Here is a 57,671-nt window from a genome sequence, read left to right as displayed (position 1 = left end):
TCCGACTCATCCATACTTGTAAAACTCGAAAATGTAAATTCCGAATTACAGGCTCGTGAATTTAGTAATCTGGAGGTGTATTATCCTCTTGATGCTGCAGTTGGTGATCTGGTTGGGGATATGACCTGGGATAGTTTTGTAGGATATATGGTATCAGATGCAAAATTAGGACTATTGGGACCGATTACGATGGTGGATGAATCTACAATCAATGTTCTTCTACAGGTAAATTATAAAGGAAACGAAATTTTAATTCCTGCGGCCGAAGAGCTGATACTTGGGGTGGATCACGACAAGAAGTTCCTGGAAGTGGCATTGCCGGATGGATTACTGGATTTATAATAGTTAATAAGCGTGAACATCTTTTCAATGGAGGAGGATTTTGTTACTTTTGCGTTTTAAGTAAAAAGCATGGTACAGAAAAAACGAAAGCATCAGAAGTCTTTTTGGCACCGGATACGGTTCAAATACAAACTGTCATTTTTTAATGAGGCCACACTCGAAGAGGTATGGTCTTTCCGTCTATCTCAGCTATCTGCTTTTGTTGTACTGGCTGTCTTTGCTTTTTTTCTGATCGCAATTACTTCCTTTATTATTATCAAAACCCCCATTAGAAACTATCTTCCCGGATATCTGGATGTTGAAGTTCGAAAAGAAATAGTACAAAATGCACTCAAAGCTGATTCTTTAGAAAGGATGTTGGCTGTACAAAAACTATATCTTGATAATGTGGCAGGTATCTTAACCGGAACTTTGCCTCTGGACTCCATCCGAACCATAGATTCTCTTGCACATGCCGATGCAAACTATGAAATACCTCGAGGAAAGGCTGAGTCGGAATTTGTGAAAAAGTTTGAGGAAGAAGAAAAGTATAATCTGTCTGTACTTACACCAAATTCAGTTCCTACTGAAGGTGCTTTCTTTTATAAACCGGTAAGTGGAGTGATCTCATCGCATTATGAGGCGGAAAAACGTCATTATGGTGTTGATTTGGTTGCTGCTGAACGTGAAAGTGTTCTGGCAACTATGGATGGTACGGTTATTTTTACCGGTTTTGATGTAAACTACGGAAATGTGATTCAGATTCAACATAGAAATGGATTTTTATCTATTTACAAACATAATGAATTGTTGCTTAAGGATGCGGGAGACCGTGTAGTAGCAGGAGAGGCAATTGCTTTGGTTGGTAATACAGGTAAGTTGTCTACAGGACCTCATCTGCATTTTGAACTTTGGTACAAGGGATCTCCTGTTAATCCTGAAGAATATATATCTTTTTAAATACATGAAAAGACAACTGGCTATTTTAGGCTCTACCGGTTCGATAGGAACGCAGGCACTTGAAGTGATCAGCGAACATGCTGACCTGTTTGAAGTATATGCTCTGACGGCTAATAATCAGGTAGATTTATTGATAAATCAGGCGAGAAAGTTCTTGCCGGAGGTTGTGGTAATCGCCAATGAACAGAAATATCCCGAACTAAAGGAGGCTTTGGAAGATCTTCCAATAAAGGTGTGGGCAGGTGCCGATGCTATCTCTCAGGTTGTACAGGCTGAACCTATTCATATGGTGCTGACAGCAATGGTGGGATATTCAGGATTAAAACCAACGATACAGGCGATAAAAGCAGGTAAGGCAATTGCATTGGCAAATAAAGAGACGTTGGTGGTTGCCGGAGAATTAATTACAGCATTGGCTACGGAATATAAAGTGCCTGTTTTACCTGTTGACTCCGAACATTCTGCTATTTTTCAATGTTTGGTTGGTGAAGGTAACAATGCGGTGGAAAAGATACTGCTGACAGCCTCTGGTGGACCTTTTCGTAACAAATCATTGAAAGAACTTGAAACCGTCACCAAAGCTCAGGCATTAAAACATCCTAATTGGTCAATGGGAGCGAAGGTGACAATTGATTCTGCTTCAATGATGAATAAAGGTTTTGAGATGATTGAAGCCAAGTGGTTATTTGGTCTCTCTCCAGAACAAATTCAGGTTGTAGTTCATCCACAGTCTATTATTCACTCAATGGTTCAATTTGAAGATGGTGCTGTTATGGCGCAGCTGGGGATTCCTGATATGAAGCTTCCGATCAGCTATGCATTTTCGTATCCGGAAAGATTAAAAAGTAGTGCTCCCAGATTGGATTTTAATCAATACTCTACATTGACTTTTGAGGAGCCCGATATGACTCGTTTCCGAAATCTGGCCTTTGCTTTTGATGCGGTTAAAAAAGGGGGAAACATGCCCTGTATTTTGAATGCTGCGAATGAGGTTGTAGTTGAGGCTTTCTTAAAGGATCGGATTGGCTTTCTTCAAATGAGTGAAGTAATAGAGCAAACCATGTGCAAGGCATCTTTTGTCCCGACACCTTCGTACGATGATTATGTACGATCTGATGAGGAAGTACGCCTGATTGCAGCATCCTTATTCTAATAAATAAATTAAAAACATAACAAACTATAGATGGAGACATTTTTAATTAAGGCTTTACAGCTTATTTTGAGTTTATCAATTTTGGTTGTCGTTCATGAATTCGGCCATTTCCTATTTGCCCGGATCTTTAAGGTGAGAGTTGAAAAGTTTTATCTTTTCTTCGACCCTTGGTTCTCTCTTTTTAAGTTTAAACCTAAAAAGAGTGAAACTGAATACGGTATTGGCTGGTTACCTTTAGGTGGATATTGTAAAATATCCGGAATGATTGATGAATCGATGGATAAAGAACAAATGGCATTACCTCCTCAACCATATGAATTCAGATCAAAACCGGCAGGTCAGCGATTGATGATTATGATTGCCGGAGTAGTGTTTAACTTTTTGCTGGCTTTGTTTATATACTCTATGGTTTTGTTTGCCTGGGGTGATACTTATCTTCCATTGAAGAATATGAAGATGGGTATGTATTATAGTGAGACCGCAAAACAAATCGGGTTCCAGGACGGTGATATTCTTTTATCGGCAAATGGTCAAGAATTGGATCGTTTTGGAGAATCAGCCATTCGTAAGATTGTAGAGGCACAAACAGTTGTGGTTTTACGTAATGGCGAAGAGCAGGAAATTGCAATACCAAATGATTTGATGCAACGTATGATGCGCGATAAAAAGGGATTTGCCGGACTTCGCTATCCAATGGTTGTAAATAAATTTTCTGAAAATTCTCCTGCTTTAGCAGCCGGTTTTCAGGCAAATGATAGTATTGTGTCTGTCAATGGAACGTCCACTCCGGGAGCCGACGATGTAGCGGATATGCTTTCAAAACATAAAAATGAAGCAATCGAAGTTGGGATATATCGTTCAGGAAATCCTCTTACTTTGACTCTAACAACTGATACGGCAGGGCATATGGGTATTTATATGAAAAGCCCGATGGAAGTTTTTGAAACTGTAACTACCACATATGGATTTTTTGCCTCTTTCCCGGCTGGTATTCAGAAGGGTGTAAGCACATTAAAGGGATATGTGAATGATATGAAATATGTGTTTACCAAAGAAGGAGCTTCCAGTCTTGGAGGTTTTGGAACTATCGGAGGTTTATTCCCTGCTCAGTGGGATTGGATGATTTTCTGGGAACGGACTGCTTTTCTGTCAATTATCCTTGCATTTATGAATATTCTTCCTATTCCGGCATTGGATGGAGGGCATGTTATGTTTTTAATTTATGAGGTGGTTGCAAGACGTAAACCTAGTGATAAGTTTCTTGAATATTCGCAGATTGTGGGTATGGCATTACTGTTTGGTTTATTGATCTATGCGAACGGAAATGATATATTCAGATACTTCTTTGGTTCGTGAAAATAATGACAATAATATAAAATAGAAAAGGTTTCCCATTGGGAAACCTTTTCTATTTTATATTAAACAACTTAAAATTCTAAGATCGGTTTATGCCCATCCGAATGCTTCTGCAACTGCCTGGTATACAATTTTACCTTTTACAATATTAAGGCCTAATCTTAATCCATGATCCATTTCACATGCTTTTTCCCAGCCTTCATTAGCCAGCGTGATAACGTAGGGTAGGGTGGCATTGGTGAGAGCCAATGTTGAAGTGTGTGGTACAGCTCCCGGGATGTTGGCAACGCAATAGTGTATTACACCATTTATTTCGTAAACAGGGTTTGCATGTGTGGTTGCGTGGGATGTCTCAAAACAACCTCCCTGATCTATTGCAACATCTACAAGAACGCTTCCTTTTTTAAGCAGCGGGATCATTTCTTTTGTCAGCACATAGGGAGCTTTGGCTCCTGGAATAAGAACAGCACCAATTACAAGATCGGTATCGTGTAGCTCACCTTCAATATTATGCGATGAAGAATATAATGTTTTTACATTTGCGGGCAGGTTTTCATTCAACCAGCGAAGTCTTGGAAGTGAAATATCGGCTATAATAACCTCCGCTCCAAGTCCAGCGGCCATTTTAGCTGCATTAAATCCAACAATTCCTCCTCCCAATACGAGAACTTTTGCCGGTTTAACACCCGGAACACCTCCTAATAAAATTCCTTTTCCACCCTGAGGTTTTTCCAGAAAGCGAGTTCCTTCTTGTGTAGCCATACGGCCTGCTACTTCGCTCATGGGAATTAATAAAGGTAATGATCCGTCTGCTTTCTCAACAGTCTCGTATGCCAAACAAACAGCTTTACTGGCAATCATTGCTTTTGTCAGATTTTCGTCCGAGGCAAAATGAAAATAGGTGAAAAGAAGTTGATTTTCCCGAATCAACGGATACTCGGAAGCAATAGGTTCTTTTACTTTTACAATCATTTCTGCAACGGCATATACTTCCTCAATTGTTGGAAGCAGGTTAGCGCCGGCTGAAAGATAAGCCTCATCAGGAAAACCACTGTTTAAACCGGCTGATTGTTGTACATATACCTGATGCCCTCGCATGATAATTTCTTTAACTCCTGCCGGGGTAAGTCCGACACGGTTTTCGTTGTTCTTAATTTCTTTGGGTACTCCGATAATCATTTTGGTACTAAATTTAAAGTTATTTTCCCGAAATATACGTAAACATCTGACACCTGATTCTTCTATAATCCTTTTTTTTTGGACCGAAATGTTAATATTTTAATCTGTTTACTGTTTAAATTAATTAAAGTCAAAAATGTTTCTAATTAATAGAAAATGAATTCATAATAGTGTTTATTGAAATCTAACACTTGAGGAGCTTCGTAATATAAATTTAGTGGTAAAGGTATTAGCTGAAAGGGAAGAGGGTAAGGAGTTAAGAGGGTATATTATTAAGGTATAAAATGAAAGAGGATGATCTTACGAACACCCTCTTTCTATTATGTTAGTTGAAATTATTATAGCCCTTTTCCGTGACAATTTTTATATTTTTTGCCACTTCCGCATGGACATGCATCATTACGCCCTACTTGTTTTTCAACACGAACAGGTTCATGCTTAGGTTGAGGACGTTGTTCTGCGCGTTCCTCGGTCTGAGTAGTACCACCAATTTCATCTTTCTGCGTACGGTATTTACTCATATCCTGTCGTTTTTCAGGAACAGCTTGTTGTACAGCAACGCGTTGCGCAGCTGCGTGGGCTGCTTCGGCTTCAGCCTGTGATTGTTTTGGTTCTTCGCGAACCGGAATCTGACCTCTCATAAGAATAGAGGCAGTCTTTCGGTTCATATTATCTACCATCGTTTTAAACAGGTTGTAAGATTCCAATTTATAAATAAGCAATGGATCTTTGTTTTCGTAGCTCGCATTCTGAACAGAGTGGCGCAACTCATCCATTTCACGCAAGTGCTCTTTCCAAGCTTCATCAATTGTATGAAGTACGATCGATTTCTGGAATGATTTGACGATGGCCTTACATTCAGTTTCGTAAGCTTCCTTAAGGTTGCAGCTGATGTTATACATCCGTTTCCCATCTGTGATTGGAATCATAATGTTTTCATACATTCCCCCCTGATTTTCGTAAACTTGTTTGATTACCGGATTTGCAACTTCCGATAAGCGCTCCATTTTGCGTTTGAATGTTTTTAATGCGGCCCCAAACAACTTATCAGTAAGAGCGTCTGATTTTCCACTTCTGAATTCATCTTCGGTGAAAGGACACTCCATTGCAAATACCTTGAATAGTTCAAGCTTGAATGATTCAAAATCACCTTCATGCTGATCAACAATAGCTGATGAAGTATCATAAATTGTATTAAGAACGTCTATTCCAATACGTTCACCCAATAAGGCGTGACGACGGCGTGAGTATACAACTTCTCTTTGTGAGTTCATTACATCGTCGTATTCCAACAACCGTTTACGGATTCCGAAGTTGTTTTCCTCTACCTTCTTTTGGGCACGTTCTACGGACTTGCTAAGCATATTATGCTCTAAAACTTCACCTTCTTTGAATCCAAGTTTATCCATCAGCCCGGCAATACGTTCGGATGCAAACAAACGCATCAGATCATCCTCAAGAGATACATAGAATACAGATGATCCCGGGTCTCCCTGACGACCTGCACGACCTCTCAACTGGCGGTCTACACGACGTGATTCATGTCGCTCTGTACCGATAATAGCCAAACCTCCGGCTGCTTTTACTTCGGCTGACAATTTAATGTCTGTACCACGACCAGCCATGTTTGTTGCAATTGTTACAGTACGTGCCTGGCCTGCCTGAGCTACAATATCCGCTTCACGTTGGTGCAACTTAGCATTTAAAACGTTGTGAGGAATTTTTCGTAGCGTAAGCATACGGCTCAGCAATTCCGATATTTCTACCGAAGTTGTACCTACAAGTACCGGACGTCCTGCTTCAATCAAGCTACTGATTTCATCAATAACAGCTGAGTATTTTTCTCGTTTGGTCTTGTAAATACGATCGTTCATATCCTTACGGGAGATCGGTCTGTTGGTGGGAATAACAACAACATCCAATTTGTAGATATTCCATAATTCGCCTGCTTCTGTTTCTGCTGTACCAGTCATCCCCGAAAGTTTATGATACATACGGAAATAATTCTGCAGGGTAATTGTGGCGAATGTCTGGGTAGCCGCTTCAACCTTCACTCTTTCTTTAGCTTCGATTGCCTGATGTAATCCGTCAGAATAGCGACGACCTTCCATGATACGACCAGTTTGCTCGTCAACAATCATTACTTTGTTGTCCATCACTACATATTCATCGTCTTTTTCGAATAATGTATAGGCTTTAAGTAATTGGTTGATAGTATGTACACGCTCACTTTTTACTGCGTAATTCGCCAGAATTTCATCTTTACGGGCCTGTCTTTCCGTTTCGCTTCCCGGCATATTGTCTAGCTGAGAAAGTTCGGAAGTAATATCAGGGAGAACGAAGAAATGAGGATCGTCAGAATTGCCTGTCATCAAGTCTATTCCTTTGTCGGTTAGCTCGATGCTGTTGTTTTTTTCGTCAATTACAAAAAATAGTTCATCCGTAACCAAATGCATGTTACGCATGTTTTCAGCCATATATTGTTCTTCAGTCTTTAACATGGCCGCCTTTACGCCCTGTTCGCTAAGATATTTTATCAGAGCCTTATTTCTTGGATATCCCTTGAAAGATCTATATAACAATAACGTCCCTTCTTCTTTTACTTTAGAATCCTCGTTCAGCATTTTGCTTTTTGCCTCAGTAAGCAGTTTGGTGCAGAGATTTTTCTGAGCATTTACAACCACTTCAACATTGTTTCTGAATTCTTCAAACAACTGATCATCTCCTTTAGGAATTGGACCAGAAATAATAAGAGGAGTTCGGGCATCATCAATCAAAACAGAGTCAACCTCGTCGACAATTGCATAATTATGTTTGCGCTGTACAAGATCCTGCGGACTTATAGCCATATTGTCACGCAGGTAATCAAAACCAAATTCGTTGTTCGTTCCAAATGTTATATCTGCATTGTAAGCTGCACGACGGGCATCCGAATTAGGCTGATGTTTGTCAATACAATCAACAGAAAGGCCATGGAACATATATAATGGTCCCATCCATTCCGAGTCGCGCTTTGACAAGTAGTCATTTACAGTTACAACATGTACGCCTTTTCGTGTAAGGGCATTAAGAAATACGGGAAGGGTTGCAACCAATGTCTTACCTTCACCAGTAGCCATTTCAGCAATTTTACCTTTATGTAAAACCACACCACCAAATAGCTGTACATCATAGTGAATCATCTCCCACTTGATATCATTACCCCCGGCTTTCCAGTGGTTCAGATAGATGGCCTTATCATCTTCAATGCTTACAAAATCGTGTTTAGTAGCTAAGTCACGGTCGAATTGATTGGCAGTTACAATCACCTTTTCATTTTCAGTGAAACGGCGTGCTGTTTCTTTCATGATAGAAAAAACTTCTGGAAGAGATTCTTCCAGAACAACCTCCATTTTTTCAGTAATAGACTTTTCAATAACATCTACTTCTGCCCAAATAGTTTCGCGTTCTTCCAGTTCCTTTTCTTCGATTCCTTTACGAAGCTCTTCAACTCTTGCATTTTCAGTGGCTACATAATCTTGAATACGTTGCTTTATTTCATCCGTTTTGGCACGCAATTCATCATTCGACAGCCTTTGAATCTCAGGATATACAGCCTTGATTTTGTTTACATAAGGGTCGATTTCCTTGAGGTCACGCTGCGACTTGTTGCCAAACAGCTTGGTCATAAACTCATTAAATCCCATGATATTTTTATTTTCTTGTTTTTGTTAATAATTGAGTAATTCTGAAAGCGGTAACTGGTTGCAGGCATTTGGTGGCCTGATCCTCAGTACATGGGTAACTGTAGGAGCTACCTCTGTTGCTTTCACTTCTCTATAGATATGAGCGGGTTTTAGTCCGTTGCCCATAAATATTAAAGGTGTGATTACTGCATTATTGCGGACAACGCTGGTGTTTTTTTTCCCTTTTTCGTCTCCGTTGGCAATAGTCCATCCCGGTTGTAGTTCAATGATAAGATCACCTCTTCCTAGGTGATGTGTGCCATTCCTGAAATTTGCAGTACCTTCATTCCAATCTCCGGATCTTAATTCTCTGTCGGTTGTTACATGCTGCACTCCACTGAATTCTAGTACAAACTCGGCGGCTTGCCGTTGTATCACTCCAAGATCGAGCTTTGCATCTTCAATGGCTTTTCTATTGAAAAAAATCTGACCGTCATGATACCCTTTAACCCAATTTTGTTGACCATGTATTGCCATAAGATACATATTCAAAAGGGCTACGCAGCGTTTTGGATAAAAATCTCCTCCTCCAAGAGACAGTCCTTCAGAATAGGTTACTTCATTCTCATAATAACCCGTACCTGATAAAACAATCAGGGTATTTACCAGTCCTACTTTCTTGTCAACAGCATCCAAAAGTTGTTCAAGATCCTTATCCAGCTGAATATAAATATCTTGAATCTCTCTTGTATATTCTTTGTTTTTAGTCCCGTTGTAATTACCTGCATAAAAGGTTACAGACAATAAATCCGGACAGCTTCGGCTACCGAATCCTCCAAATTCCAGAAATTGTTTTGTAAGACGGGTAATCTCTTTGTTTATGTATGGTGAGCTTTTGAAATTGAAATAACAATCCTTATACTTGGGGTTATAAGAATACTTGAAGGGCAGATCGTCCATCAGGTATGGAAATGCACTATATTGTTTTAGTGGCAATGATGGCTCCCAAACCATTGATTCAATGCGTGATTCAAGAGATTCGTTCCCATTATTAAAACGATCAACATACCAAGGTACGTTTTTATAATAGGTGGTAGTAGCCCATTTGCCATTATAATTATCAAGCCAAAAAGCCCCGTTTGCTGCATGCCCTGCAGATAGTATAGCACTATTAGCATCCGGTGCGATCGAATATACGTCACTTCGCCCGTTTGAAGCAATTTTCAGCTCATCTCCAATGGTAGAGCTGATAAGGTTTTTGGGGGAGTAATTATCGTGCGTGTAATTGCCCAGAAAAGCCGGATCATACAGACAAGGCAATTCCTTATCTTTTTCAAAATCGTAGATGCTGTCCCCTGTAATTCCATGAAAACAAGGATTGGTCCCTGTAAAAAGTGTAGCAAATGCTGAGGCCTGATCTACGTTTGAAAATTCAAAACGAATGTTTTTATATACGAGTCCTTCGTTTAGCAATCGTTTGAATCCACGATCTCCAAAAGTATTGTAAAAATATTCTATATAATCACCTCTAAGCTGATCCACCGTGATGCATACCACCAATTTAGGCGTTTGTTGTTGCGCCTCCAGATTGGTAATTGCTAAAACCGCAATCAGAGATGTAAGGAATCGTTTCATTAATAAATCTTTTTTATGATATAAACACTATATCCAGACCTCATCCAAAGCGTTAGTACCAAAGGGATAAAGGCTGTATTAAACTGCTGAGGAATGATGTGCCATCCAACAAGCAGGAGTGTTAGCGCTGCAAAGTTAATAAAATGATAATAATAAGCAGCCTTATTCAGCTTTTTTACTGAAAACAATATCACTCCAATCAGATGAAAGGGGTGAAGCCAAATAAGCGACCAATTCGGGTTGGTAGCAGGATGCGTTGATATAAAGCTTAGAAAAAAGAGAATCAAACCTGCTATGCCGGCTATTGAAAACAATACAATGTCGATACCTCGGAAGATTTTTTTCCTTTTGAATGCTATAATGGTTAGTGTTGTAACTGCCAGTAATAAACTTATGGACACAAACAGTGGCGAAAATAAACTTGGGCTACTCTTATCAATGTCTTTATTTTCTTCTATTAAAACAGATGAAGATTGTACTAATTTGCGGCTTTCACCAGAGGGAGTGCTAATGGTAGCCTCATCAAAGGCAGAAACAAGATATAATGGTAAGAACATTTGTTCACGGATGGTGGTAATGCGGTCGGTCGGACTTCCCAAGGCCAGATCGCAACCGAAGGTATACCAGTAATGGTTTCGTGTGCAATCATTGATCAGGTCTCTGAACGTAGGTTTGTTTTTATTCTCTTTATAGTTTATTTTGCCCTCTACTGCTTTTTCTACCAAATCTCTTGGTTTAGTCGAGCAATTATCAAAAAAGAAATTATAGCGATACGTTCTGTTTTGTGGCTCGTAGTTGACAATCAATGCTTGCCATAGTTTTTCTTTTTCTACCTGATTCAAGTTTAATGCCTGTTCTACTACTTTACTACCTCTCATCTGATACTCTATGAAGTAGTTTTGAAAGTCGGCAACCCCAAGCATGTAATCAGTCTCTCCTTTGGCAAACCTATAGATGAAGTTCGGAGTATGGAAATCAAAGATTCCATAATTAAAAACAAGGTCAATGTTTTGAGCTGGGTCTAATATCCGGATTGCTGTATGTCCGTAAAGAGTGAATACCTCTTCGTCCGAAGGATAGCTCGTTAAAATACTTATGCGTGATTCCTCACTTAAAGGAAGCTGAGCTTTAATCGGTAAAATCAAAAGTAGAAAAGAGATAATAAACAGATATTTTTTCATCGATCGATAATTTTCAGATGCAAATGTATGTTTTATTTTTTAAATCATCAATCTCGCAGAAGCATCATATTGACCTTTTTACAAATTAGAATTTATATGAATTTGAAGTAAATACAGACTTATTAGTAAAAAAAAGAGGTTAATCGCAAAAATATGTGTGTTATGTCGTCTATTTTGCTTTTCTTTGTGCAAAATATCAAACAAGTGAATCTGATTATTGAACAAGGAAATTCATCTGCCAAGGTAGCCATATTCGCTAATGGACAACTAAAATCGTCATTTGTTTTCAAACATTTTGATGTTTCGGTTGTTCGTTCTCTTTTTGAAGAGTTTGATCTTGATCAGGGAATATATTCTACGGTTGTAGATGTAGATCCTGAAATTGCAAGCTTTCTTAAAGGTAAGTTGCGTTTTTTTTTGTTGCTTGATGAAAATGTGAAGTTGCCGGTTAAGGTTTCCTATAAGACACCTCAGACATTGGGGAAGGATAGATTGGCTGCTGTTGTGGGAGCCAATTATTTGCAACCGGGGATGGATTTGTTGGTTATTGATGCTGGAACTGCTATTACTTATGAAGTAATCGAGGCTTCAGGTACTTTTGTAGGTGGGAATATCTCTCCGGGGATGTCTACCCGATTTAAAGCGTTGCATGCATTCACTAAGAAATTGCCGTTGCTTAACGAACCAGAAGATGTTTTATTTATTGGAAATGATACTGAATCGGCCATACAATCTGGGGTAGTAAATGGTATAATTTTTGAAATGGATGGCTATATAGATTCGTTAAGAATAAAATATCCCTCTCTTTTGGTTTTTTTAACGGGTGGGCATTCTTTTTATTTTGCACGGAAACTAAAAAACGCGAACTTTGCGGACATTAATTTAGTGTTTACAGGATTAAATAGAATCTTAGAATATAATGTTGAAAATTAAAAGTATAATTTTAGTTGCTATCTGTATTCTTTCTCAGATGTCGTTGTTTGCACAAAACAACACAAATTCTCCATATACACGATTTGGATATGGAGAGTTGGCCGATCGTTCGTTCGGGGCTGGGAGAGCTATGGGTGGAATCGGGTATGGGTTGAGATCTTCTAAGCAGATTAATCCTTTAAATCCTGCGTCTTACACGAGTATTGACTCAATGACGTTTATTTTTGATTTTGGAGCTTCTGCCCAATTATCATGGTTTGATGATGGACAGAATAAACAAAATAATTATAATGGAAATATAGAATATCTGGCAATGCAATTCCCCCTTCACAAGAGAGTTGCAATGAGTATTGGAGTTCTTCCATATTCGTATGTGGGATATGATTTCGGAGCATTGAAAAAGGCGGAAGATTCCGACTTGAACTATATAGAAAATTTTGTTGGTACCGGCGGATTAAACGAAGTCTATGCTGGATTGTCTATAGATGTATGGAAGAAGAGACTTTCAGTCGGTGCAAATGTTGGATATTTTTTTGGTAATATAACTCATGAACGTAATTTGTCTTTCGGTAACGGATCTGACGCATATGATGTGTATCGAAAACAACGGGTAGATGTAAAGGATATTAAACTTGACTTGGGTTTACAATATACACATCCTGTCGGATTGAAGGAAAGCCTGAATTTCGGATTGGTTTATTCACCATCAAACAAGTTGAATGCAACATCTTACGATATTGAATCGTTGAATAATGTTGCCAAAGCAGATACGGTTACGGGTCTTGGCTTTGATATTCCCGAGTCTTACGGATTTGGAGTCTCTTATGTCAAGAATAATAAACTGACACTTGGAGCTGATTTCCTTTATCAGACTTGGGATAAAGCTAAATTTTTTGATGAGACAAGTCAGTTTAAGAACAGAATGCGTCTGGCATTAGGTGGAGAGTTTATTCCTGGTTTTGCAGAGAAGAGTTTCTTAAAAAGAGTATCCTATCGAGGTGGTATTCATTATAGTAATTCTTACTTAAATATAAATGGTAACAGCTATAAAGAGTATGGAGCAAGTGTTGGTTTCGGTCTGCCTTTGGTTGATGGACGGTCTATCATTAATCTGTCTTTCGAATATGTAAAGATAAAACCGGAAATAAGCACAATGATTGATGAACAGTATTTAAGGTTTACTGTTAATTATACATTTAACGAACGTTGGTTCTTCAAATGGAAATTGGATTAAGAAATTTTGCTAACATTAATTTAAAGAGATATGAAGATTAGAGTGTTATTGCTTGCTATCGGATGCTCTATAGGAGCATTTGGAGTGTATGCGCAGAAAGGAGTAGATACTGGTTCTCAATTTGGATCAGGTGCTGATAGTGCAAGATGCGTTGAGAATATTAGCCTATTTATTCCTTATGCAAAAGCTGGCAACTTTAAAGATGCCTATGAGTTTTGGAAAATCACGTACGATGAATGTCCTGCTGCAACAAAGGATATTTATCTGTACGGAGTGAGAATTGTTGGGTGGCAGATCGAAAATGAAAAAGATCCAGCTAAGAAAGCAGCCTTAATTGACAAGTTGATGGCTGTGTATGACCAACGTGTGAAGTATTTTGGAGACGACTCCAGATATGGAAAAGATTGGATTGTATCTCGTAAAGCCCAGGATTATATCCAGTATATGGGAGACAAGGCCGATGTAAAGGTTCTTTACGGATGGTTAGGAGAAGTAATTACTGAATTTAAGGAGAAAACAGAAGCATTAGCTGTTTCTTACTTTATGTATTCTTCACACCAGCAATTATTGAAGGATCCTAATTTTAAGGAACAATACATTCAGGATTATCTGAAGTGTTCTGCAATTTTTGATACACAATTGGCTGCTGCAAAAGCTGCTGGTAACGAAAAGGAAATTGGCAACCTTACTACTATGAAGGCTGGTTTGGATAATGGTTTTGCAAATAGTGGTGCTGCTGATTGTGAAACTTTACAAAATATGTTTGCTGCCAAAATTGAAGCCAATAAGACTGATTTAAATTATCTTAAGGAAACAATCTCGTTGTTGAGACGTGTTCGTTGCCAGGAAATTGACGCTTATTTTGCAGCATCTGGTTATGCTCATAAAATTGAACCGACTGCAGAATCTGCAATGGGATTAGGTAAGCAGGCTGTTAAGAATAAGGATTTTGATACAGCTGTTAAGTTCTTTGAGGAATCAGCCAGAATGGAAACAGATCCAAACGTAAAATCTGATATTTACTACATGATTGCTTTAATATCTTTTGATCAGAATAGTTATTCTAAAGCAAGACAGTATTGCATGAAGGCTCTGGATATGAAACCTAATAACGGTGCTCCTTATTTGTTGATTGGTAAAATGTATGCCGCAACAGCTAAGAGTATTTATCCGAACGATGGTGTACTGGCTAGATCAGTATATTATGCAGCAGTAGATAAGTTTGAAAAAGCAAGACAGGTTGATCCTAGTTGTGCAGATGAAGCTAATTCATTAATCGGATCATACAGAGCGCATTTCCCTTCTACTGAAGAAATCTTTATGCATCCTGATTTGGAAAAAGGTCAGACTATAACAATCGGAGGTTGGATTGGAGAACAAACAAGGGTTCGTTAAGACATGATTATACCTCTTTTGAAGTTATTATCAAATAATAAAAACATAACAGCTGCACTCTTCGCAGCTGTTATGTTTATTTTATTATCTACCTCTTGCGGCAAGGAGAATAAGGAGGTGGTTGATGTTTCTTTCGATCCGGAAAAATCGTACACCATGAAGGCCTTGGATATCTCTACGCTTATATCCGATTCCGGAATAACCCGCTACAGGTTAAATACAAAAAAATGGCTTGTTTTTGAGAAAGCGGCCGAACCTCATTGGTATTTCCCGGATGGAGTGTATGTTGAGAAATTTGATACTCTTTTTAGAGCAGAGGCAAGTATAAAAGCTGATACAGCTTATTATTATGACAAGAAAGGCCTTTGGAAACTTATCGGTAATGTTAAAGTTTCAAGTTTAGCCGGTGAGCGGTTTGAAACGTCTCTTCTTTTCTGGGACCAACGAACAGAAAAAGTTTATTCTGATAAATTTATTCGAATTGAACAGGCGGAAAGAGTTATTACCGGAATAGGTTTTGAATCTAATCAGAGTATGACTCTTTATAAAATTTTTAACCCTCAAGGGGTATTTCCGGTTTCAGAATCGCGTGCCGATTCGTTGAAGCAGGATACAGTCAAGTAGAATTATAATTGAACATGTTGACCTATATATTCATTTCTCTACTAACGATTGCTTTTTTTTCAGGAATGGAAATTGCTTTCATTTCCTCTAATAAAATTCGTTTTGAACTTGAAAAAAGGAATAAGCGATTTTCCAGTTACATCTTGTCTTTTTTTTATAGAAACCCCTATGAGTTTATCTCTTTAATGCTGGTAGGTTACTATCTTTCTCTTATTGTTTATGTCCTTTTAATTGCCTCATATATTGAATCATCCATTGGTTTATTTGTCGACAACCAGATTCTTTTTATATTTATTCAATCATTTTTTGCAACAATCCTTATTTTAATTGCCGGCGAATTTCTTCCAAAAACAATTTTTAAAACCAACCCAAACCTATACCTGAAGATATTTTCTATTCCACTGGCTGTTTTTTATGTGGTATTGTATCCGGTAACAAAGATTATTACACTCATAACTTTCCTTATTTTAACTGTGTTTGGAATAAAGGATTGGAAGCGGACTGTCAGTAAATCCTTAGGAAAAGTTGATTTGGATTTTTTTATTCAACAGAGTCTGGAAAATTTACAGCAAAAGGCAGAGATTGAGAATGAAGTCAAAATATTTCAAAATGCTCTTGACTTCTCAAATGTACGTTTGCGTGATTGTATGGTTCCCCGTACAGAGATTGTTGCATGTGATAAGCAAACCACAATCAATGAGTTGAAAAATAAATTTATCGAAACTGGCTACTCGAAAATACTCGTTTATAACGATAGCATCGATGGAATTATAGGCTATATCCATTCGTCTGAATTATTTACTGATGTAAAAGACTGGACAACCCGCATAATTTCTGTTCCAATTGTGCCGGAAAATATGACAGCCAATACACTTATGAAAATGCTGTTGCAAGAAAAACGAAGCATTGCTGTTGTTGTGGATGAATTTGGTGGAACAGCAGGAATCGTTACTCTGGAAGATCTGGTTGAAGAGATATTTGGAGAAATTGAAGATGAACATGATACGAAATCCCTGGTTAGTAAGCAGCTTGGAGAAAATGAATACCTGGTCTCTGGTAGATTGGAGGTTGATCTGCTGAATGAAAAATTTGATTTGGATTTGCCTGAGTCTGACGATTACCAAACCATTGCAGGGTATATTCTACACAACTATCAAAAGTTTCCGAAGGTAAACGAGATAATCGATATTGGCAGATATAGCATGAAGATTGTGAAAGTAACATCAACTAAAATTGAATTAGTTCGAATTAAAGTGATTGATTAGTGAAAAAAAGTTACGGAATATGCGCGTTAATTACGTTTTGTTTGTATCTTCGTGCCCGTTAACTGTAAAATATAAACTTTTTAAATATATAAAGATAAATGGCTACGCTGGAAAAAATTAGAAACAAAGCAGGATTGTTAGTACTCGTAGTGGGGCTGGCATTGTTTGCTTTCATTATCGGTGACTTTTTAAACTCAGGATCTACTTATTTTAGACAATCGCAGGAACGTGTTGCTGAAATTAATGGAGAAGTGATTAAAATTCAGGATTATCAGGCTCGTGTTGACGAAATGACGGAAGTTTATAAAATGCAGTCCGGTAGCACAAGTTTACCTGAAGAATACATGACTCAGATTCGTGAATCTGTCTTCGATGCTATGGTTCGTGAGATCGTCCTTGGAGAAGAATTGTCTGATTTGGGTATTGTAGTTTCACCCGAAGAGCTGTTTGATATGGTTCAGGGAGAAAATATTTCACCTATGATCCAGCAGATGCAGATGTTTGTAAATCCTGAGACTGGTGCATTTGATAAACCTGCATTGTTGAATTTCTTGAAAACGATAAATGATCCTAATCTTGCTAATTATCCAGCAGATCAGCAAGCTCAGCTTGCCCAGGCAAAGAATTTCTGGTTGTTTTGGGAAAAGAATATCAAGCAACAGCGTTTGGAGCAAAAATATACAACTTTGCTTAGCAAGGCTATTACAGCCAATGTTATTGATGCCAAAGCAACTTTTGACGAAACAGCCGAAAGTTCAGATATTGTGTATGCAATGCAACCCTATGCTTCTGTTGCTGATTCTTTAGTGACAGTATCTGATAGTGAAATTGATAAATTGTACAATCAACGCAAATCTGTGTATAAGCAGAAAGAGAGCAAATTGATCAAATATATTGCTGTAGATATTCGTCCAAGCAAGCAGGATTATGACAATGCAAGTGCGGAAATTGAAGCAATTAAAGAAGAAGTTATCTCAACAGACCGGATTGCCGATGTTGTAAATGAAAATTCTGAAGTTCCTTATGTGGATGCATTCTTTTCTGCAGCAGCTTTTGATGAGCAGCTAAAACAATTTGCAACAACTGCCGAAGTGGGAACAGTTTATGGCCCCGTTTTCGAAGCTGATAAATACAGATTGTTTAAATTGGTAGATAAGACTGTTGCACCTGATTCGATTAAGGTTAGCCATATCATGATTGCCAATGCCGGTAATGAAGCTGCTGCAACATCTTTGGCAGACAGTTTGATGACAGTTCTTAAGAACGGCGGCAATTTTGCTGAGTTAGCTAAGAATTATTCACAGGATCAATCTGCGCAGAATGGTGGCGAACTTGGATGGTTTACGGAAGTTACAGCTTTAAGAGGTGTAAATGAAGATTTCAAGAAGGCTATTTTCTCAACTCCTGTAAATGGTTATGCATTAGTAAAGTCTTTGTATGGAACACATTTGGTTAGAGTAGACGAGAGAACTGCCAGTGTAACAAAATATAAAGTTGCAGACATTGATATGACAGTTTCTCCCAGTTCAAAAACTTATAGCAATATCTATAATGAATTGAATAAGTATCTGACAGCTAACAGAGATATTAAAAAGATGGATGAAGCTGCTAAAGAAGCAGGATACAATGTACTGTCTGATGTGACTGTCACCGGTGCTGATCAAATGATCGGAACTATCAAAAATTCAAGACAAGTTATTCGTTGGGCATTCCAAAATGATAAAGGTGCTATTTCTGATATTTTTGAATGTGAAGATAAGTTTGTTGTTGCAGCAGTTCAGGAATCAATCCCTGAAGGTTATGCTTCTGTAAAAACAGTTGCTCCTGCTTTGAAGGCTGAATTGATTGCTCAGAAGAAAGGCGACAAAATTGCGTCGGATCTTGCTGCTAAGAATATCACTTCACTTGAAGGTTATGCAGAAGCTATGGAATCTAAAATAGACTCAGTTAAGTTTGTTAGCTTCGGTACACGCAGAATTACTGGCATCGGTGTTGAACCAAAAGTAAATGCTGCGGTAGCTTTAGCTCAGGTAGGACAGCTTACACCTCCGGTAAAAGGAAATAACGGTGTTTATGTACTAAAGGTTTATAATAAAACCAAAGATGCAAAAGTATACAACGAAGCAGAACAGATTAAGACAATTGACTCTGCAAATGCATATCGATTCGGATTCCAGGCTGTTCAGTCGTTGGTTAATAAAGCTGAAATCGTAGATAACCGCATTCGTTTCTATTAAAAAAAGTTTTAAGTTACATTATACTACACGGCGGATGTCTTTCTTTGATGAAAGACATCCGCTTTTTTTTTATCTTTGCAGTTTAAAGTATATTAAGAAGGAAGACATGGAAGCAAAAAGAAGATTATTAGGAATGACATTAAATGAACTGAAAGAAGTAGCATCAGAGCTTAATCTTCCAGCCTATGCTTCGAAGCAAATAGCCGATTGGCTGTATAAAAAAAGGATTGTTTCTATCTCTGAAATGACAAACCTATCTGCAGCAAACAGAAATACGCTTAGTGAGAAGTATGTTGTTGGGATGACATCTCCTTCGGAGTTTATGAAATCGGTGGATGGCACTATCAAATATTTATTTCAGGTAGGAGTTAATGCCTTTGTAGAATCAGTATATATTCCTGAAGAAGATAGAGCTACATTATGCGTGTCTTCGCAAATAGGTTGTAAAATGAATTGTTCATTTTGCATGACAGGTCGCCAGGGATTTAATGGAAACCTTACTACTTCTGATATAATAAATCAGATTCAATCCATCCCAGAATACGAAAAGCTGACTAATATAGTATTTATGGGTATGGGAGAGCCCTTGGATAATGCTGATGAACTATTTAAAGCTCTCGAAATTCTTACATCGTCGTATGGCTACGGCTGGAGTCCAAAACGTATAACAGTATCTACCATCGGGGTTGCAAAAGGTCTGCAACGCTTTCTTAAAGAAAGTGACTGCCATTTGGCTTATAGCCTTCACTCGCCTTTCCCTGATGAACGTTTATCTATCATGCCCGTCGAAAAGGCATTTCCTGCCAAAGAGGTTATAGCTCAAATCAGGCAGTTCGATTTTAGTCATCAGCGTAGGGTTTCCTTCGAATACATTATGTTTGACGGATTAAATGATGACTTGAGACATGCTGAAGGAGTTGCTAAATTAATTGCAGGAATTCCTTGTCGTGTAAATCTTATACGTTTTCATGCCATACCTAATTCACCCCTCAAAAGCTCAAATACCGAAAATATGAATGCGTTTCGAGATGCCCTTACTAAAAAAGGAATTGTATGTACCATTCGTTCGTCGAGAGGTGAAGATATATTTGCCGCTTGTGGAATGTTGTCTACAGCAAAAAAAGAGCAAAAGAATTAAATAATGCATGCTTTTTGCAAAAAAAATATATCTTTGTTGAATTAATAAATTAATGCATATGAAAACGATTTCTTTGTTTTTCAGTATGATGTTGCTCGTCATATGTATGGGTGCCTGTGAAGGAGGTCCGGTTGTGTCAAAAGCAACAGGTTCACCCGGTGATTTAATTGTTGTGATGGATAAAAGTGCATGGGAGGGACCTGCCGGTATCGCAATAAAAGATTTGCTTTCATCAGATGTTCCAGGCTTGACACAACCTGAGCCGGTAATGGACATATCTTACACAGAGCCCCAAAATTTTGATAGAATGCTACAGATTGTCCGGAATATTATGATTGTTGAGATTAATCCATCCATGTATACGAAAGCAGGGATGAATTATTCGCAGGACAGATGGGCTAAAGGGCAAATTCTATTAAAATTACAAGCTCCTGATGCTGCATCTCTTGAGCTATATATAACCAATAATGCTAAATCAATATTAGACTTTTTTGTAAAATCTGAGTTGAACCGTACGATTGAGACCCTGGATAAAACCTACAGCAGCTATACATACAAAAAGGTAAAGGAGATATTTGATGTAGAATTGAAAGCTCCCGAATCAATGAAATTCTATAAAGATACTACAAACTTCTTCTGGGCTTCTAATAATGCAGCGGAAGGCAGACGAGATATGATTATCTACTCGTTTCCTTATACTGACAATAATACATTCACCCCGGAGTATCTGATTGCAAAAAGAGACTCTGTGTTAAAAGCAAATATTCCCGGATCATTTGAAAATTCATATATGACTACCGAAACACGTTTTGGGGGAGTTAGCTTCACACCTATAACTGTAAAAGGAAAATACTGTGCCGAAATACGTGGTTTATGGAAAATGGTAGGCGATATGATGGGAGGCCCATTTGTAAGTCATGCACGTTTGGATGAAGCAAATCAGCGGGTGATCGTTGTTGAAGGATTTGTATATGCACCTGAAAAGGATAAAAGAAATATAATTCGTCAGGTTGAAGCATCTTTGTACACATTGAAGCTTCCCGGTGAATTTGACCAACCGGATGAAGAGCCGCTTCAAGCCGAATTGAGTAATTAATATAAAAAAGAAATGGAAGAAAGATTGATAAGGGTTGGAATCACGCACGGAGATATAAATGGAATTGGTTACGAGGTTATTTTAAAAACTTTTTCCGATATAAGAATTGCCGATCTTTGTACGCCGATAATATATGGTTCATCAAAAATTGCAGCTTATCATCGCAAAGTCCTCGAGATGCAACCTGTTAATATCAGTGTCATTAATCAGGCTGAAGATGCGGGTGTCAATCGTATAAACATCATCAACTGTGCGGATGAAGAATCGAAAGTAGAATTAGGAAAATCAACGGAAATTGCCGGAGAAGCTGCGTTTAAAGCATTGGAAGCTGCTTGCAATGATTTGAAGAGAGGGGTGATTGATGTTCTTGTAACAGCTCCTATTAACAAACATAATATTCAAAACGATCAATTTCATTTTCCTGGACATACTGAGTATCTTGAAGAGGTGTTCGGAGTGTCTGGCAAGAAGGCTTTGATGATTCTGATGAGCAATAACCTTCGGGTGGCACTTGTAACCGGGCATCTTCCTTTGTCTGAGGTTGTACAGAATATTACCAAAGAGGATATTAAATCTAAATTATCGGTTTTTAACCAATCGTTAAAGCAGGATTTTGGAATCATTAAGCCTAGAATAGCTGTTTTAGCGTTGAATCCTCATGCTGGAGACAATGGGTTGCTTGGAAAAGAAGAGGAAACCATAATTATTCCTGCTATGGAAGAAATGGATAAACAAGGTGTATTATCTTTCGGACCCTATGCCGCAGATGGATTCTTCGGTTCGCAGAATTATGATAAATTTGACGGAGTACTCGCCATGTATCATGATCAGGGATTAGCTCCGTTTAAAGCCCTGGCTATGGAAGAAGGAGTTAACTATACAGCTGGATTACCTATTGTAAGAACATCTCCTGCGCATGGAACAGCTTACGACATAGCAGGCAAGAATATGGCTTCCGAAGATTCATTCAGACAGGCGTTATATACAGCTCTTGATATTTACAGATGCAGAAAATTCTATAAAGAAGCAACTGCAAATCCACTTCGTAAGCAATATTTCGATAAAGGAGGGGATAACGAAAAGCTCGACCTTACAAAAGATGATGCAATAGATAGTATCTGAAAAGAGTCTAATATATATAAAACAGACAGTAAGAATTAATAAAATTACTGTCTGTTTTTATTTTAGTACTTCGTTACAGATATTACCATGCGATTCTAATAGCCGATAGGAGCATGTATTAATTAGCTTTTTTTTAGATAAACTTTTTTTGATAGGAAAAGTTTGTGTAAGTTTGTGCAATAAAACTTAGATAGGATTAGGTATGTTTAAAAATAAAACGATAGTTTACACTTCAGGAACATTTGATATGTTTCATTATAATCACCTTCGTATGATTAACTACGCCAGAAGTCTGGCTGATATTTTAATCGTAGGAGTGAGTACAGATGAACTTGTAATGTCATATAAACCTCAACCGATCATCCCTTTTAACGAACGTCTTCAAATTATTGAAGCTCTTAAAACGCCCGATATTGTGATTCCTCAGCATTCCTTGGATCACAGCGAGATAGTGAAGAAATTAAATATCGATGCTTTTGTTGTAGGCGACGACTGGTTTGGGAAATATGATTATTTAGAAGAACTTGGTGTAAAGGTTTTTTATTTTCCATATGGTACAGGAGTTTCTTCATCCAATCTAAAAAAGACGATTCACGATAGCTACGAGGCAAACCTCCATTCCCAGCAAAAAGCGAAACCTGTAACGGTTAAGCATGAAACAGAATAAATATGGATAAATATGTTCTTATTACCGGGGGGACCAAAGGTATCGGTAAGGCAGTTGCTTTATGTTTGGCAGCCTCGGGATACGATTTGATTTTAACATATTCTTCAGACACTCACACTGCCGAAGAAACTAGACGGGAGCTTCTTCAGAATAATGATGTTGACGTTCGTATTTTGAAAGCCGACATTACCAATATCAAGTCTATTTCTGCAATCGATGCCTATCTTGAAGAACAGTCCCTTGAGTTGTTTTCAGTGGTTTTTAACGCCGGACTTACTTGTCGTGAATCTTTTGAACAAGTGTCTTATGCTGCGTGGGAAGAGGTTTTTTTTGCAAATGTTCACTTTCCGGTCTTTTTAATGCAACGCATCATTACCAAAATGGCTAAAGGTGGTTCCGTAGTATTTACGGGATCGTTGATGGGTATCGAGCCCCATTCGGTTTCGTTAGCTTACGGAGTATCGAAGTCGGCAGTACATGCCTTGGTGAAAAATATGGTGAAAGTTTTTGTACCGTACGAAATCAGGGTAAATGCTGTTGCTCCGGGTTTTGTTGATACCGAATGGCAGCTAACTAAACCGGAAGAAATTCGTAGAAACATAGAAAGAAAAGTATCCCTTGGTCGTTTTTGCAAACCAGAAGAATTGGCCGAGGTATATAAAATGTTGATTGAAAATAATTATTTTAATGGAGAGGTAGTTGTCGTTGATGGCGGCTATTCTTATAAATAAACTCTGAATGAACGATATAAATAAAAAAGAGTACGAAGCATCGTTAAAGTCAATCGAAACAGAAAATAAAATAGACAGAATATTCTATCGTCCCATAGGCTTCAAAATAGCTTGTTTGCTTCGAAATACCGGTATTACACCCAATATGGTTACGATATTATCCATATTTGTGGGGATAGGAGCGGGTTACTTATTTTATTTCGGAGCTCTTTATTATACGATTTTAGGAATTTTATTATTGATTTTTGCTAATATATTAGATTGTGTAGACGGTCAGCTAGCTCGTCTTACTGGCATTAAATCTGAAATAGGTCGTATATTAGATGGTTTTGCGGGAGATCTTTGGTTTACTTCTATTTATGTAGGTTTTGCCTTGCGGTTGATGGCTGAGCACGGTACCCCATGGTTTTTTGCTTTAGCTGTTTTATCAGGTATGTCCCATCTTGTACAGGCAAATATAACAGATTACTATAAAACATTGCATCTGTTTTTTTTAAGTAAAGAAAAAGGGGCCGAATTTCAGACCTATAGTCAGGTTAACGCCGCTTATCTTGCAATGAAACCCGGAATAAACCGATTTTTCTTTTTCTTTTACAGAGGATACACAAAGATGCAGGAAAAGGTAACACCTGTCTTACAACAGATGCTTAGCAGCCTCAAAGACAAGTATAAAGAGGATATCCCCGAAGATATTCGATTGGCTTTCAGAAAGAAAAGCCGGAATTTGATGCGTTATATCGACTTGCTTACCTTTAATGGTCGTACAATTGTGATGTTTATTATTGTGCTGACTGGTGAAGTTTGGGCCTACTTTTTATATGAAATTATAGTACTGAACATAGTCTTGTTTATTTCCATCAAAAAGCACGAAAAGATGTGCAAATCTTTTCTATAATAATCTTTTTGCATGAAAAATAAGAGTAATGTAATTCGTAATATATTCTTTGCCCTGGGAGTTTTGGTTATTTTTATAATGGTCCACTCACTGGGCTTTGATGTAATTTATGAAAATCTAAAAAATACCGGTTGGTGGTTCTTCGCGATTGTAGGAATATGGATTGTGGTATATGCTGTGAATGCCATTTCTTTTCACATAATTATTCGAGACGGAAGTGAAGAAACCAAGCAGATAAAATATCTTCGAACCCTCAAAATCGTGATTAGCGGGTATGCTATCAATTACACTACCCCTATGGGATTATTAGGCGGAGAACCTTATCGGATTCTAGAGCTTAAGCCTGCACTTGGTACCAAAAAGGCAACATCATCGGTATTGCTTTACGCAATGATGCATTTTGTTTCTCATTTCATTCTTTGGCTTTTGTGTGTTCCGTTGTTAATGATTACGGTAAAGCATATAAGTCTGGGGATAGAAATTGTTTTGTGGTCAGTTCTTGTTGGTTCGGTAGCTTTGATTTATTGGTCGTTTAAAGTGTATCGTAAGGGTGTAATCGGTCGCCTGCTTGCACTTGGAGCGTGCATTCCCTTTGTAAAGAAGCGTATTAAAGAATATTCTTTAAAAAATAAAGAACATGTTGAAGAGATGGATCAACTTATTGCCCATCTTTACAATAATAGAAAAAAAGCATTTTATGCATCTTTAGGCGCAGAGCTCTGCGCACGTTTTATTGCTTGTATGGAGGTGTTTATAATGATATATTCAATAGGATACGAGATAACCTACATACAGTGTGTAGTTATTGTAGGATTTGCATCGCTGTTTGCGAACCTGTTATTCTTTTCCCCGATGCAATTGGGTACACGAGAGGGGGGATATGCATTGGCTCTCTCTTCATTGTCCATTACATCTGGAATAGGAGTATATGTTAGTTTATGCACTCGTGTAAGAGAACTATTCTGGATTGCAGTTGGCATAGCAATTATGAAATATAAATCATTGAAATAAGATATGAAAAAAAGTGTAGTCGATTTATCTGATTTGCAGGAGATTGCCCCTTTTTTTAAAACTAAATTCGGGATTTTTCTTGGAAAAAAAATAATAAAATGGCTTGGTATCAAGAAGGTTAATGATATCCATGCCAAACATTGTCACTTAAGAGGTGCTGATTTTACGACAGCTTTGTTACATGATCCTCTGATGGATATAAAATATAACGTTCATAATGCGGAGTTATTGGATACTTTGCCGGAAGGGGCTTTTATAACTATCTCAAATCATCCATTCGGACACATTGACGGGATTATGCTTATTGATATCTTTGCCGCACGCAGAAGCGATTTTGCGGTGATGGTAAACGGCGTACTTACCAAAATAGGGGCAATGGAAGATAATTTTATATCTGTACAACCCGATTCAAAAAACAGAGGTGCCAATGTAGCCAATGTTAACGGAGTACGTACATCTCTGGAAAGGCTTAAGTCCGGGCATCCCATGGGGTTTTTCCCTGCTGGTGCAATCTCTTTTTATAATAAAGAGAAAAAACGGGTAATGGACTTAGACTGGACTTTAAGTGTAATCCGTTTGATACGGAAAGGTAATGTTCCTGTTTATCCGGTATTCTTTGACGGATTAAACTCTTCGTTCTTTTATTGGCTTGGCAGAATCAGCTGGAAAATAAGAACCTTACGTATTCCTATTGAAGCATTTAATAAGCATGGGAAAGTGATGGACGTTTATATAGGAGCACCTATATCGGTTGAAGAACAAAACAGCTATACCTCGGACGAAGAATTTGCCAAATTTTTGTACGAGAAAACCTATGCCTTAAAAAAATGATTTAACATCAAATCATCCTCAGTCAAATAGCAGATTATTCGATAATCATTTGTAATTTTGGCATTATAACTGAGTTTTACAGCTAATATAAAAGATAAATGAAGGTAGATTTGCAACAAATAAAACAGCGCTTTGGTATAATAGGCAATAATACGGCCTTGAACCGGGCGATTGATATAGCATTACAAGTGGCTCCGACAGATTTATCTGTTCTGATTACAGGAGAAAGTGGTGTGGGAAAAGAGACTTTCCCACAGATTATACATCAAAATAGTCCCCGTAAACATGGACAGTATATTGCTGTGAATTGTGGTGCAATTCCTGCGGGAACAATCGATTCTGAGCTTTTCGGACACGAAAAGGGATCCTTTACGGATGCCCGTTCCGAGCGTAAAGGGTATTTTGAAGTGGCAGATGGCGGTACACTTTTTCTGGATGAAGTAGGAGAGTTACCGCTTCAGACCCAAGCATATTTGTTACGCGTGTTAGAATCGGGCGAATTTATGAGGGTAGGTTCTTCTAAAGTTCAAAAAACGAATGTAAGAATTGTTGCTGCAACGAATGTAAACCTGGCTCAAGCCGTATCTCAGGGAAAATTTCGTGAAGACTTGTATTATCGATTGAACACAATTCCTATCCAGATACCCCCATTGCGCGAACGATCTGAAGATATCCTTCTTCTTTTTAGAAAGTTTGCCAGCGACTGTGCCGAGAAGTATAGAATGCCCTCCATCCGTTTAGACGATGATGCACGTATGTTGCTTATTAATTACCGTTGGCCGGGGAACGTACGTGAATTGAAGAATATCACCGAAAGGATTTCTGTAATTGAGGAGAACCGGGATATTTCGGCCGAAGTACTTAGGCTATATCTTCCCAATGTGGAAATGGAGAAATTCCCTGTTTTGGTAAAGCATGAAGCCGAACAAAAGGTTTTTAACAGTGAAAGAGAAATTCTGTATCAGGTTCTTTTCGATATGAAGAAAGATGTTACGGAACTTAAAAAATTAGTTCACGAAATAATGAATGGAGGTGTACAGCTTCCGGTTGTGGATGAACCAAGTTATGTACAACCTCATTCCATCCATTCTATGCCTTCTATTCAGGATGCCGAGCCGTACGAAGAAGAAACATTATCACTTGAAGAGGTGGAAAAAGAGATGATACGCAAAGCTTTGGAGAAGCACAACGGACGACGTAAGAATGCCGCGGCAGATCTTAAGATTTCGGAACGAACCCTGTATAGGAAAATTAAAGAATATAATCTCGAATAGTATGTTGCTAAAATATAAAGTCGCAGTAGTCTGTTTTTTTATCATCCTTTTTACTGCCTGTTCAATTTCCTATAAGTTTAACGGAGCTTCGATAGACTATTCAAAAGTAAAGACGATAACTATTAAGGATTTTCCTAATCAGGCATCGTTTGTTCCCTATCCACCCCTTGCACAGGTTTTTACGGAAGGGATGAAAGATATATATGTACGTCAGACTCGTTTATCGCTTGCTCCCGCTAACGGCGATTTGGAACTTGAGGGCGAAATTATCAGTTGCGACCTTACACCTATGGCTGTTAAAGAGGATGCCTATTCATCCAGAACAAAGCTTACGCTAACAGTAAGAGTAAGATACACGAACAGAACCAAACCTGATGAAGATTTTGAACAGACTTTCTCTGCTTACAGAGAGTTTGATAGCAACGACATGCTTCAAAATGTACAGGAAACCCTGTTTAAGGAAATAAATGAGGAGCTTGCCGATCAAATTTATAATGCAACCGTAGCTAACTGGTAACTATGACGAGCGACAGACTATACGAGCTGATGCAAAAGCCTGAAGAGCTTTCGTCTGAAACATTGCCCGAACTGAGGCAGCTTATGGAAGATTTTCCCTATTTCCATACAGTGAAGCTTTTGTACTTAAAAAATATGGCCATGATAAATGATATCCGGTTTGCATCTGAGCTTAAACGGTTGGCAATTGGTATCCCCGACCGAAAAAAGCTGTTTATGTTTCTGGAAGGTTCAAATTATGGCTTGCAGATGTTTGGAGAAAATAAACCGTCAAAACCGTCATCGGATACTTTTTCTTTGATTGATGCGTTTTTATCTTCTAAGGAAGCAGATACGGAAGCCGTGGCCGAAGCTTCTTTGATCTTTCAACCTTCTGTTTCGTCCGATTATATCTATTGGTCGTTGGCCGAAAAGGGGGCAGAAGCGGAGGCATCTAACACAAACCAGCTTCAGCATCATGAGCTAATTGATACGTTTATTTCCAAAGACGAGAAAAGAGAAACCGGATTTACCATATCAGACGGACTATTAGATAGTAACAGAGATAAACCCTTGTCTAAACCAAGCGAGGAAAATATGTCGGCCGGCATCGACGATTCCTATTTTACAGAGACATTGGCACGGATTTACATCAAACAAAGAAGATATGAGAAAGCTATGCAAATAATTCAAAATTTAAGTTTGAAATATCCGGAAAAAAATGTTTACTTTGCAGACCAGATTAAATTTCTTGAAAAGTTGATTATTAACACTAAAAAATAAAACTAAGATGTACGTATTTATTTCTATCTTAATCTTGATCGCGTCCATACTATTAATTCTGATCGTACTCGTACAGAACTCAAAAGGAGGAGGTTTGGCATCAGGATTCTCTTCTTCTAACCAGATTATGGGTGTAAGAAAAACAACCGATTTTCTTGAAAAAGCTACATGGGGTCTGGCTGGATTTGTAATTGTTTTGAGTATTGTAATCACAGCATTTATTCCCAGAGATCAGCACGCTTCACAATCTGAAATCAATCAGCAGGTAAACGAAGCAGTAACTATCGATCCTAATACAATTGCTCCTGATTTCGGAACAGCTCAACAGCCAGCAACAGCTCCTGAAGCTACTCCTGAAGAAGAAGCTCCAAAAAAATAAGAGAATTTACTATTCTTTCAAAAAGGCATTCCCTGTGTGGAGTGCCTTTTTTTTATCTTTGTAACTATATTCTCAATTCTATATCATGAAAAGACTATTATTGATTTTATTCGTTGGATGCCTTTCTGTTGCTACTTTTGCCCAAAGGCCTGCCATGATGTTTGGCGATACATCCCGTATCGGAGTCCCTTATTCAAAAGATCCTCATGTGGTTAATTTTAAGGGGAACTATCTTATGTATTATTCGATACCGCCACTAAAGGGCGATCCGTCGTCCGGATGGAACATAGGTATAGCCCGTAGCAAAGATCTGAACAATTGGACCAAGGTGGGAGAAATCACTCCGGCACCCGGAGCCGATTACGAAAAGAAGGGTCTGTGTGCTCCAGGGGCTTTAGTAAAGGATGGAAAGGTGCATCTGTTCTACCAGACGTATGGAAATGGGAAAGATGATGCAATCTGCCACGCAGTATCGCAGGATGGAATTCATTTTGACAGGAATCCTACGAATCCTATTTTCCGGCCGACTGGCGACTGGAATTGCGGACGGGCAATCGATGCCGAAGTATTCGAGTTTAAAGGTCGTTATTTCCTGTATTTTGCAACACGAGATAAGGAGTATCAGATCCAGATGCAAGGGGTTGCTACAGCACCTGTTAACTCAGACTTCAGCCGTGAGGACTGGGTGCAGGCAGCCGACTCTTCTATTTTATATCCAAAATATCCCTGGGAGGGAAAATGTATTGAAGGTGCTTCCATTGCCCAAAAAGGAGATAAGCTATACATGTTCTATGCCGGTTCTTACAATAATGCTCCGCAGCAGATCGGTGTGGCTGAGGGTACGGACGGGATTGTATGGAAACGATTAAGCGATGAACCGTTTGTAAGAAACGGAAAGCCCGGGGAGTGGAACTCCAGCGAATCGGGGCATCCACATATCTTTACTGATGTTGACGGTCGTACTTATCTGTTTTATCAGGGTAACAACGATAATGGTAAAACTTGGTATATAACACAAAATGAGGTGATCTGGAGGGATGGAAAGCCCGGCTTGCAATAGATTAACCCCAAAGTATACAATAAACTATCCATTTTATAATAGACAACTATTCGGTAGGCAGCTGTTTAACTTGCAGTAGGCAGCTGTCAACTGCAAGTTATCCATATGTTAAACTTACAGTATGCAGCTGGCTACTGAATAATATATAACTGGCAAAATGAATAATCTATGTATAGAAGAGGTTAAAATACGTAAGGGAACAGGTTCGTGATTGGAGGGGTAATTCTTTGTTTTGTGCACGATTCGTATCCACTTGCTTGTTTCTAATAAAAAAAGAAGTACCTTTGCCTCTAATTATCATAGGGGGGTGCCTTAATAGTACGGGCTGAGATCATACCCATAACCTGATCCAGGTAATGCTGGCGTAGGGAGGAGAAGGAAAGTCCCCTTTCCGTTTTACTATTTAATTTATTAGAAATGAGAAAAGCGTTTTTATTGCTTGCCGGCACTTGTATTGCCGGTATCTATTCATTTGCACAAGAAAAACAGGATAGTCTGCGATTGATTAACCTGCAGGAGGTGCAAGTTGTATCTACACGTGCCGGAGTTAATATTCCGGTTGCATACACTAACATTGGTAAAGAAGAGATTAAAAAACAAAACTTCGGACAAGACATTCCGTTTCTTCTAACACTTTCTCCATCGGTGGTTGCGACTTCGGACGCAGGTGCCGGCATCGGTTATACCAACTTCCGTATCAGGGGAACCGATGCAACACGTATCAATGTTACTACCAACGGCATTCCGTTGAACGATTCCGAATCGCATGGCGTATTCTGGGTTAATATGCCGGATATTGCCTCTTCTCTGGAAGACCTTCAGGTACAGCGGGGAGTCGGTACCTCTACCAATGGAGCAGGAGCATTTGGTGCAAGTATCAATATGAAGACAGAGAATTTGTCCAACAAGGCATACGGTGAATTATCTGGAACTTACGGTGCTTTTAATACGACTAAGGCTCAGGTGAAGATGGGAACCGGACTTCTTAACAAGCATTGGGCGTTTGATGCCCGGATTTCGGGAATCAATTCGGATGGATTTATCGACAGGGCTTCTACAGATTTAAAATCCTATTTTGCTCAGGCTGGGTATTATGGGGCAAATACCGTATTGAAATTCATCACCTTCAGAGGGGAAGAAAAGACGTATCATGCCTGGGACGGAGTACCTAAAGACAAACTGGAGACAGATCGTACCTATAATCCCAGCGGATATATGGGTGACGACGCAAACGGGAATCCGATGTATTACGAAAATCAGACCGACAATTACAAACAGACGCATTATCAGTTTTTGCTCACCCATACATTTACTCCATCACTCACACTGAATGCCGGACTGCATTACACGCGTGGTAAAGGATATTATGAAGAGTATAAAACCGATCGTAAACTTCTGGAATATGGTCTTATTCCTTTTGAATATGGAAATGAGACGGTGAAGAAAAGTGATTTAGTGCGCCGAAAGTGGCTTGATAACCATTTTGCTGGAGGTGTTGTGTCGCTTAACTACCTAAAAGATAGATGGAACCTTACCTTCGGAGGGGCTGCCAACAGATACGACGGAGATCACTTCGGGAAAGTTATCTGGGTGAAGAATTACATAGGTAATTTATCGCCCGATCATACATTCTACGAAAGTAACGGAACAAAAACCGATGCCAACGTGTACCTGAAGGCTACTTATTCTATTACAGAGGGACTAACTGCTTATGGAGATATACAATATAGATTTATTGATTACTCCATTGATGGACAGAATGACACCTGGGATTGGATTAACGGAGAGATGCAAAAATTGGATGTAAATAAGAATTTTAATTTCTTCAATCCCAAAGCCGGACTGCATTACCAGATTAATCAAAACCAGAAAGTGTTTGCTTCTGCAGCAATCGCTCACCGCGAGCCTGCCCGAAACAACTATACGGATGCCTCATTCAACGAAAAACCCAAAGCCGAGCGGATGATTGATTACGAAGCCGGCTATAACTTCAGTACACCTTTGTATTCGTTCGGAGCCAATCTGTACTACATGAAATACAAAGATCAGTTGGTACTTACAGGCAAGGTAAACGAAATAGGGGAGATGCTTACATCCAACATTCCCGATAGCTACCGTGCCGGTATTGAACTGATGGCTGCTGCACAGCTTACTTCCTGGCTGCGATGGGATGTAAATGCAACGTTTAGCAAAAATAAGGTTAAAAACTATACGGAATTTGTAGATTTGTACGACGAAAACTGGGATTGGGCAAGTCAGGTTGAAAACAAGCTTGGAACAACAACGCTTGCTTTTTCGCCATCGGTGGTTGCCAATAGCATGCTTTCTGCCAGTTATAAAGGATGGAGTGCCGGTTTGCAGTCTAATTACGTAGGAAAACAGTATATAGACAATACGTCGAGCAATGACAGGGCTTTGGATGCTTACTTTGTGAATAATCTTCGTTTAGGTTATACGTTTTCACTGAAAGGATTAAAATCGGCTTCGGTCAACTTGTTGGTGAATAATTTGTTTAATGAAGAGTATGAAAGCAATGCATGGGTATATTCCTATTACCAGCAACCGGATGCTTCGGCCGGTACCCGCGACAGGTATGCCGACTTTGGCTATTTCCCGCAGGCTGGAACGCATGTGTTAGCGAATCTTACACTTCGATTTTAAATAAGAAACAATGGAATATATCGAAATTGCAGGTGCTGTAATCGGACTGCTCTATCTCTATCTTGAATACAGGGCGAGCGTATACTTGTGGCCGGTGGGTGTTATTATGCCGCTGTTCTACATTTATATTTTCTTTGTTTCCAGATTCTATGCCGACATGGGTATCTATATCTATTATCTGTTTGCCAGCATTTACGGATGGATCCGGTGGAATAAATCTGCCTCGCAAGTGCAGAGTCTGACTATATCACATATGCCGTTCAGATATTGGAGCGTTGCCTTACTTGCATTATCCATACTTTTCGCCGGTATAGCCTGCATTTTGATTCGCTTTACCGATAGTCCGGTTCCTTTTGGCGACAGCTTCACTACGGCCCTCAGTATTGTGGCGATGTGGATGCTTGCCAATAAGTATATAGAGCAATGGGGACTGTGGATTGTAGTTAATGTTGTATCATGCGCGCTCTATGCCTGGAAAGGATTGTACCCAACCGCCTTGTTGTACGTTGTCTATTCCATTGTTCCGGTATTTGGTTATTTTAAGTGGAAACAGCTGATGCTGTCAGAACAGAAAGAGACGGTCAGGAATTAAGATTTCAACCCCGATTATATAGGTTTGTTTCCACTTTATTTGAATTGAAAATTGTTTAACATTGTATAAAATGAATTATTATCCTCTGCGAGCTACCGGTTATCTGCCTGAAACACTGATTCTGGCCAACGGAAGTTTTCCAAAACATCCACTTTTGCTGGATTGGTTGAAAAGATGTGACTATATTGTCTGCTGTGATGGAGCAGCCGACGATTTATTGCAACGGGGCATTAAACCGGTGGCAATCGTAGGGGATTGCGATTCATTGTCGGCATCCTCCCGATCGGAGTTTGCCGCTATATTACATCCCTGCAGCGATCAGGAAACAAACGACCTCACCAAGTCGGTCCGCTTCTGTCTGGATCAAGGACGACGCAATCTAACCATTATCGGGGCTACCGGAAAAAGAGAAGACCATACCCTCGGAAATTTCAGTTTGCTTCTCGATTATATGGCAGATGCCCAGGTTGAAATGTTTACCGATTATGGTGTGTTTACTCCCATTTGTACCGAAAGCTCCTTCCAAAGTTTTGCCGGACAACAGGTCTCTGTGTTTGCTATGGATGCCGGCGAACTTACAGTAAGCAACCTTAAATATCCGGTTGTGCGTAAAAGTCTGCATAGCTGGTGGCAGGGAACACTGAATGAAAGTCTGGGTAACGAGTTCCGGATACACCCTACGGGATCTGTAATTGTATTTAGGGTATACTAACTATATATCGTTTACCCGGATAAACAATTTCGGACATTTTTTCGTTTTACAACTATAAGTAACAAATAACAAAAAAAGATGTCAGAATTATTTACTCCCCTAAGAATTGGTAGTTTAGAATTAAGAAACAGAATTGCGATTTCTCCTATGTGTCAGTATTCGGCCGAAGATGGATTGGCCGGCGACTGGCATTTTGTTCATTACGGCAGCAGGGCTGTTGGCGGTGCGGGACTGATCTGCCTGGAGGCTACAGCAGTCTCTCCCGAAGGAAGAATATCCCCCAAAGATTTAGGTATTTGGTCCGACCACCAGATTGAACCTTTACAGCGAATAACGACATTTATACATAGTCAGGGTAGTGTGGCAGCAATTCAGCTTGCTCATGCCGGACGTAAAGCTTCGCATAGTGATCCGGGGAATGGTGATTGTCAGTTGCAACCATCTCAAGGTGGATGGACAACCGTTGCGCCCAGTCCCATTCCTTTTACCGAAGGCGAATCCACTCCTCAGGCATTGGACACCGAAGGGATTGACAAAGTAAAATCCGATTTTAAATTGGCTGCAGTCAGAGCCTTGAAAGCCGGTTTTAAGGTAATAGAGATACACGCGGCTCATGGATATATTTTACACCAATTTTTATCTCCCCTCAGTAACAAACGTTCCGATGCGTATGGAGGTTCCTTCGAAAACCGAATCCGCTTGCTTATGGAAGTAGTACGCGAAGTACAGTCTGTTTGCCCGGATGGATATCCGTTGTTTGTGAGGTTGTCTGCAACCGACTGGACCGAAGGAGGATGGGACATAGAAGAAACGGTGCGCTTGTCGGCACAACTAAAAGAGGCCGGAGTTTGTCTGATCGATTGCAGCACAGGTGGGAACGTGCCTGGAGCCCGTATACCCGTTGCCCCCGGTTACCAGGTACACTATGCAGCCCGGATCAGAAAGGAGGCAGGTATTGCTACGGGTGCAGTAGGTATGATAACCAATGCTGCTCAGGCCGAAGAAATTTTACAACAAGGCAAGGCCGATCTTATTTTTATAGGCCGGCAGTCGCTCCGCGATCCATATTTTCCCCTGCATGCAGCTAAGGAGTCGGGCGACGAGGTATTGTATCCTCATCAATATGCACGTGCTAAATAAGTCGTGAACTTTCATTATATTTGTATCATTACAACAATCATAAACTAGTTAATATGAAAAGGTATTTGCTTATCCTGCTTACAATCTGTGCATTTGTCTCCTGCGCCAAAAAGGAGGAGGGTTTTGTTATTAACGGCGAATTAGCCAACACATCCGAAGGGATGATCTATTTAAAATCGTTCCGTAATAAAATGTTTTTCAATGTAGACTCAACTCAGATCGTAGATGGAAAGTTTACGTTTAAAGGGAAAGTGGACATGCCTTCTCTTTATGGATTACAGACAGAGGATATGCAGTATCCTATTCAATTCTTTGTGGAGAATGCAACTATGACGGTTAAAATAGCAGACGACCAGGAAACTGTAACAATTACGAACTCTCCAGCAAACGATTTGTATCTGGGTAATGCCGAAGCCGTGCTGGAAGATAATTATAACATTGATAGTCTGGTTACTGCTAATACGACTTCGCCTGTAGCAGCATTTTTCTTGTATCGCTACTTTACCTATCGTGTTCCGCTGGATCAGCTTAAAATGATCCGTGCTAAATTCGCTCCGGAGCTTAACGCTACACCCTATCTGCAGGATCTTGATAAAATTATCGCCACCCTGGAGAATATTCAAATAGGTAAGGTTGCTCCGGAATTTGCGCTTCCTGACACAGCCGGTGTGTCTGTTTCGCTCTCTTCTTTCCGTGGTAAATATGTGCTGCTCGACTTCTGGGCTTCCTGGTGTCCTCCATGCCGTAGGGAAAATCCCAATGTAGTGGCTACTTACAACCGCTTTAAAGATAAAAACTTTACGGTGGTGGGTATTTCCCTGGATGAAGATAAATCAAAATGGTTGCAAGCCATCGGCGACGATAACCTTACCTGGACACATTTGTCTGATCTCAAATATTGGGATTCCGAAGTGGCAGAGCTTTATGGTGTAAGAGCTATTCCATCCAATGTTTTGTTGGACCCGGAAGGTGTAATTATTGCTAAGGATATCCGCGAAGAGGCATTGCCTGCAACGTTGGAGAAGCTATTAAAATAAACTACCTATGAAAAGAAAACTTTTGTTGACCTTAATGGCATGTATCGGATTGCTAGTCTACGCAGGCGAATCAGATCCGTTTGAGGCTTCGGTTCGTACCACAGTTGAGAGGCAATTGCAACAATATCCTAAATCTACACTGAAAGATCTGTATAAGAATTTCTTTCAGGATGTTTATGGGCCCGGACATCTTGTTAACGATACAGCTTCGGCCGGGGCTTATCTGCGTAAGGAACTTGGCGGAATGCGTCATTCTACAGGAGCGATCTGTGAGCCAACCGGAAGAGAAGGTAACTTCTACCGGGTCAATCTTTCTGTAATCAAGGAGAATCAAATAGGTTATGAGACCTTTTTCGATGCTTTTGTGCGCAGTGTAAATGGTATCAAACCTATGCCTGTAAGGGAATGGGCTGTACAATGGGAGCAGATTCAGAAGGTAATTGATAAAATGAATCTGCAGCTCAACGATTATGAAGCCGACAAGCTCTTTATCCGGTCAAACCTGGATAAAGGCGAGTTTGTTGGTCACCATAGTAAGGCTTTCGAAGCCAATTATACCCCTCATTACAGAATAATCAGTAAAGAGGTTTTTGAAAAAGAACTTCTTCCGTTGCTTCGTAATAGCAACAAGCCTTACATTGTGGCATACGTAACATCGTGGTCGGCTAGTGTACCCGATACACGGTATGTGACTCATATCAACTATGCTTTTGGTCATGTAAATGAGCGGTTCGATGGATTGAAAATTGACAATGAAAGCCGACTTACGGAGATTGCCCAACTTAAAAGATATTCTCCAACATTGAAAGTGCTTCTGTCTGTGGGTGGATGGGGTAGCGGCCGGTTTAGTGAAATGGCTGCTAACGAAACAACTCGTAATCTATTTGCGGCAGATTGTAAACGGGTGGTCGATCAGTTTAATCTGGATGGCATTGATATCGACTGGGAGTACCCAACCAGCTCGGCAGCAGGAATCTCGTCGTCGCCCGGGGATAAGGAGAATTTCACCTTATTGATGACATCCATCCGCCGGGCAATCGGTGCCGACCGGTTGCTAACGCTGGCTTCGGTTGCTACAGCTAATTATATTGATTTTAAAGCCATTGAGCCCGTGGTTGATTTTGTTAATATAATGACATACGATATGGGCAGACCTCCGGTACATCATGCGCCGCTATATCGCTCGCATCTGGTACGTGGCTTGTCGGTTCACGAATGTGTAGAGGCACATGTGCAGGCTGGTATGCCTCTTACTAAATTAACCATGGGCATCCCTTTCTATGGACATGGCAAAGAATATCTTCCCGATTTTATTGACTATAAAGATATTATGAAGCTGGAGGGTTATGGCTGGCGCTGGGATGCTAAGGCGATGGTTCCCTATATCACCAATGATAGAGGGCGCATTGTTTGTACATACGAAGATCCGAGATCTATAGCTGTTAAATGTAGCTATATTCTTGAAAAGAGAATGTTGGGTGCCATGTATTGGGAATACGATGGCGACGATACAACCGGAACTTTGCGGAAAGCTGTTTTTGAAGGCGTAAGAAAATAAAATGTAAAGAGCGTCTTGATGCTATTTAAGATGTTTAATAGAAAAAGAAAGAGGCAGTTTCGTGGTTGAACTGCCTCTTTCTTTTATTCGTAGGTTGAATATTTATTTATACTTAAGCCATTTGATCATCTCTTTAATGGTTGGTTTTTTACCATACATCAGGATTCCTACTCTGTAAATTTTGGCAGAGAACCATATAATGCCGATAAATGTAATATAAAGCAATCCAATTGATAGAAGCTTTTCCCACAAAGGAATCTCAAAGGGTAGCCGAATCATCATTACAATGGGAGAGGTGAAAGGAATTATAGAACACCAGAAGGCTAATGGTCCGTCCGGATTTTCCATACTGTAAATTCCTGCGTAGAGCGAAAACATCATGAATACCATAATGGGAGTCATAAACTGTTGCGTGTCTTCCTGACTATCAACTGCAGAACCGATGGCTGCAAATACAGATGCATACAACATATAACCGCCAATAAAATAGATTACAAAGAAAAAGCCAATTTCTGCCCAGTTGATCGTCTGAAGCATTCCAAGTATTTTAACAGCTGGTTCTTGGGATGCTTCAGCCATTCCCGGCATCGTTCCGTTAGCACTCATCATAGCTCCCTGTTGCATCATTTGGGCATCTACAGTTCCCCCCATAAAGAGAAACTGACCGCCCATAATCAATGTCAGGGTAAGAATGGCCCATAAAAGCATTTGAGTAAGCCCAACAAAGCCGATTCCTATGATTTTACCCATCATGAGTTGAAACGGCCGAACCGACGAAACCATCAATTCTACAATGCGGTTGGTTTTTTCTTCCATTACTCCTTGCATCACCATGGCCCCATAAACCATAATAAACATGTACGAAATAACGGTGAATAACATACCAACTATTGATGCAACCAAAGCGGAAGATTCACTTTCGCCTCCGTCTTCACTCCATTTAATCGTGTTGATTTCAAATTTGATCTGACTCTCTTTAATAATCTCTTTCAGGTTTGGAATATTATAGGTGGCCATCTTGGCATTTTCAAGGTACCTGCTTAAGGTTTGATTAACGATCCTGCTAAGCTCTCCCGGAATCTGTTTTTCGGAATATAAAGTGGCAGCTTTAGGATTTTCCAATAAATTGTCTGTTATACTTAAAATGGCAAAAACAGATTTGTCATCAGATGCTTTATAATTTTCTAAAGACTCGGTACCTGCTATAAATTTATAATTATCCGTGTTTTCGAATAAGGGTGCATACACACCTGTCCGATCCAAAATAACTACATTTTTAACTTCATCTCCTTTGATAGATGAAAGCCAAAGGGGTACAAATATAAGGGCTGAAAACAATATCGGAGTAAGAAACGTGAGGATGAGGAACGATTTTTTACTTACCCTGTTCAGATATTCTCTTTTGATGATTATTCCTATTTTACTCATACTTGTGGTTTGTTTTTACCTGCAACGGTATTAATAAAAATTTCATTCATAGAAGGTAGCTCTTCTGTAAATGCAATGATTTCATTCTGCTTCAGTATAGACATAAGCAGTTCTGCGTTGCTTACATCATTGCTTTTACGAAGCAATACTTCCAATGAGTTTTGTCCTTGCTTTTGCGATAGTATGGAATACTGATCGGCAGAAGACAGCAGGGCGGTACCTTTTAATTTTATTTTAAATGTATTGGTCCGAAAACGTTCCCTTACTTCAGTAACATGACCGGATAACACTACCTGTGCATGATCTATTAATGCTATTTCATCGCATATTTCTTCCACAGACGACATGTTGTGCGTAGAAAAGATGATGGTGTGACCGGCATCCTTGAGCTCTAAAATTTCTTTCTTAAGCAAATCAGCGTTTACAGGATCGAAACCGCTGAAAGGTTCATCAAAAATTAATAGTTCGGGATTATGAATCACCGTAATAACGAACTGTACTTTCTGTTGCATACCTTTCGAAAGCTCTTCAACTTTCTTGTTCCACCAGGGCATTATTTCGAATTTCTCGAACCAATGGCTAAGTCTTTTTTTAGCTTCAAAATAATCCAGACCTTTTAATTGTGCCAGGTATAGGGCTTGTTCACCCACCTTCATTTTTTTGTATAATCCCCTTTCTTCAGGCAGGTAGCCAATTTTAAAAATATCTTCCTGCATGGAAGGCCTTCCATTAAACAATACTGACCCGCTGTCTGGTGCCGTAATACGGTTGATAATTCTGATCAAAGTGGTTTTTCCGGCTCCATTGGGACCAAGAAGTCCGAATACCTTGCCTTGGGGTACTTGTATGCTCACCTTATTTAGGGCCAGATGGTTGGCATACTGTTTAACCACGTCATTGGTTTCTAAAAAATTCATGTTACAATTGTTTTTACATTTTTAGTATGATTCTTTCACCTAATTCTTTTGCTAACGCACTTTTAATGGCATTCAGATTTGATAATTCTTTCATAAGCTCGATCGACTTATCCATATTTTTTTCTTTCTGCGCCTCTTTCAGCTTTTGCTGTGTATCCTTTATCCGGTTTATTATGTAAGCATCTTTCAAAGCATACAAATCCCTTAATACAAACGATTCAAGTCTGTCTTTTTCCTCTTCAATCTCTCTGTATTTGGTGTGATATTTACTAAGCTGATATTTATCGCTTAACAAATTGGCTGCCAACTTACTTACATCGGGGTTGGAGTGACTTAAAAAGTAACGCGAAGATACAAATCCGGATGAAGGACACATCGCGGCAGCAGATTCCAACATTTGTCTGTACATCGGATTCAAGAAGGTAAGATCGTCTTCCTCCAAGCTGTGTTTAATAAATTCCGCTACTTTTATAACTATATTTTGTTGTGTTTCAGTATCAGTATAATCGTATAAAACAGATTCGCCGTACCTAACAACATAACGAAGCAATGCCAGTTCGTACACTTCATAGGGAGAAGGCCTGCGCAGGGAGGGTTGATGGGTTTGTTGCCCGGCCTGAATAACAGCCTCTTCCGGAAGATATCCCTCGGGAGGGAATGGGGGAGCTTCAAAAGGCATTCCTTCGTCCATATATTCGGGTAAAGGAGGATAGTCTGGTACTGGGGTTGCCGGAACCTCTTGTACCGGAGCCACACCTGCCTGCTTTTCATTTTTAGCACGGACTATCTTTACTATTTCATTCAACAGCACCCGTTCGTCTATTTCCAACATAGAACTACATTCCCGTATATACACAGAGCGCGCAATTTCATTTGGAATAATGGCAACAGAGCGAACAATATCTGAGATAAGATTCGATCGTTTTATAGGGTCGCCCGCTGCATCATCCAGCAGTAATTGCGTTTTAAACCGGATGAAATCAGTCTCATTCCGTTGAATAAATTCGGTAAACTGACTGGCGTTTTGTTTTCGTGCAAACGAGTCGGGATCTTCTCCGTCCGGTAAAAGAACCACTTTGATATTCATTCCCTCCTCCAGTAACAGGTCAATACCGCGAAGAGCTGCTTTGATACCTGCAGCATCTCCGTCATATAATACTGTTATGTTGTTTGTAAAGCGATGAATCAGCCTGATCTGTCCGGGCGTAAGAGCTGTGCCTGAAGATGCGACTACATTCTCAATACCTGCCTGGTGCATAGATACCACATCGGTATATCCTTCAACTAAAAAACAGCGGTCGGCTTTAACAATAGCCTGTTTGGCAAAATAAATACCATACAGCTCGTTGCTTTTATGGTAGATTTCGCTTTCGGGAGAATTAACGTATTTAGCAGTCTTCTCGTCTTTTTTTAGAATTCTCCCTCCAAAAGCCACCACTTTGCCACTCAATGTGTGAACCGGAAAGATTACGCGTCCGCGAAAACGGTCGGCCACCCCTCCATTGTCGTAGGTGATGATCAGTCCGGTCTTTTCCAGAAATTCTTTTCTATAACCACTCCTGGTTGCTTCCTGATAAAGGGCGTCTCGTTGTTCCAGGCTATATCCCAGCTGAAACTTTCGTATAATATCTTCCCTGAAACCTCTTTCAACAAAATATCTCAAGCCAATACTTTTACCTTCCATATGTTCGTGAAGCATGGAAGAAAAATACTTTTGAGCGAAACTGTTTACAATCAGCATACTCTCGCGATCGTTCTTTACCTGCTTTTCGGCTTCGGTAAGTTCTCGCTCCTGTATTTCAATATTGTATTTTTTTGCAAGCACCCTCAGAGCGTCAAAGTAGCTCACCTGCTCGTGCTTCATTATAAAGTGCACAGCAGTGCCTCCTTCGCCACAAGCAAAACATTTGCAAATGTTTTTTGAAGGTGAAACGTAAAATGAGGGAGTTTTATCTGAGTGGAACGGACATAAGCCTACATAATTAACTCCCCGTCGCCTGAGGGTAACGAATTCGGATACTACGTCAACTATATTTGCAGCATCCAGGATTCTATCTATTGTAGGTTGGTCGATCATATTTTTTCATTAAATGAGTTACAAAGATAATGAAAGAAGCCGATAAATTTAGGAAGTTATATAATTTGGATTTTCGTTTGCAAGATTAATGTATATTTGCAGCATGCTAAATATAATAAAAACTGAATATGAAGAATCTTTTTTTGACGGCAATCCTAGCCCTTACTTTTATTGGAGCAAAAGCACAAAGTCCCAATGATGACCTGGTAAAGGTGGGAGATAAAATGCCTGCGTTTTCTATTGTTTCGGATAATGGCGAGGTAATTAGTTCGGATAAGTTTAAAGGGAAAGTAATACTGATCAATTTTTTTGCTACGTGGTGTCCTCCTTGTCAGAAGGAACTTGCTTCGGTGCAACAAACATTATGGCCCAAGTACAAAGACAATAATAAATTTGAGATGTTGGTAATTGGCCGGGAGCATTCAGATAAGGAATTGGCTACCTACAACGAAAAGAAAGGATTTACATTTCCATTGTATCCTGATAAGAACAGGGCTATTTTCGGGGCTTTTGCAAAGAATTTAATTCCCCGTACTTACTTAATTGGTAAAGATGGAAAAGTACTTTATGCAGGTAAAGGATATACCGATAAGGAATTTACCGAATTAATGGAGAAAATAGAGAAGACATTGTAATAATCTATTGCAAAGCAGATAAAAATAGGCGGAGTTCCGATTTGGATACTCCGCCTATTTTATTGTTCGCCCAGCACGAACGTATTCTAACGGGTGTAAGTCCCCAACGCGCCCTAACAGCGGGAAGCGTCCAGCCAACGACAAGGGTGTTCATCGCGAGGTGTAATCTGAAGGAAGTCTTCGGCAAAGATCTGGCCTGACGAACAGAAACTTGATACCAAGGCTCACGAGTGTGGATTAGTTTGCAATACAAAACAAAGTCCGATAGCTGTTCGGAACACTTGGAGTAAATCAAGCAGGTATAAGATTGAAAGAATACGTCCATAACTGGGGAGATCTCACGGGCGAGGTCATCCGAGCAGTAACAACGAACCGTGAGAAGTCAGCAGAGGTCATAGTAGCCGGGCAAGGAAAAAAAAACATCGACAACCTGGTGAAGGACTGAACTTTAATTAAACTGGAATTATTACATTATTACCAAATGGAAGAAACAATGCAGCAAACAACAGAATCTGTTGGCTGCCATCAGATGAATAGGACGGAATCCGAAGGGTATGATGGAGCGCAGACTTTTATGTGGATAATAGGTGAGAACCTAGTGGAAGTGCAGACAGGCACAACCAATTTGTTGGAACTTATCCTAATTGATAGAGCAGCTACTAAAGGGTAAGTACCGGCCCAATCCGGTCCGTCGTGTCGATATCCCCAAGGACAACGGCAAGGCACGTCAACTCGGTATCCCTACGGTTGTTGACCGGTTCATCCAACAGGCTATAAGCCAAGTGTTGATACCGATATACGAACGAGAGTTCAATGACAACAGTTTTGGCTTCCGCCCAAACCGCAGCGCCCACGATGCGCTGAAGCGGGTGCAGGAGTATGCTGACAATGGGTATCATTACTGCATAAACCTAGACTTGGAGCGATTCTTCGATACAGTAAACCATAGCAAGCTTATAGAGGTGTTGTCACGTACAATCAAGGATGGACGGGTAATTTCACTTATCCATCACTATCTCAAAGCGGGCGTAATGGTTGCTCATAAGTATGAATCAACCGAGGAGGGGGTTCCTCAAGGGGGTCCGTTAAGCCCGATTCTAAGCAATATCTTGCTGAATGAGCTTGATAAAGAGTTATCTCGCCGAGGTCATCCATTTGTCCGCTACGCAGACGACTGTCTGATTTTGGTTAAAAGCAAGCGTGCCACAGAGCGAGTACGAGACAGTATATCCACCTATTTAGAGAAGAAACTCTTCCTTAAAGTGAATATGGAAAAGACCATCATTGGAGATCTTCGAGGCAAGAAATACCTCGGCTACTCATTCTACTGAAGGTCCAAAGGCAAGTGCGGTCTATGCACCCACCGTACAAGTCAAGAAAAGTTCAAACGCACGCTCAAACAAATAACCAAACGAAACAATGGAAAAGGATATGCATGGCTAAAGCAACGATTGTCACAATACATACGAGTCTGGCTAACTTACTACAGTTTAGCAGACATGAACCGATTTATCCAAAAGACGGATGGTTGGTATCGTCGCAGGCTAAGGACGTATATATGGAAGAGTTGGAAGAAAATCAGCACGAAGTCACATAATCTCCAGAAATGTGGTATAAACAAACATCAGGCTTGGCAATGGGCTAATACCCGTAAAGGATACTGGCACATAGCCAACAGCTGGGTGCTGCATCGGGCAATTACAGATGAGAGTCTAGACCGAGCAGGTTATCCACAAATAATGAGATTATATCGCCGTCTGCATCGTAATTAAAGAACCGCCGTATGCCGAACGGCATGTACGGTGGTGTGAGAGGTCGGAAAACAAAAGTAGGAAGAAAACTACTTTTGTTTTCCTCCTACTCGATTGTTTACTTATTTACTACCAGTTTATAAATACATTTGCTAGTGTATTTTTCACCTGGTCTGAGTACAGTCGAGGGGAAGGCCGGCTGATTAGGGCTATCCGGATAGTGTTGTGTTTCAAGGCAGAAAGCACCGCGATGAGGGTAAACAGTACCACCTTTACCTTTGTCTTCACCTGTCATAAAGTTGCCGGTATAGAATTGCACCCCAGGTTCTGAAGTATAAACTTCAAGCGATATTCCGCTAGTCGGACTGGTGGCTTTGGCTGCCAATACATTAATATCTCCTTTAGAGTTTAAGATCCAGTTATGGTCATAGCCACGACCTTTAACCAATTGCTCGAATGTTGAGTCTATCTGTGCACCAATAGCAATAGGGTTGCGCAGATCCATGGGAGTACCTTCAACAGACGGTGTTTCACCTGTAGGAATCAACAAGCTGTCCACCGGAGTATAGGTGTCGGCATTAATCATGATGTCGTGGTCAAGAATTGTAGAACCCGGTACACCAGATAAGTTGAAATAACTATGGTTTGTCAAGTTAACTACCGTTGGCTTATCTGTTTCTGCTTCATATGCCAGTTCGATGGCATTGTCGTCAGTCAGGGTATATGTAACTTTTATTTGCAGGTTACCAGGAAATCCTGCCTCGCCATCTTTAGATAGATAGGTAAGTTCCAGTGTCTGGTCGTTTAACTGTTTTGCATCCCAAAGTCTGGTATGATAACCTTCTGGTCCACCATGTAAACAATGACCGTTGTTGTTTTGAGGAAGTTGGTATTCTACACTGTCTAACGAGAATTTACCCTGGGCGATTCTATTTCCGTAGCGACCGATCAAGGCTCCAAAATTACCATCGGATTTCAAGTAGTCGGATATGCTGTCGTATCCAAGGACTACATCAGTCATCTTTCCGTTTTTATCCGGAGCCATCAATGATACCATTCTGCCCCCATAGTTGGTGATACAAGCTTCTAAACCATTTTTGTTTTTCAGCACGTATAATGCAGTAGGTTTACCTTCTACTTCAGAAACGAAATTCGACTTTAAAAGACCGGAAAGTGTGGCCTCTTCTTTTTTTTGTGTACATGCAAACAGTGTACATGCAGCAAGAGCTGTAATAAAAAGTTTTTTCATCTCAATAGGACTTTTTTTTAATAATTAAACAATCCTTGCAAAGGTATACTTTTATCATAAATTATATGCTTTGAATAACAAAAAGTTAATGTCTTATCTAAAAACTATTTAAATATTTTCGTTTGCAGAGTCATATAACTTTTGTACATTTGCCAGCCTGGACTATATTTTACGACATGAAACAGTATTTATCATTGCTGGAAAGGGTTTTAGCTGAAGGAGTTAAGAAAGAAGACCGGACAGGTACCGGAACTTTGAGTGTGTTTGGTCATCAGATGAGATTTGATATGTCGGAAGGATTTCCTTTACTGACTACCAAAAAAACGCATCTGAAATCCATTATTTATGAATTACTTTGGTTCCTTAAAGGGGATACAAATGCAAAATATCTGCAGGATCATGGTGTTCGCATATGGAATGAATGGGCTGACTCCAATGGTGATTTAGGTCATATTTATGGATATCAGTGGCGTTCGTGGCCCGATTATAAAGGAGGGGCTATAGATCAGATAAGTGAAGCTGTACATGCAATTAAACACAATCCTGATTCAAGGAGAATAATTGTTAGCGCGTGGAATGTCGGCGATCTTGAAAACATGAATCTGCCTCCCTGTCATGCTTTTTTTCAGTTCTATGTTGCCAATGGTAAATTAAGCTTGCAGCTCTATCAGCGCAGTGCTGATATTTTCTTAGGAGTTCCCTTTAATATTGCATCTTATGCCTTGTTGCTTCAGATGATGGCGCAGGTTACCGGCTTACAGGCTGGCGACTTTGTCCATACTTTGGGCGATGCACACATATATAGCAATCATCTCGAGCAGGTAAAATTACAGCTCACAAGAGAGCCTCGTAAATTGCCTCGGATGATGTTAAATCCGGAAGTGGATAGTATTTTTGATTTTAAGTTTGAGGATTTTGAATTAGTAGGATACGACCCACATCCGCATATTAAGGGAGAAGTGTCCGTTTGAATCTGGTGATACATTAATATTCTATATTATGAGTACGATTTCAATTATAGCAGCGATTGCAGATAATAATGCAATTGGAAAGAATCAGCAATTGTTATGGAGTTTGCCTTACGACATGAAACGATTTAAGAGTTTGACTACAGGCCATGCTGTTGTGATGGGACGTAAAACATTCGAATCTTTGCCTAACGGGGCATTACCTAAACGCAAGAATGTAGTTCTTACCACTTTACCGGAAGCTATTTTTATGGATAGTTTTGCATGCGAATCTATGCATGACGCATTGAATCTTTGTGAAAACGAAGATGAAGTATTTATGATAGGAGGGGCGATGGTTTATCGGCAGGCACTTAAAATTGCCGACAAAATGTACCTGACCCTTGTGCATCATACTTTTGAAGACGCTGATACATTTTTTCCAGAAATAGATTATAGTGAATGGATAGAAACGGAACGTCAGGACTTTCCTGCAGATGAAAAGCATGCTTATCCATATACGTTTGTAACCTATATACGGAAAAAATAAAATAGTTTGGTGATACGATTCGTATTAATGGACTTCGTGCGCGTCTTTGTTTAAAAAACAAAGCAGTGTTTAATAATGTGTTATTCTAATAATAACATAAAAGGGCTGTTGATTTATATCAACAGCCCTTTTCCTTGAAATTAAAGGAGCTTTATCTTAATGAGAATGACCGCTTTTTCCGGATTCTTTAATTCCTCCAATAAGTCTTAATACAAGTGTGGTGACTGCAGAAATACCTAAAGCGATCATCGTGATGTTTTTTGCAGTTTCATCGTTAAATTCTGATGTGCCTACCAATACCAGGCCTATAACAGAAAGCATCAGCACGGCATCAATCAAGTCTTTGTTTATTTTCATTTTAGTATGAATTAATATGTTTTTATATCTATTTATTTACTTTCGCTGGATTCTTTTGACTCAGATTTGCTCAAGCTCTTTGAGATGCCATATATACCTATAATTAAGGATGCCATTACAACAACCAGTTTCAAATATACATTCGGGATAATTGATGAACAAGCCAGAATACAGCCAAGAATTGTAAGAGCTACGTATAAATATGTTTTGAATTTTGATGAATTATTTGTCGCCATAACTTTGATATTTAAATAGTTAGTAATCATAAATTTGCTCCATTCAGGAATAGTTTACATAGAGCATATATATTTTGTGTATGAATTTTTTTCACACACAAATAAAAAACATATGAATATTAACGATCTAAATAATAATCTTTCGCAGTGCAAATACATGATATCCTGCACTGGAACGCAAGGCAGAAACTAGCAACGATTCGGTCAGCGCTACTCCTTCAGAGGTTTTGCGTAATAAATTTTCTTCCTTGATCCGGACATCCTGAAGGATCTTCTCAGCCAGGCGGGTAATTCGTTCGCATAAAAAAGAAGGTGTAAGCTGAACTGTTCGTGGAGTTAAACAAGTTGAAGTGCTTAGATCGCTTTTGAGAGTCATGATGCGATCTTGTATGTCTGAATAATCGTTTATTTCTTTTACTACTTCATTATTTGATGCAGCAAACTTGTCATTACCGGACCCGAATTGATCCGGGTTCAGCAAGAATATGCCACAGAAAAGTAATATCAGATAAAACAATTTTTTCATGTTGCAAATATAGGGATTTAAATAAGTTTTTCTTCTTTCGGGTTGCACAATTTTAGATTAACAGGTACTTTTGCATAAAATTTAATATATTGACATTATGGTAAAGATAGGCACCCCTCTGTCCCCTTGTGCGACAAAGGTAGTACTTTGCGGATCAGGAGAACTTGGTAAAGAATTTGTAATTGAATTGCAACGCTACGGAGTAGAAGTAATTGCCTTGGATAAATACCCCAATGCACCGGCCATGCAGGTGGCTCATCGCTCATATGTAGTTTCAATGCTTGACGGTGCCCGTTTGAGAGAGATTATTGAAAAAGAAAAACCCGACTATATTGTTCCGGAGGTGGAAGCTATAGCGACTACTACGTTAATGGAGCTTGAGAAAGAGGGATACCATGTTATACCTACAGCAAAAGCCACTTATCTAACGATGAATAGAGAGGGAATTAGACGTCTCGCAGCAGAGGAGTTGAATATTCCTACTTCACCCTATCGTTTTGCCAGTGATTTCGAAGAATTTTCGGAGGCTGTTAAAACGATTGGCATGCCATGTGTTGTTAAACCGATTATGAGCTCGTCTGGTCATGGACAAAGTGTTATCCGTAAAGAAGAAGATATACAACATTCGTGGGATTATGCCCAGGAAGGTGGTCGTGCCGGAGCAGGCAAAGTGATTGTTGAAGGTTTTGTCGATTTTGATTATGAAATTACACAACTGACAGTTCGTCATATCAATGGAACCTCTTTCTGTGAGCCAATTGGTCATATTCAGGTGGATGGAGATTATCGTGAATCATGGCAACCCCAGCAAATGACTTCTTCTGCTAAAGAAAAGGCTCGCGAAATTGCCCGTAAAATTACGGATGCTTTGGGAGGAAGAGGTATTTTTGGCGTAGAATTGTTTATAAAAGGAGACGATGTGATTTTTAGTGAAGTATCTCCTCGACCCCATGATACAGGGATGGTAACTATGATTTCGCAGGATCAGTCACAGTTTGCCCTTCACGCTCGTGCGGTACTTGGATTACCTATTCCAAATATTACTTTTCACGGACCATCAGCTTCACGTGCTATTGTAGTTGAAGGAGATAGCAATCAATTGCAACTTGGTAATTTGGATCAGGTATTAAGCCAGCCCGATACACAAATGAGATTTTTCGGTAAGCCGGAAGTTCACGGTCACCGGCGTATGGCTGTTTTACTTGCTCGTGGTGCTTCGGTAGAAGAGGCCCGCAGCAAGACCGGTTTTGCGTCAGATGCATTGGATATAATTTTATGAAATGAATAAAACTCCTATACAAGCTTGGATAGAAGCAGCCCGTCCCAAGACATTGCCAGCTTCTTTGAGTCCTGTTTTGGTTGGATCGGCATTGGCCTATCGTGATGGTGCCTTTGAAATGGCTCCTGCAGTAATTTGTCTTATGGTCGCCTTACTGTCGCAGATTGCCAGTAACTTTGCAAACGACTATTTCGATTATAAGAAAGGGGCGGATAAAGAAGATCGCTTAGGCCCCGAACGTGCAGTGGCCTCTGGATGGATTGCACCTAAAACAATGCTTATAGCTACGTTTATTACTTTGGGACTCGCTTGTTTGTGCGGATTATTGCTATTGTTTTATGGAGGCTGGGTGCTTCTTCCGGTAGGAATTGCAATTGCAGTATGTGTATTGGCTTATTCGGCTGGCCCGTTTCCTTTAGCATACAATGGTCTTGGTGATATTTGTGTATTATTATTCTATGGTATAGTTCCGGTTGTTTTCACTTATTTTGTACAAGCAGGTAGTATTACCTTGTTGACATTGATATTGTCTGTTGCCATGGGGCTTCTTTCTGTTAATATTTTAATAGTTAATAATTATCGTGACTATTTTCAAGATAAGGAGGTTAACAAGCGTACTACTATTGTGTTGTTTGGCAGGAGATTCGGCCGTTGGTTTTATCTGTTCAATGGAGTTGTGCCAATCTTATTGGTCATTCCATTAATAATGCAGAGTGCAGCATGGATAGTGGCATTGTTTGGAATCTTTTTTGTGATGTTTTACCAAACATGGCGAGAATTATGTTCTCTTGAAGGAAAAGCATTGAATGTTACATTGGCTTATACCGGAAGAAATGTACTGCTGTTTGCTTTGTGCCTTACTGCTTTGTTGTTATTTTAGATAATATATTTATTAAATATCTTTGAATTTAACGGATAACATTCAGAGCATACGGCTGAATGTTATCCGTTTTATATTATATAAAAATGATCGTAATATTACTGAAACTTATTTATATGATAAAATCATATAAATAAATGTTTGTTGGATGATTAGTACTGAAATAATAAAGTTCCTCCTTTTAGCATCTCCCCATGAGATATGGAATAATTTGAAACTACCTTGCCGTTCATTGTAATTCGCTTGATTATATCTTCGGCTGTTTTACGTCCCTTTGTTTTTATCTCAAATGTCTTTCCGTTACCCATGTCGATGGATATCCTGTCAAAAATCGGAGAAACTAATTCATAACTGTCTCCTCCCACCAGGAGGGGATAAAATCCCGCTGAGGCAAATATATACCAGGCACTCATCGTTCCATCGTCCTCGTCCATTTCCGGACTATAACCTTCAGGATGATTTTTAAAGGCTCTTCCAACGTAAGGAATCTTAAATTCTGAATTGCCACCATAACGATGAGTCATTTCTTTAGTAAGCAGATTACGAACCAGTTGTTGGGAAGATTCCGGTTTCCCAAATCTATTGAATAAAAAAGGAACATGAATGTCCGGTTCATTTCCTTGATTGTACAAGTTTTTTTCGAAAAAGTATGAGAGCTGATTGCTAAGAGTGTCCTTGCCTACCCAACGTATCATTTGGTCTATATACTGGGGGGCAGCCCAACGATATTGCCAACGCGTACCTTGATATAGTCCATTATTTTTCATTACTTCAAATGCAGGGGTGATTTGCATGAACTCCCTTGTCCATGTGTCTTCAAATAATTTCTCCGATTGTTCCCGGTATTTTTTTTCGTCGGAGCTATTACCCATTATACCTGCAATTTGGGATAATGCCCAAAGATCGTATGCCGATTCCAACTTTTGGTCTGGAGATGCCATTGGTAGCTCGTCTGCCTCTTTTTTCATACCTTCATATCCTATTGCAAAGTCTAGATCACGAATTCCTTTGCGATATGCATCAAGCAGCAATATAGATGCATGTTCAGTACGTACAGTGGGGGTTGATTCAGAAACTGTTGACCAATTTTTTTTGCCGGTGCGATATAGTGATAGTAATGAGCGGCATATATCCCGCATTAATGTAGGCTCTGTAATAACAAGCAAAGGGAATTTACTGCGAAATGTATCCCAAATTGACCACGAGCTAAAATATCGCCAGCCATCTGCTTTATAAATCTGGCCATCTGATCCCAGATAACGGTGGTCGTTGGTGGTAACATCTGCCGGACTCATATAGATACGGTAGAGTGAAGTATAAAAAATCACCCTGTCATCGTTGCTTCCTCCCTTTAGATTTATTTTATTTAATTTGTTCTCCCAGAGATTATTTGCCTGCAGTTTGAGCTGTTTGAAGGATAATGATTCACTTTGTTTTGCTTCCAGGTTAGCTGTTGCAGCATCCAGTGGAGACACAGCAATACGTAGCTCTAACGGATTTTCACTTTTCTCAAAACGAAGTTCTGCTTCATAACTTTTATCCTTTCCCTTTACAATCGAAAAAGATTCATTGGATGACAGGTAAAAATAGAGTTTATACATTCCGTGACCACAAGTATTCCGTGCTTGTATATACCCGATAATTTCATGATTGGATTTTAATTTAAATTCACAATCAACCATCCCTTCAAATGAAGAGGCAAAGTTAATCCATATCGATCGGTCAGCATCTTTTCCGAAGCCGTACTGTTGGACAGCCATATTGTTTGTAGCTGTGAAAGATCCTTTTACACCGTTGTTAAAAGTGACTTCATAATATCCGGGTGTCGCTTTTTCTGTGCTTTTAATAATGTGTAACTCTTGATCCGGAGCCGAAGTACGGACACTCAGATTACCTCCGCAACCACTACACCCTACACCAGACAGCCGGTTGATAGATACCCCTGAAATTTTATCAATAGCATAATCGTATCCCGCATGAGTTCTGGGATTACTGTCCGGACCAACAGCTATCATCCCAAAAGGAACCGTTGCGGCCGGACTTAACTGCCCGTTGTCGCCAGATGTTCCCATAAATAGATTTACATATTTTGTATTCTGTCCATGTCCAAAAACAGAAACTAAAAGAAACAGAACTATAATTTTTATTTTCATCACTATACTCTATGAATTAAGAATTGTCAATACCGATTAAAAAGAAAAATGTGCTAAGAAGCTATGTATTAGTCCGGGGTTTAGCAGTAAAGGAAACACGAACCCATAAACCGCTCCGTAGAAATGAGCATTGTGATTTATATGATCTCCAGATTGTTTAGCCATATACTGGCAATAAGCAAGATAAATAAATCCAAAGATAATGCCAGGAATTGGCAGAACAGCAAAAAAAAGTATTTTCCCCCACGGATTAAAAAAGATCGATGTAAACAAAACTGCAGAAACTGCACCCGATGCACCGATGGATATAAAGTTAGGGTTCCTCTTCTCTTTAATTATATCGTAAACAGATGCTATTACCATACCTCCGAAGTAAAGTGCAAGATATGCAATCCAGCCAAATCCATTTACCGCGAAAACCTGCTCCATATATGTTCCGAACGACCAAAATGTAAACATGTTAACCAATAAATGGGTATAGTCGGCATGTACAAAGCCATGTGTAATAAGTCTGTACCATTCATTGTTCTTTACAACGCGATAAGGAATAAAAGAAAGTTTTTTAAATAATGAATGGTCTTTGAAGCAAAGGTAAGATACTAGTATTGTAGCGGCTATCAATAAATAGGTTATCATATCTGTTTATTTTAATTTGCTGCAAAAATAGGGATTGTTTATTCAAAAAAAGACTCAATATATTATAATTGAAACATAATTATACTCATTTACGTTTTGATAATGTATTTTTGTAAAATTAAACAGTAATTTATCGCTTGAGAAGTATAATCCTGCGAATGGATTTTGATTTTTATGGGTGATAAATGAAACAAACAATGTAATTTGGTCTTACAAATAAATACCTGTTTGTATGAGAAAAGTGATTCTAGTATTTGCCTCTCTTATGTTTTTTTCATGCATTGAAAAAAGCGTTGCGCAATGCTCTGACTTGAAGCATATAAAAAATCTTTGCGATGAGTCTTACTCTGTTATGTCTCCTAATTCTGAACATAGTATCCCCCTAATTGCTCTTTCTTCTTCCCAATATGGTGATAGGGGAAGCAGTGTATCTGGTACCTATGTGAATGCTATATTAAAGGCCGGCGGATTGCCAGTCATCATTCCTCTGATGACAGATGCCAAAACTGTCCGAATTTTATTAGAGAATGTTGACGGACTTATAATGACAGGTGGTGAGGACATCCGGCCGCATTTATATAATGAATACCCGATTGAGCAGATAGGAACCGTAGATTCCATAAGAGATGTATACGATTTGATGTTAATTCAACTGGCTTCAAATCGGAATATGCCCATTTTAGGTATTTGTCGTGGTGAGCAACTCATGAATGTGGCTTTTGGAGGGAGCCTCTATCAGGATATTCCTACCCAGCATCCCTCTTCTGTGAAACATTTACAATCAGCACCCAAATCCTCAGGAACCCATTCGATTGATGTATTGTCCTCGTCTTTACTAAGTAATATCATAGGTCGGGATAGCCAGATTGTGGTAAACTCTTTTCACCACCAGTCAGTCAAGGGGCTTGCCTCCGGTTTTAAGATCGGGGCCTATGCGTCCGATGGGATTGTAGAATCAATTGAAACGACTGATGGCCGACCTATGCTTGCAGTTCAATGGCACCCGGAAGCAATGGTTGATGGTGGCGATACAATCATGGGTAAGATTTTTCAGTATTTAATAACACAGGCTGGATATTACAGAAAGGCCAGATCAATTCACCAGCGTATATTATCGGTCGACACTCATTGTGATACGCCTCTTTGGTTTCGTCGTTCAAATTTTAATATGGGGAAACGTGATACGAATCAGATAAATATTCCAAAGATGAAAGAAGGATATTTAGATGCCATCTTTTTTGCAGCATTTATAAGTCAGGGAAACCGGGATGTTGAGTCATCCGAAAAAGCAGTATCAGCTGTAACAAATCTCATCAACGGAATTTATAAACAAGTAAATATGAATACTGAGGTTTGTGGAATTTCGAGAACAGCTAAAGAGGCACAGCTTCTGAAAGAGGATGGTAAAAAGGCTATTTTTATTGGAATTGAAAATGGATATGGAATTGGAAAAGATCTGAAATATTTATCTCTATTTAAATCTATGGGGGTAACTTATATGACGTTGTGTCATACAAAAAATAATGATATCTGTGATACTTCAAATCGTAAGATTGAAAAGGAGTGGGGTGGATTAAGTCCATTTGGTAGTCAAGTAGTAAAGGAGATGAATCGCTTGGGAATTCTAATAGATATTTCACATGCCAGTGATAGTACTTTTTGGGATGTAATCCACACATCTAAACAGCCTGTAGTTGCAACACATTCAGCAACCCGTACTCTTTGTAACCATGATCGTAACCTTTCTGATTTACAGTTAAAGGCCCTGGCGGACAAAGGAGGAGTCATACAGGTTTGTCCGTTTGCCAGCTATATAAATGTAAGTAAGGATAAGGCAACATTCAATCAATATATAGATCATATTGAGCATGCTATAAAAATTGCAGGTATTGACCATGTTGGTATTGGATCTGATTTTGACGGAGGTGCCGGTATAGCCAGAATTAACGGAGCCAATGATATGATTAATATTACGATTGCTCTTCTTCAAAGGGGATACAATGAAGACGATATTGAGAAGATATGGGGTAAGAATTTTTTCCGTGTTCTTGATCAGGTCCAGGCGGCCTATGATTCACAAAGATCAAATCGGATTAAAAGTTCTAAAATCCAAAAGGCACATCAATTATCTTATTGAAACAAGAAAAATAGGTTATATAGAAGGAGGGTAGAACAGACCTCTTTCTATATAACCGGAGTAGTTAAAATAGAAGCTTAATCCCCCCAAAATAACTGCGAGGCAATGACGGCCCGTATATATATCCGGAATCCCGGTCTTTACCTTTATCAAAATCTTTTTGGTAGGCGTTAAACAAATTTTGGATTCCTCCACTTAATTCTAGTTTAACTTCGTCGTATAATGGAAACTCGTAACTTAATTTTAAATTTACATCTACAAAGTCAGGGGTATTAACTGCTACATCTTTATTAACACCCGATCCTATATGATGTTGCACCAACATGCTTCCTGTGTAGGTGCCTGAGATGGAGGCAGAAAAATGCTTTATGGGTGTTATTGTGGAAGTGAGATATCCATAAGAATTTGGTGTACGGAACATTTGTTTCTCGGCTTTTACTGTCGGATCTGTACTCCATTGTTCGGGTTTTTTATAGTGGCTTTGCTGCCAGGTGATTCCTCCTTGCATTTGCAACCATGAGTTCAATACAGACCTGACTTCAAATACCATTCCTTTGACCCGTGCTCCCGATCCGTTCTGCCGTTCTTTGATTAATAGACCATTGCTGTCCAAACCAACCTCTTCCAAAACAAAAACATTTTTGAGATTCGTGTAAAATCCTTCTACCAATAGATAAACCTGGATTCCATTTCCAAACCGGTGATAATAATCGATGGATGTACTTATACTGCGCGAACGTTCTTCTTTCAATCCTTCAGCATTTCGAACGGTTGACATTAATCCACTTCCGACAGACTCAATATGTAAGTCTTCATCAAATGCCTGTGGTGCCCTGAATCCTTCGGAATAGCTGGCTCTGACATTGATGTCTTCAACCGGATTATAGCGAATATTCAACCTCGGACTAAATACTGCGTGATTAATAAGACTATGTTTATCCATTCTGGCACCCAATAAGAAACTCCATTGATTGTTTTTCCACTCATTTTGAAGATAAGCACTTACTATTTCAACTTTTTGATCGGTATAGCGATTGTAACCTGTCATTTGATCCTTTAACCTGTCATAATTGTATTCGACGCCTGCGGTAAGATCGGCCGGTAAAAAGAGCATCCTGTCAAAACTCACTGCATATTGTGACCCGCTAATCCATGTTAAACCTGTTGTATAGCCATATGCATTGGGGTCCTGACCAACGCCGTAGTAACTATCCCTCACCACATTTTGAATCGAAGTGTAGATATTAAACCTATGTTTGTAATTACTCGAGAAAAGATCGAACTTTATTCCGCCTCCATCAATAGAATGTTCTAATTGTTCTGCAATAAACGCTTCATGTGCTGGTCGATCCAATAGATCACCTCCACGCCTGAATTCTTCCATGTGATGATATTCGAACGATAATTTTGAATAGGTTCCGGTTTTAAGATACGATCGTAAACCAATCGTCTGAGCTTTTAATTTGGGAACTTCTGTAAAACCATCCCCGTCGTGATCATATCCATCTCGATTCCGATTCTGACCATATAAATATAAACCCAGTTTCCGATTGTCTGTCACAAGAGAAGCATTAACTGAGGTATTGTTATCAA

The 57,671-nt window shown here is 39.4% G+C and carries 49 protein-coding genes and 1 pseudogene (2 of these 50 running past the window's edge); 36 read left to right on the top strand and 14 right to left on the bottom strand.

Going from position 1 to position 57,671, the window contains the following annotated elements:
* From rimM to rseP, 4 genes are all read left to right on the top strand, one after another.
* Window positions 1-342: the 3' portion of a ribosome maturation factor RimM gene (rimM, locus tag F5613_RS02620; RefSeq protein WP_179398575.1), read on the top strand. Its footprint begins 177 nt before the window's first position; the window shows 342 of its 519 coding nt (coding positions 178-519); its start codon lies beyond the left edge, outside the window; the stop codon is at window positions 340-342.
* Window positions 343-411: 69 nt separating this feature from the next.
* Entirely contained in the window at window positions 412-1,281 is an 870-nt protein-coding gene (locus F5613_RS02615; protein WP_179398574.1) for a M23 family metallopeptidase, read from the top strand.
* A gap of 4 nt (window positions 1,282-1,285) precedes the next feature.
* Complete coding sequence (locus F5613_RS02610; protein WP_179398573.1) at window positions 1,286-2,434, top strand: 1-deoxy-D-xylulose-5-phosphate reductoisomerase; 1,149 nt, start codon at window positions 1,286-1,288, stop codon at window positions 2,432-2,434.
* Window positions 2,435-2,464: 30 nt separating this feature from the next.
* On the top strand, window positions 2,465-3,790 hold the full coding sequence (rseP, locus tag F5613_RS02605) for an RIP metalloprotease RseP (protein WP_179398572.1): 1,326 nt from the start codon (window positions 2,465-2,467) through the stop codon (window positions 3,788-3,790).
* A 90-nt stretch (window positions 3,791-3,880) separates the two neighbouring features.
* Here the strand turns inward: rseP and ald are convergent, their stop codons facing one another.
* The 4 genes from ald to F5613_RS02585 all read right to left on the bottom strand — a co-directional run bounded on the left by ald (window position 3,881) and on the right by F5613_RS02585 (window position 11,450).
* A complete protein-coding gene (gene ald, locus F5613_RS02600) occupies window positions 3,881-4,969 on the bottom strand; it encodes an alanine dehydrogenase (protein ID WP_179398571.1) in 1,089 nt (362 codons plus the stop codon).
* Window positions 4,970-5,307: 338 nt separating this feature from the next.
* Window positions 5,308-8,655, bottom strand: coding sequence for a preprotein translocase subunit SecA (gene secA / locus F5613_RS02595; RefSeq protein ID WP_179398570.1), 3,348 nt, complete (start codon window positions 8,653-8,655; stop codon window positions 5,308-5,310).
* Window positions 8,656-8,679: 24 nt separating this feature from the next.
* On the bottom strand, window positions 8,680-10,269 hold the full coding sequence (locus F5613_RS02590) for an alkaline phosphatase family protein (protein WP_079684303.1): 1,590 nt from the start codon (window positions 10,267-10,269) through the stop codon (window positions 8,680-8,682).
* A complete protein-coding gene (locus tag F5613_RS02585; protein ID WP_179398569.1) occupies window positions 10,269-11,450 on the bottom strand; it encodes a lipoprotein N-acyltransferase Lnb domain-containing protein in 1,182 nt (393 codons plus the stop codon). The genes F5613_RS02590 and F5613_RS02585 overlap by 1 nt, the downstream gene beginning before the upstream one ends.
* 153 nt (window positions 11,451-11,603) lie before the next feature.
* Between F5613_RS02585 and F5613_RS02580 the strand changes: the two genes are divergently transcribed.
* The 25 genes from F5613_RS02580 (at window position 11,604) to F5613_RS02460 (ending at window position 38,320) form a co-directional block, all read left to right on the top strand.
* Window positions 11,604-12,383, top strand: a complete 780-nt coding sequence (locus F5613_RS02580; protein ID WP_079684305.1) for a type III pantothenate kinase — start codon at window positions 11,604-11,606, stop codon at window positions 12,381-12,383.
* Entirely contained in the window at window positions 12,370-13,617 is a 1,248-nt protein-coding gene (locus tag F5613_RS02575) for a hypothetical protein (protein ID WP_179398568.1), read from the top strand. The genes F5613_RS02580 and F5613_RS02575 overlap by 14 nt, the downstream gene beginning before the upstream one ends.
* Before the next feature lie 30 nt (window positions 13,618-13,647).
* The gene (locus F5613_RS02570; protein WP_179398567.1) at window positions 13,648-15,012 is read left to right on the top strand and encodes a tetratricopeptide repeat protein; all 1,365 of its coding nucleotides are present in this window, start codon (window positions 13,648-13,650) and stop codon (window positions 15,010-15,012) included.
* A gap of 3 nt (window positions 15,013-15,015) precedes the next feature.
* Window positions 15,016-15,636 carry an LPS export ABC transporter periplasmic protein LptC gene (gene lptC, locus F5613_RS02565; RefSeq protein WP_079684308.1) on the top strand — a complete coding sequence of 207 codons (621 nt, stop codon included), beginning with the start codon at window positions 15,016-15,018 and terminating at the stop codon, window positions 15,634-15,636.
* An 8-nt stretch (window positions 15,637-15,644) separates the two neighbouring features.
* Window positions 15,645-16,901 carry a hemolysin family protein gene (locus tag F5613_RS02560; protein WP_179398566.1) on the top strand — a complete coding sequence of 419 codons (1,257 nt, stop codon included), beginning with the start codon at window positions 15,645-15,647 and terminating at the stop codon, window positions 16,899-16,901.
* Window positions 16,902-16,999: 98 nt separating this feature from the next.
* Window positions 17,000-19,138: a peptidylprolyl isomerase gene (locus F5613_RS02555; protein ID WP_179398565.1), complete on the top strand. Its 2,139-nt coding sequence runs from the start codon at window positions 17,000-17,002 to the stop codon at window positions 19,136-19,138.
* A gap of 106 nt (window positions 19,139-19,244) precedes the next feature.
* On the top strand, window positions 19,245-20,276 hold the full coding sequence (gene rlmN / locus F5613_RS02550) for a 23S rRNA (adenine(2503)-C(2))-methyltransferase RlmN (protein ID WP_179398564.1): 1,032 nt from the start codon (window positions 19,245-19,247) through the stop codon (window positions 20,274-20,276).
* 58 nt (window positions 20,277-20,334) lie between these two features.
* Complete coding sequence (locus tag F5613_RS02545; protein WP_179398563.1) at window positions 20,335-21,372, top strand: DUF4837 family protein; 1,038 nt, start codon at window positions 20,335-20,337, stop codon at window positions 21,370-21,372.
* Between the two features lie 12 nt (window positions 21,373-21,384).
* Window positions 21,385-22,494 carry a 4-hydroxythreonine-4-phosphate dehydrogenase PdxA gene (gene pdxA / locus F5613_RS02540; RefSeq protein WP_179398562.1) on the top strand — a complete coding sequence of 370 codons (1,110 nt, stop codon included), beginning with the start codon at window positions 21,385-21,387 and terminating at the stop codon, window positions 22,492-22,494.
* Between the two features lie 202 nt (window positions 22,495-22,696).
* Window positions 22,697-23,161: an adenylyltransferase/cytidyltransferase family protein gene (locus tag F5613_RS02535; protein ID WP_079684312.1), complete on the top strand. Its 465-nt coding sequence runs from the start codon at window positions 22,697-22,699 to the stop codon at window positions 23,159-23,161.
* A 2-nt stretch (window positions 23,162-23,163) separates the two neighbouring features.
* Window positions 23,164-23,892, top strand: coding sequence for an SDR family NAD(P)-dependent oxidoreductase (locus F5613_RS02530; protein WP_179398561.1), 729 nt, complete (start codon window positions 23,164-23,166; stop codon window positions 23,890-23,892).
* Window positions 23,893-23,899: 7 nt separating this feature from the next.
* Window positions 23,900-24,787 (top strand): CDP-alcohol phosphatidyltransferase family protein, encoded by an 888-nt coding sequence (locus F5613_RS02525; protein ID WP_179398560.1) that lies wholly within the window; start codon window positions 23,900-23,902, stop codon window positions 24,785-24,787.
* A gap of 12 nt (window positions 24,788-24,799) precedes the next feature.
* The gene (locus tag F5613_RS02520; RefSeq protein WP_179398559.1) at window positions 24,800-25,798 is read left to right on the top strand and encodes a lysylphosphatidylglycerol synthase transmembrane domain-containing protein; all 999 of its coding nucleotides are present in this window, start codon (window positions 24,800-24,802) and stop codon (window positions 25,796-25,798) included.
* Between the two features lie 3 nt (window positions 25,799-25,801).
* Complete coding sequence (locus F5613_RS02515) at window positions 25,802-26,629, top strand: lysophospholipid acyltransferase family protein (protein WP_179398558.1); 828 nt, start codon at window positions 25,802-25,804, stop codon at window positions 26,627-26,629.
* Window positions 26,630-26,727: 98 nt separating this feature from the next.
* Window positions 26,728-27,903: a sigma-54 interaction domain-containing protein gene (locus F5613_RS02510; RefSeq protein ID WP_079684317.1), complete on the top strand. Its 1,176-nt coding sequence runs from the start codon at window positions 26,728-26,730 to the stop codon at window positions 27,901-27,903.
* A gap of 1 nt (window position 27,904) precedes the next feature.
* On the top strand, window positions 27,905-28,420 hold the full coding sequence (lptE, locus tag F5613_RS02505; RefSeq protein WP_079684318.1) for an LPS assembly lipoprotein LptE: 516 nt from the start codon (window positions 27,905-27,907) through the stop codon (window positions 28,418-28,420).
* A 2-nt stretch (window positions 28,421-28,422) separates the two neighbouring features.
* Window positions 28,423-29,181, top strand: a complete 759-nt coding sequence (locus tag F5613_RS02500; RefSeq protein WP_179398557.1) for a hypothetical protein — start codon at window positions 28,423-28,425, stop codon at window positions 29,179-29,181.
* A 7-nt stretch (window positions 29,182-29,188) separates the two neighbouring features.
* Complete coding sequence (secG, locus tag F5613_RS02495) at window positions 29,189-29,560, top strand: preprotein translocase subunit SecG (protein ID WP_179398556.1); 372 nt, start codon at window positions 29,189-29,191, stop codon at window positions 29,558-29,560.
* Between the two features lie 85 nt (window positions 29,561-29,645).
* Complete coding sequence (locus F5613_RS02490; protein ID WP_179398555.1) at window positions 29,646-30,620, top strand: family 43 glycosylhydrolase; 975 nt, start codon at window positions 29,646-29,648, stop codon at window positions 30,618-30,620.
* 417 nt (window positions 30,621-31,037) lie between these two features.
* A complete protein-coding gene (locus F5613_RS02485) occupies window positions 31,038-33,281 on the top strand; it encodes a TonB-dependent receptor (protein ID WP_179398554.1) in 2,244 nt (747 codons plus the stop codon).
* A 10-nt stretch (window positions 33,282-33,291) separates the two neighbouring features.
* A complete protein-coding gene (gene pnuC / locus F5613_RS02480; protein WP_179398553.1) occupies window positions 33,292-33,873 on the top strand; it encodes a nicotinamide riboside transporter PnuC in 582 nt (193 codons plus the stop codon).
* Window positions 33,874-33,943: 70 nt separating this feature from the next.
* Window positions 33,944-34,585, top strand: a complete 642-nt coding sequence (locus tag F5613_RS02475) for a thiamine diphosphokinase (RefSeq protein ID WP_179398552.1) — start codon at window positions 33,944-33,946, stop codon at window positions 34,583-34,585.
* 78 nt (window positions 34,586-34,663) lie between these two features.
* Window positions 34,664-35,725 (top strand): NADPH dehydrogenase NamA, encoded by a 1,062-nt coding sequence (gene namA / locus F5613_RS02470; protein ID WP_179398551.1) that lies wholly within the window; start codon window positions 34,664-34,666, stop codon window positions 35,723-35,725.
* 53 nt (window positions 35,726-35,778) lie between these two features.
* Entirely contained in the window at window positions 35,779-36,762 is a 984-nt protein-coding gene (locus F5613_RS02465; protein WP_179398550.1) for a TlpA disulfide reductase family protein, read from the top strand.
* Between the two features lie 7 nt (window positions 36,763-36,769).
* Window positions 36,770-38,320 (top strand): glycoside hydrolase family 18 protein, encoded by a 1,551-nt coding sequence (locus tag F5613_RS02460; protein WP_246303319.1) that lies wholly within the window; start codon window positions 36,770-36,772, stop codon window positions 38,318-38,320.
* Window positions 38,321-38,422: 102 nt separating this feature from the next.
* Here the strand turns inward: F5613_RS02460 and F5613_RS02455 are convergent, their stop codons facing one another.
* The 3 genes from F5613_RS02455 to dnaG are packed head-to-tail and all read right to left on the bottom strand — an operon-like array spanning window position 38,423 to window position 42,742.
* Window positions 38,423-39,748, bottom strand: a complete 1,326-nt coding sequence (locus F5613_RS02455; protein WP_179398549.1) for an ABC transporter permease — start codon at window positions 39,746-39,748, stop codon at window positions 38,423-38,425.
* On the bottom strand, window positions 39,745-40,665 hold the full coding sequence (locus tag F5613_RS02450) for an ABC transporter ATP-binding protein (protein ID WP_179398548.1): 921 nt from the start codon (window positions 40,663-40,665) through the stop codon (window positions 39,745-39,747). The genes F5613_RS02455 and F5613_RS02450 overlap by 4 nt, the downstream gene beginning before the upstream one ends.
* Before the next feature lie 13 nt (window positions 40,666-40,678).
* The gene (dnaG, locus tag F5613_RS02445) at window positions 40,679-42,742 is read right to left on the bottom strand and encodes a DNA primase (RefSeq protein WP_179398547.1); all 2,064 of its coding nucleotides are present in this window, start codon (window positions 42,740-42,742) and stop codon (window positions 40,679-40,681) included.
* Window positions 42,743-42,870: 128 nt separating this feature from the next.
* Here dnaG and F5613_RS02440 point away from each other — a divergent pair, with 128 nt between their 5' ends.
* On the top strand, window positions 42,871-43,377 hold the full coding sequence (locus tag F5613_RS02440; RefSeq protein WP_068187274.1) for a TlpA family protein disulfide reductase: 507 nt from the start codon (window positions 42,871-42,873) through the stop codon (window positions 43,375-43,377).
* A gap of 4 nt (window positions 43,378-43,381) precedes the next feature.
* Here F5613_RS02440 and F5613_RS02435 read toward each other — a convergent pair whose 3' ends face one another.
* On the bottom strand, window positions 43,382-43,702 hold the full coding sequence (locus F5613_RS02435) for a hypothetical protein (protein ID WP_179398546.1): 321 nt from the start codon (window positions 43,700-43,702) through the stop codon (window positions 43,382-43,384).
* A 156-nt stretch (window positions 43,703-43,858) separates the two neighbouring features.
* On the opposite strand from F5613_RS02435, the pseudogene ltrA reads away from it, so the two are divergent.
* Window positions 43,859-45,149: pseudogene (ltrA, locus tag F5613_RS02430) on the top strand (group II intron reverse transcriptase/maturase).
* A gap of 97 nt (window positions 45,150-45,246) precedes the next feature.
* Here ltrA and F5613_RS02425 read toward each other — a convergent pair.
* Window positions 45,247-46,377 carry an aldose epimerase family protein gene (locus F5613_RS02425; RefSeq protein ID WP_179398545.1) on the bottom strand — a complete coding sequence of 377 codons (1,131 nt, stop codon included), beginning with the start codon at window positions 46,375-46,377 and terminating at the stop codon, window positions 45,247-45,249.
* A 176-nt stretch (window positions 46,378-46,553) separates the two neighbouring features.
* Here F5613_RS02425 and F5613_RS02420 point away from each other — a divergent pair, with 176 nt between their 5' ends.
* Entirely contained in the window at window positions 46,554-47,348 is a 795-nt protein-coding gene (locus tag F5613_RS02420) for a thymidylate synthase (RefSeq protein ID WP_179398544.1), read from the top strand.
* A 28-nt stretch (window positions 47,349-47,376) separates the two neighbouring features.
* Complete coding sequence (locus F5613_RS02415; protein ID WP_179398543.1) at window positions 47,377-47,874, top strand: dihydrofolate reductase; 498 nt, start codon at window positions 47,377-47,379, stop codon at window positions 47,872-47,874.
* A 156-nt stretch (window positions 47,875-48,030) separates the two neighbouring features.
* On the opposite strand, the gene F5613_RS02410 is transcribed toward F5613_RS02415, so the two are convergent.
* The gene (locus F5613_RS02410; RefSeq protein WP_079684359.1) at window positions 48,031-48,231 is read right to left on the bottom strand and encodes a hypothetical protein; all 201 of its coding nucleotides are present in this window, start codon (window positions 48,229-48,231) and stop codon (window positions 48,031-48,033) included.
* A 363-nt stretch (window positions 48,232-48,594) separates the two neighbouring features.
* Window positions 48,595-48,993 (bottom strand): hypothetical protein, encoded by a 399-nt coding sequence (locus F5613_RS02405; protein ID WP_179398542.1) that lies wholly within the window; start codon window positions 48,991-48,993, stop codon window positions 48,595-48,597.
* Window positions 48,994-49,090: 97 nt separating this feature from the next.
* On the opposite strand from F5613_RS02405, the gene purT reads away from it, so the two are divergent.
* Together purT and F5613_RS02395 are read left to right on the top strand one after the other, a co-directional pair.
* Window positions 49,091-50,272, top strand: coding sequence for a formate-dependent phosphoribosylglycinamide formyltransferase (purT, locus tag F5613_RS02400; protein ID WP_079684357.1), 1,182 nt, complete (start codon window positions 49,091-49,093; stop codon window positions 50,270-50,272).
* 1 nt (window position 50,273) lies between these two features.
* A complete protein-coding gene (locus tag F5613_RS02395) occupies window positions 50,274-51,152 on the top strand; it encodes a 1,4-dihydroxy-2-naphthoate polyprenyltransferase (protein WP_179398541.1) in 879 nt (292 codons plus the stop codon).
* Window positions 51,153-51,304: 152 nt separating this feature from the next.
* Here the strand turns inward: F5613_RS02395 and F5613_RS02390 are convergent, their stop codons facing one another.
* Window positions 51,305-53,305: a glycoside hydrolase domain-containing protein gene (locus tag F5613_RS02390; protein ID WP_179398540.1), complete on the bottom strand. Its 2,001-nt coding sequence runs from the start codon at window positions 53,303-53,305 to the stop codon at window positions 51,305-51,307.
* Between the two features lie 36 nt (window positions 53,306-53,341).
* On the bottom strand, window positions 53,342-53,941 hold the full coding sequence (locus F5613_RS02385) for a rhomboid family intramembrane serine protease (RefSeq protein WP_179398539.1): 600 nt from the start codon (window positions 53,939-53,941) through the stop codon (window positions 53,342-53,344).
* 232 nt (window positions 53,942-54,173) lie between these two features.
* Between F5613_RS02385 and F5613_RS02380 the strand changes: the two genes are divergently transcribed.
* The gene (locus F5613_RS02380) at window positions 54,174-56,078 is read left to right on the top strand and encodes a membrane dipeptidase (RefSeq protein WP_246303318.1); all 1,905 of its coding nucleotides are present in this window, start codon (window positions 54,174-54,176) and stop codon (window positions 56,076-56,078) included.
* A gap of 64 nt (window positions 56,079-56,142) precedes the next feature.
* On the opposite strand, the gene F5613_RS02375 is transcribed toward F5613_RS02380, so the two are convergent.
* Window positions 56,143-57,671 carry the 3' portion of a TonB-dependent receptor gene (locus F5613_RS02375; RefSeq protein ID WP_179398538.1) on the bottom strand. 784 nt of this gene lie beyond the right edge of the window, so the window shows 1,529 of its 2,313 coding nt (coding positions 785-2,313); its start codon lies beyond the right edge, outside the window; the stop codon is at window positions 56,143-56,145.

It is taken from the genome of Macellibacteroides fermentans (assembly GCF_013409575.1).
In the GTDB taxonomy this organism is placed as follows: Bacteria; Bacteroidota; Bacteroidia; order Bacteroidales; family Tannerellaceae; genus Macellibacteroides; species Macellibacteroides fermentans.
The sequence above is the reverse complement of the archived record's forward strand: the minus strand, read 5'-3'. Positions and strand labels throughout refer to the sequence as shown.

Bases quoted from the DNA above. Each gene is read 5' to 3' on its own strand.
- F5613_RS02380 (WP_246303318.1), top strand. From the start codon at position 54,174: ATGAGAAAAGTGATTCTAGTATTTGCCTCTCTTATGTTTTTTTCATGC.
- F5613_RS02570 (WP_179398567.1), top strand. From the start codon at position 13,648: ATGAAGATTAGAGTGTTATTGCTTGCTATCGGATGCTCTATAGGAGCA.
- purT (WP_079684357.1), top strand. From the start codon at position 49,091: ATGGTAAAGATAGGCACCCCTCTGTCCCCTTGTGCGACAAAGGTAGTA.
- F5613_RS02435 (WP_179398546.1), bottom strand. From the start codon at position 43,702: ATGGACGTATTCTTTCAATCTTATACCTGCTTGATTTACTCCAAGTGT.
- F5613_RS02410 (WP_079684359.1), bottom strand. From the start codon at position 48,231: ATGAAAATAAACAAAGACTTGATTGATGCCGTGCTGATGCTTTCTGTT.
- F5613_RS02475 (WP_179398552.1), top strand. From the start codon at position 33,944: ATGAATTATTATCCTCTGCGAGCTACCGGTTATCTGCCTGAAACACTG.
- F5613_RS02460 (WP_246303319.1), top strand. From the start codon at position 36,770: ATGAAAAGAAAACTTTTGTTGACCTTAATGGCATGTATCGGATTGCTA.
- F5613_RS02385 (WP_179398539.1), bottom strand. From the start codon at position 53,941: ATGATAACCTATTTATTGATAGCCGCTACAATACTAGTATCTTACCTT.
- pdxA (WP_179398562.1), top strand. From the start codon at position 21,385: ATGGAAGAAAGATTGATAAGGGTTGGAATCACGCACGGAGATATAAAT.
- F5613_RS02510 (WP_079684317.1), top strand. From the start codon at position 26,728: ATGAAGGTAGATTTGCAACAAATAAAACAGCGCTTTGGTATAATAGGC.
- F5613_RS02490 (WP_179398555.1), top strand. From the start codon at position 29,646: ATGAAAAGACTATTATTGATTTTATTCGTTGGATGCCTTTCTGTTGCT.
- F5613_RS02485 (WP_179398554.1), top strand. From the start codon at position 31,038: ATGAGAAAAGCGTTTTTATTGCTTGCCGGCACTTGTATTGCCGGTATC.
- lptE (WP_079684318.1), top strand. From the start codon at position 27,905: ATGTTGCTAAAATATAAAGTCGCAGTAGTCTGTTTTTTTATCATCCTT.
- F5613_RS02425 (WP_179398545.1), bottom strand. From the start codon at position 46,377: ATGAAAAAACTTTTTATTACAGCTCTTGCTGCATGTACACTGTTTGCA.
- F5613_RS02610 (WP_179398573.1), top strand. From the start codon at position 1,286: ATGAAAAGACAACTGGCTATTTTAGGCTCTACCGGTTCGATAGGAACG.
- F5613_RS02390 (WP_179398540.1), bottom strand. From the start codon at position 53,305: ATGAAAATAAAAATTATAGTTCTGTTTCTTTTAGTTTCTGTTTTTGGA.
- rseP (WP_179398572.1), top strand. From the start codon at position 2,465: ATGGAGACATTTTTAATTAAGGCTTTACAGCTTATTTTGAGTTTATCA.
- pnuC (WP_179398553.1), top strand. From the start codon at position 33,292: ATGGAATATATCGAAATTGCAGGTGCTGTAATCGGACTGCTCTATCTC.
- F5613_RS02575 (WP_179398568.1), top strand. From the start codon at position 12,370: ATGTTGAAAATTAAAAGTATAATTTTAGTTGCTATCTGTATTCTTTCT.
- F5613_RS02465 (WP_179398550.1), top strand. From the start codon at position 35,779: ATGAAAAGGTATTTGCTTATCCTGCTTACAATCTGTGCATTTGTCTCC.
- F5613_RS02515 (WP_179398558.1), top strand. From the start codon at position 25,802: ATGAAAAAAAGTGTAGTCGATTTATCTGATTTGCAGGAGATTGCCCCT.
- F5613_RS02395 (WP_179398541.1), top strand. From the start codon at position 50,274: ATGAATAAAACTCCTATACAAGCTTGGATAGAAGCAGCCCGTCCCAAG.
- F5613_RS02440 (WP_068187274.1), top strand. From the start codon at position 42,871: ATGAAGAATCTTTTTTTGACGGCAATCCTAGCCCTTACTTTTATTGGA.
- F5613_RS02450 (WP_179398548.1), bottom strand. From the start codon at position 40,665: ATGAATTTTTTAGAAACCAATGACGTGGTTAAACAGTATGCCAACCAT.
- lptC (WP_079684308.1), top strand. From the start codon at position 15,016: ATGATTATACCTCTTTTGAAGTTATTATCAAATAATAAAAACATAACA.
- secG (WP_179398556.1), top strand. From the start codon at position 29,189: ATGTACGTATTTATTTCTATCTTAATCTTGATCGCGTCCATACTATTA.
- ald (WP_179398571.1), bottom strand. From the start codon at position 4,969: ATGATTATCGGAGTACCCAAAGAAATTAAGAACAACGAAAACCGTGTC.
- namA (WP_179398551.1), top strand. From the start codon at position 34,664: ATGTCAGAATTATTTACTCCCCTAAGAATTGGTAGTTTAGAATTAAGA.
- F5613_RS02530 (WP_179398561.1), top strand. From the start codon at position 23,164: ATGGATAAATATGTTCTTATTACCGGGGGGACCAAAGGTATCGGTAAG.
- F5613_RS02555 (WP_179398565.1), top strand. From the start codon at position 17,000: ATGGCTACGCTGGAAAAAATTAGAAACAAAGCAGGATTGTTAGTACTC.
- F5613_RS02420 (WP_179398544.1), top strand. From the start codon at position 46,554: ATGAAACAGTATTTATCATTGCTGGAAAGGGTTTTAGCTGAAGGAGTT.
- F5613_RS02585 (WP_179398569.1), bottom strand. From the start codon at position 11,450: ATGAAAAAATATCTGTTTATTATCTCTTTTCTACTTTTGATTTTACCG.
- F5613_RS02615 (WP_179398574.1), top strand. From the start codon at position 412: ATGGTACAGAAAAAACGAAAGCATCAGAAGTCTTTTTGGCACCGGATA.
- F5613_RS02525 (WP_179398560.1), top strand. From the start codon at position 23,900: ATGAACGATATAAATAAAAAAGAGTACGAAGCATCGTTAAAGTCAATC.
- F5613_RS02580 (WP_079684305.1), top strand. From the start codon at position 11,604: ATGTGTGTTATGTCGTCTATTTTGCTTTTCTTTGTGCAAAATATCAAA.
- F5613_RS02520 (WP_179398559.1), top strand. From the start codon at position 24,800: ATGAAAAATAAGAGTAATGTAATTCGTAATATATTCTTTGCCCTGGGA.
- F5613_RS02405 (WP_179398542.1), bottom strand. From the start codon at position 48,993: ATGAAAAAATTGTTTTATCTGATATTACTTTTCTGTGGCATATTCTTG.
- F5613_RS02545 (WP_179398563.1), top strand. From the start codon at position 20,335: ATGAAAACGATTTCTTTGTTTTTCAGTATGATGTTGCTCGTCATATGT.
- F5613_RS02500 (WP_179398557.1), top strand. From the start codon at position 28,423: ATGACGAGCGACAGACTATACGAGCTGATGCAAAAGCCTGAAGAGCTT.
- F5613_RS02535 (WP_079684312.1), top strand. From the start codon at position 22,697: ATGTTTAAAAATAAAACGATAGTTTACACTTCAGGAACATTTGATATG.
- F5613_RS02455 (WP_179398549.1), bottom strand. From the start codon at position 39,748: ATGAGTAAAATAGGAATAATCATCAAAAGAGAATATCTGAACAGGGTA.
- rlmN (WP_179398564.1), top strand. From the start codon at position 19,245: ATGGAAGCAAAAAGAAGATTATTAGGAATGACATTAAATGAACTGAAA.
- F5613_RS02415 (WP_179398543.1), top strand. From the start codon at position 47,377: ATGAGTACGATTTCAATTATAGCAGCGATTGCAGATAATAATGCAATT.
- dnaG (WP_179398547.1), bottom strand. From the start codon at position 42,742: ATGATCGACCAACCTACAATAGATAGAATCCTGGATGCTGCAAATATA.
- F5613_RS02590 (WP_079684303.1), bottom strand. From the start codon at position 10,269: ATGAAACGATTCCTTACATCTCTGATTGCGGTTTTAGCAATTACCAAT.
- secA (WP_179398570.1), bottom strand. From the start codon at position 8,655: ATGGGATTTAATGAGTTTATGACCAAGCTGTTTGGCAACAAGTCGCAG.